The sequence below is a fragment of the Herbaspirillum sp. GW821-FHT09A12 genome (assembly GCF_059418325.1).
This window is the reverse complement of the sequence record NZ_JBWKPR010000011.1, coordinates 1-55,879: the sequence shown is the minus strand read 5'-3', so window position 1 is coordinate 55,879 and position 55,879 is coordinate 1. Positions and strand designations below refer to the sequence as shown.

Sequence of the window (55,879 nt, the reverse complement as noted above, 5' to 3'; positions counted from 1 at the left end):
CGAGGAACATGCGCCCAGCGCCGCCAGCAGCGGGATCAGGCATATGGCCGGAAACCGCCGGCGGATATTCTTTTCGGCCATGTCGATCATGATCATGTTCCCACCTGCGAGAGTGTGCGGATGATGGCAATGAAACCTGCGCCGCCGGTGATGATCAGCAGGCCCGGCAACAGGGTCAGCACCATGACGCCGGTCATCTTCACGGTGAGCTTGCCGATGCGTTCTTTCATCTCCATCTTGCGCTGCTCGCGAATCCTTTCGCTGAACTGCTGCAGCGGCTGCTGTACCGCGCCGCCGTAACGGTCCACCTGCACGATCAGGCGGCCGATGGAATTCATGTCCTCATTGTTGAACACGGTGGAAAAGCGTTTGAGCGATTGCTCGCGGGTGCGCCCGTTCAGGTATTGCTGCGCGGCGATCTGCAATTCCTTGCTCAGCACCGGCAGGGCGTGCGCAAATTCGTTTTGCACCACATGCAGGCTTTGATCGATGGATAACCCGACGCCTTGCAGCAGGCGCAGCAGGTCGATCAACAGGGGCAATTCTTCCGCGGCTTTGCGACGCCGCTCTTTTGCCTTGGCCAGCATGCCCCATTTCGGCACCATGTAGCCGATCCCGAAACCGAAGAAGCCGATGATCAGCAAATGCAGCACATCCTCATCGGCGCGCACGATCCAGGCAATGATGGGAATGCCGGCGCCGAGCAGTACACGCGTGGCGAAGAACAAGGCCTTGCCGCGGATGTCGTTGACGCCGCACTGGTCCAGCAATTGCCGGTCTTCTTCTGCGACCAGTTGCCGGCCCAGCGGCGTGTCGACCCATTGCGCGGCATAGTTCGCCAGATGATCCAGCCAGCGCTGCCTGGACGGGACGACCGGCGGCTGTTCCGGCTCCGGTTGCTGCTGCCGGGTGTCGATGCGCCGGTTCAAGACTTTTTCGCTGCGCCGCAATTGCCAGTCGCGCAGCAAGAGGGCGCCGGCGATCAGCAAGGCTGCCGCTGCCAGCAGCAGTATGGAGATGACGATCAGGTGTTCCTGTTCCATGGTTCCCTCACACTGATTTGGCCAGCCGGTATAACCAGTAGGCGCCGACGAATTCCATGACGGCGGCGCCGAACAGCAGTTGTTTGCCGACGCTGTCGTCCCACATCAACATGAACATGTCGTTGTTGAACATGATCATGAAGGCGCCCAGGCCTATCGGCATCAATGCCAGCACCCAGGCCGATAACCTGATCTCTGCAGACAGCGCCAGCAATTCGCTTTGCGCCTGCTCGCGATCGCGCATGAAGGAGGCCATGCGATCGAGCACCGTGTCGGCGCGGCCGCCGAAGCGCAGCGCCACGCCGATGACGGCGGCCACCAGGTTCAGTTCGGTCAGGCGAAATGTGCGGGCCTCCTGCGCCAAAGCATGTTCGAGGCTGCGGCCGGCCTGTATCAGCAGATTGGCCCGATTCAGCGGCTCTTTGAGCGGCGCATCGATGGTCAGCAGCGCCGCCTGGAACGACGATTCCAGGCTATTGCCTATCGTCGTCAGGCGCACCATCGTGTCGAGAAAGGCCGGCAACTGATGCACCATCTTCTGATGGCGCCTGGTGGTTTTCAGCCAGAAACGGAAATACGCCAGCACCACGTACATCAGCACGACGCAGATGGTTGACAGCACGCCGCCGAAAACCGCCGCCAGTATCGCCATCGCCAGGCCCGGCAACAGCAGCCCGGCATAAAGCGCGATTCCCGGCACGACGCCCGCGCGCAGCCAGAAATGGCGCCACAGGCGGGGACCGGGTTGCGCCGGCAGGAACAGCGGCTGATCGATGCCGTCAGTTTCGGCGTCGAACGTGGGCGCCATGCTGCGGATCTGCTGATTGACGAAGTCCGACGTGGCGCTTTGATGCAGCCGGGACTTGGCGTTTTGCCACAGCAGGATGCCCAATGCCAGCAACAGCACTGCAACCGCCATCAGCCATAATGCGGGGGCCGTCATCAGTTTCTCCGTGGCGGGGCGCCGTCGCCCGCGTTTTGCATCAGGCGCCGTTTTTGCAACTTCGGCGAATGCGGTTGTATGCCCAGCGACACCCAGCGATCCTTTTCCTCGCCATCGGGCGTGTTGTAGCTTTCGTGGCGATACAGCTCCTGGGTGGTGATGATGTTGTCGCCGACGCCGGTGACTTCTGTGATCGACATGATGCGGCGCCGGCCGTTGGACAGGCGTGCAATCTGCACGATGAAGTCGAGCGCGCCGGCGATCTGCCGCCGCAGGCTCGACTCGCTGCCCTGGAAGCCGGCGAAGCCGGCCAGCATTTCGATCCTGTGCAGGCATTCGCGCGGCGTGTTGGCATGGATGGTCGCCATCGATCCGTCGTGGCCGGTATTCATGGCTTGCAGCATTTCCAGCACTTCGGCGCCGCGCACCTCCCCCACGATGATGCGGTCGGGACGCATGCGCAGGCTGTTGCGGATCAGGTCGCGGATGGTCACCGCCCCCGAGCCTTCGAAGCTGCCGATGCGCGACTCCAGTCGCACCACATGCGGGTGGTTCAACGACAGTTCGGCAGTGTCTTCGATGGTCACCACGCGCTCGTTGTTGGGGATGAAGAAGGCCAGCGCATTGAGCAGGGAAGTCTTGCCGGAACTGGTGCCGCCGGAGATCAGGATATTGCAGCGCGCCTTGACCGCCTGCTCAAGCAGGTTGAACAGCTGATCGTTGAGCGTGCCGAGTTCTTGCAGATCGGCCGGCTTCAGCGGGTCTTTGCGGAACTTGCGGATCGACACCATCGGGCCGTCCACCGCCAGCGGTTCGATCACGACGTTGAGGCGACCGCCGTCGGGCAGGCGCGCGTCGACCATGGGATTGGATTCGTCCAGGCGGCGGCCGAGCGGCGCCAGAATCCGGCGCACGATGCGCAGCAGGTGGTTGTTGTCGGTGAAACGCAGGGTTTCCCGCTCCAGCACGCCGTGGCGCGACACGAACACATCGTTGTAGCCGTTGATCAGGATGTCCTCGACGGCGGCATCGCCCAGCAGGTCTTCCAGCGGCCCCAGCCCGGCCAGCTCCTTGGTCAGCGAATCGGCGATCAGGCGCACCTCGTTTTCATTGAGCGGTATATGCCGCAGCCGCACAAAGCCATCGACGTCCAGATTGACGAACTGCTGGATCGCGGTGCGCGACCAGCGGCCGAATTCCGCGCCCAGCTCTTCGATGCGGGTAAGAAGGTTGTCGTAGGCAGCGGTCTTGATGTCCTGAAACCGCTGGGTGTTGACGAAGGATTCATTGTCGTCGGCCAGATCAATATGTTCGTTCATCGCGCTTTTTCCTTATCTGCATCCATGACGTTTTTTATCGAAACAGGACACCGGACAGCCAGCGGGAAATCGTCCCCGCGCCATTTATTTTCACTACTGCGCCCAAGGTTTTTTCGACCAGCGTCTCGAGCGCATGGAGATAGGAATCGCTGCCGACGATTTCATGCAGCAGCTTGCCCTGATTGGCGCTGCTCATCAGCGATGCGGTGCGATCCGGTATCGCCGCTGCCAGGTTCAGCTGGAAGCGTTCGGCGATCTGCTCGGCGCTCATGCCGTATTGTTTGTTGTAGCGATTGACGATCAGCTGCCGCGGCGGAGCCGCCGTTGCGTGTGCATGCAGGTCGAGTTCGGCAATCAGCGCCGCCAGCGACACCAGTGAGCCGGCGCTCTGGTCGGTCAGCAGCCATGTCTGGTCGGCCGTGGCGGCCATTTTGCAAGCCAGCGCAGGATCGGAAAAACCGCCCAGGTCCATCACCAGCACGTCGAAGTACGAGCGCAGCAGCGCCAGCACCGCCACGATATCGGCGGCGGCCAGGCCGTTGATGTCGTGCGCGCTGCGCGGGATGGAAATGATCTTGATGCCGCTGTGGCTGCGCGTCAGGGCCGTCTGGATCAGCGTCTGGTCCAGGCGATGCCGGCTGCGCACGACGTCGGCGAAATGAAAACTGCCGGAGGCATTCAGATACAGCTGGCCGTCGCCGGCCGGCAAGCCAAGATCGAGCAAGGCGACCCGGAATTCGGCCTGGCCGGCGATGTGGCGCTGCTGCAGAAGGTCGGCCAGATGCACCGCCATGGTGGTGGTGCCGATGCCGGCGCGCGCACCGAGCAAGGCGATCAGGACGCCTTGCTGAGAATCCTGTGCAGAGGAGGGCGATGATGCGCCCGATGCAATCAGCTTGCGCACGACGTCGCGCGCTTCGACCGCCGCCGCCGACATGTCGATGAAGTAATTGACGCCGGCGCGCAGCGCTGCCACCGCGCCTTCCGGGTAATTCATCGTGCCTACTGCGATCAGCAGGCAATGCGGCATCTCCCTTTTCAGCGTCTGCGCCAGTGCGACCATATCGGCCGCGCAATTGGCGATGCTGCTGCCGCAATTTCCCGAGAAGTCCAGAAAGACCAGGCGTGGCCTGGATTCCCCGATCTGGGCGGCGAGCAGGGGCAGCGTCACCAATTCCTGTTGCCGGACTTGCCACTCGTTCAATGCTTGCGCCAGCCAGCGCGCATGCACTGCGTTTGACGAGCAGAAGACAAACCGGTTGGCGTCAGCGATGGTGGTGGCGCCGTGATCAGTTTTATCCATAAGAGAATTCAAGAATGATCTCCACGGTTATTTTGAAAAACCGGGCAAATCGTCGCCGCCCGCATTGCCCAGCAAGTAGGCGCTCCACGCATTGGCCGGCGTATCGAGATTTTCCTTGTCGGCGCCCGGCATGGCCAATTTGACGCCTTTGGCGATCGGATTGACCAGCCTGGGCGTGACCACGATGACCAGTTCCTTTTCATCCCGCGAATAACTCATGCTGCGGAAAAACGTGCCGATGATCGGCAAGTCGCCGAGGAAAGGCACCTTGCTGACGCTGGATTTGGTGGTGCGCGATACCAGGCCGCCGATGACGAAGCTCTCGCCGTCGCCCAGTTCGATGGTGGTTTCGGTGCGGCGCGTGGTGATGGCCGGAATCGAAACGCCACTGCTCACCAGCGCATTGGCGTAATCGATGTCGCTGGCTTCCGGCGCCACCTTCAGCGCGATGCGATTGGGCGCGAGTACGGTTGGCGTCACGGTGAGGCCGATGCCGAACGGCTTGTAGACGATGGTCGTGGTGCCCAGGCCGCCTGACTGGGGAATCGGCAGTTCGCCGCCCGCCAGGAAGCTGGCGGTCTGGCCCGACAAGGCCGTCAGCGTGGGTTGGGCCAGCACGCGGGCCAGGCCGTTGTTCTCGATCAGTTCCAGCGACGTTTGCAGATTGAAGCTGCCGCGCTTGAGGCCGGTCACCAGGTTGAACGCAGAACTGGCCGGCGTCGCCAGCGGCACGCTGGCCGACAGGTTGTTGCTCAGCTCGAAGGTGAAGTTGCCGCGCGCCAGATTGAACAGGAAGCCGAAACCGGCTTCTTTGAGCGCCGTTTTGCTGAATTCGACGATTTTCACATCAATCTGCACCACGCCACCGGTGGCGATGGCGGCGGTGTCTATGACTTTGTCCTTGCCCACGGCGTTGGCGGCAACCGCACCGCTGTAAGCGTGTTCCAGCAGCGAGGGCGACTGGCCGCGCAGCAAGGCGCTATCGTCATTGATCTGCAGTTCGGCGCCGCCCGGGGCCGGCGGCTGCTGGCGCTGCAACTGGCTCTGTACCGTGACTTGCCAGACGCGGCTGCCGCCGTTGCGCTGCCATGCGGTGACAGTCGTCGTGCCGGCTTTCTTGCCGACCACCAGCACGCTGCCCTGGCGTTTTGCGGAGCCGCGCAGAACCACGATATCGGCCACGTCCGGATTGGCGACGGCGATGCGCTCCAGGCCGCCGGGGATGGCCAGCTCGCGTTGCTCATGTACGCCGATATGTACACTGGCATCGTCCGCCATGACTGAGATTGTCGGCAGCAGGCTTGTTGCAACCACGAGAGCCTTGCATATATTCATGTTCATCCCCATGTCGGTCCGGCACAAATTCCAGGTTCAGGCTGCGGCGCAATCAGAAATTAACGTTCTCCCGATGTGTTCCCTTGATGACTTCCAGTGTTCCGGCCGCATGCCTGTTCTCTCCGGCGGCGCCTTTGCGAGGCGGGGGAGAGACGGCGTTCCCTTTGTCCTTGCCGCCGCTCCAGCTGGACAGGTCGATGCCGGCAAATGCCTGGTTGTCGGCCGTCTTCAGGGCGTCTTTTTGGCTGCCGCTCAGTTCGGGCTTGTTGCCCAGTACCTTTTTCGGCGCCGCAAACAAGTCGCCATCGGCCACGCCGGCGTCGTCGGGATGGCGCAGCGCCAGGCTCAGCTTGCCGTTCTGCATGGCCAGCAGCAACGGATTGACCTGATCGACCGGGGTTGCCAGCACGGCCGTGCGTGCCTGGTTCTGGGATGGATTTCTGGGCAGGGAGTCGCCCGGGGCTTCGCCGATCACGTTGGCGCCGTAGGCCAGCACCAGGCGTCGAGAGGCCAGCAGCCGCGCCTGGCTTTTGTCGACATCGGTACCTTGTTTCAGCGTGAAAAATACGTCCACATAATCGCCTGCCTCGATCTTGTTGCCGGCCGCGGCGACTTCATCGATGGGAATTGCCACCGCACGTTCCCCGGCCTCCAGCTTGAGCGCCAGTCCGTGCACGAGATTGCTGTCCGTGATGAGCGTTTCGGCGGCAATATCGGTCGCCGGAATTTTGCCGATGACGCTGCGGATGTCCCGATATGTTCCGGTAATGACGGTCGGCAAATTGAGCAGCTTGACGTTGTCGGCGGTGATCGGTACGCCTTTTTCCAGTTTCCTGGCGGCCACCACGTTGGCATAGACGGCGCTATTGGCCATTGGAGCGTTCGCCGGAACGATCACGGCCGGCTCCCTGCGCCCCATCCACCAGGCCAGCGCTGCCAGACTCGCCGCCAGCAGCAGCAGTATCACCGCCGCTATTTTGGTTAGTTTGCTCATGCGAACATCGCTCCCGTGAAAGTCACGGCGGTATCCGTCAGTTGATCTGGACCACTGCCGAACTGCTTAACTGGTTGGGCACCAGCACGCCTATCAATGAGCCGAGCACCAAGGGAACCAGCGGATTCTGCTGGTAGTTGGGATAAGTGACGGTCACCTGGTAGCATGTGCCGCCGTTGGCGTTGTACGGGCAAGCGGCGAGCAGGGCGCCGGTGAAGGTGATGCGGTTGCCAAGCCACGATGCGACGCTGCCGGGGCCGATTGCCGCGCTTTGCGCATTGGATGTGCGCACGCTTGTGGTGGCGGCATAACGCATGGCGGCGCGGGCTCCCTCGCTTGCCGCCAGCGTGATGGATTGCTGGGCGACCAGAATCAGGCCGTAAGTGATGATGCTGTAAAAGATGATAAAAAAAACCGGAAATACCAGTACGAACTCCAGTGCGGCAACGCCGCGCTGCCGATAGGCGGCAGACTTGGCAGCGCGGCTGCGCCGGTTTTTTCTGAGCGGCCGCAGCAGGCCGGACCACTTCCGGCGTAATGCCATGCGGAAAATGGTCCACAGATACTGCGACGCCAGCACGGTCAGGCAACAGCATGTCCATATTCTTGCCATGGCTATCTCCTTGATGCATGCATCCCGCTTCAGCCCTGTCTGTACAGCATCGTCAGGGCTGCCGCGATCGCCAGATAGGCTGCGTACGGAATTCCCTGCCGTCCTTGTCTTGCATGGCACATGCGCTGGTATAGCGCGTTATCGGTAATTTTTTCTATGGCCCACGCCATGCCTGGCAGCAAATACATCATTCCTTGCCGCGACAGGTAGATGGCGACTGCATGCACGCCGGCCAGCAAGCTGCCGATCAGCCAAAGCGGGATCAGGTACTGCGGCCCCAGCAACAGTCCCAGCAAGGCGAAGAACTTGGCATCGCCGGCCCCCATGGCGCGCAGGGCATACAAAGGGATGAACAAGGCCAGGCCGACTGCTCCGCCTATGAGCGATTGCCATCCGTCAATGCCGCCGATGCCATGTCCGGTCACTGCCAGCCACGTCAAGTGCAGCACTAGAAAGAACAACAGAAGCCTGTTCGGCACCCGCCTGAACAGCAGGTCGTACACCAGCACGCCGATGTACAGAGGGAGCAACAGGATCGTCATGGGCAAAATCCCCGCATCAGGAACGGGGATGCGATATGCGGATGTAACCGCATGTGCCGCACGCGCATTCCTGATCTCCCATTGCACATTGGCTCAGACCGCCGCAGTGAGCGCGGTGACAATCAGGCCGAAGATACGAATCAGTTGCGTGCGAGCGCTTTGTAGGGAGCCAATGATGGCTACGACGATCAGGCCGGCGATCAGGCCGTATTCAATGGCGGTTGCGCCTTCTTCGTCGTGCAGGAATTGCATGATTTGGTTTTTCATATTCATCTCCAGGATCGTGTAAAAGTCGGTTTTCTACGTCCGCATTTCGGCAGCCATGCATTTCCCGGCCACGCCGGATCACCGGCCGCCCTCTATTGCGATCACGTTCGTCAGCGCCATTTCATCGCATGCTCCTCTCTTCGGAATAACCCGCGTCCCCGGTGCTGGCGGGCAATTGGAAAGACTGGCGCGCCGTTGCACATTGGCTCAGACCGCTGCGGTGAGTGCGGTGACAATCAGGCCGAAGATACGAACCAGTTCTGTGCGGGCGCTTTGCAGGGAGCCAATGATGGCCACCACGATCAGGCCGGCGATCAGGCCGTATTCAATGGCGGTTGCACCTTCTTCGTCTTGCAGGAATTGGATCAGTTGGTTTTTCATGTTCATCTCCTGAATCGGGATAAAAGTTCGTTCGCTATATCGAATTTCGGCAGTCATGCATTTCCTGGCCACGCCGGATCACAGGCCGCCCTCTATTGCGATCACGTTCGTCGATACCATTTCATCGCATGCCCCTCTCTCCGAAACAGGCCGAATCGCCAGTGTTGAGCGGTACTCGGCAAGACCCTTCTTCGATTGTTCGGAGATGCCAGTCGTCGAAGGTGTTTTCTTAATCGAATTGATAGGTGTAAGACATATTCAGACGCAAAGGCCGGTCGCTGGAATTGATCGGTTTCTGGCCGACGGGCTGGGCGAGCGACAGGTCGAGCGCATAGTGGCGCTGGTCCGAAAAACGTACGCCGGTACCGACAGAGGCGATCTTGTTGTGCGCCAGATCGCCCGAGTTGACATAAGCCCGTGAAGAATCCGTCATCACATAGGGTTGAATCTGTTTCAGGTAAGCCGCATCGAAAGGAATCGCATGATTCAGTTCCAGCGACAGACCCCAGCCCTGGTCACCGGCGATCTCGCCGGCCGGATAGGCCAGCCCGAACAGCTTGGAGCCGAAACTGATTTGCTCCGATAACGGCAAGACGCTGCCGCTCAACTGCCCGCTGCCGCTGAACGTGGCGCCGAATCCGGCCGGCAACTGATAGGTTTGCGTAAACAGCGTTTTAAGCCGCGTGAAATTGAGATCGACATTGCTGTTGGTCAGGCTCGCGCCCGCCGTATTCATGCCTTGATAGAGGCCAAGCGACAGTTGCGTGCTGCCTTTTTCAAGCAGCTTGGTCCAGGCCATTTCAAGGCTGAGCGCGCGGATGCTGGAGCGTACTTCGATCACCGGTACCGGCGCAGGCACGGAGCGGGTGTAACGCACGGTGTTCTCTGTCGCATAAGCCCCGCCGGCGAGCGTGAGGTTGGTGCGGTTGTCCAGGATCAGCGGATAACTCAGCGTGGCGCCGGCGCGCCGGGTTTTGTTCAGATAGGTCGCGTTGAACTGTTGCGCGACCAGGCTCTGGTTTTCCGGCTCGCCGCTGTAATCCGACAGATTGAGCTGGAACTGCAAGCCTTGCTTGCCGAGCGGCTGGGTGTAGGCAAGTCCGTAATACTCTTCGTTCAGAGGGCCGCGCGGCACCAGTGTGCTGACCGTAATTTGTTCGCCCAGCGGCGTCAGGCCGTTTTCGGTGGCGCTGATGATGCCGCGCAGACTTGAGGTCGCATTGTCCAGGCCGACCCCCACTGTCACCGCTTTGCGCTTGACGTTAAGCACCATTTCCGCCGCGCCGTCGGTGGCTGGCGGCGGTTTGACCGTGGCGTTGATGAGCATGCCGGGTTGCAGGCTCAGGATGCCGGTGATGCGCTCGAAAGTCGCATTGCTCAGCGGGCGATCGTTCTTGAGCTGCTCGGCAATTTCGCGCAGACGCCCTTCCGAAGCGCCCGGGTTGCCTTCGATATTGACTTCGCTGACATAACCTTCCACCACATTGACGACCACGATGTTGTTGTCGAAGGTCTGTGCCGGGATAAAGGCGAAAGACAGCGGATAGCCTTTGTCCTTATACATTTGGGTGACGTTATTGGCCGCTTGCAGCAACTCGGCCACGGTGACTTCCCGATTGGCCAGCCCGGAAAATTGCGCAGCGACGGCGTCGAAAGGCAGGGTCTTTACTCCTGCGATCTGAAAACGCGAAGGCACGATGCGACTGGCCAGCAAACGTTGCAGTGCCGGATCCTGGTCTTTCTTCTGAATATCGACGCCCATCGTTTGTGGCTGGGCGGATTCCACTTTGGGCAGGCTATCGAGCGGATTGCCTGCGCCGGGGCTGCGGACATCTGCCGCATTGGCGCCAGTAAAAGGCAGCGCCAGATACGACATATAGAGTGTGGTGATTAAGGCAATGCTATTGGTAGTTTTCTGCATAGCAACTTCCCTTTTGCTAGCATATAACGTTCTTTATTTTGTCCCCAAGTGCCATGCATCTGCGGTGTATTCGCAGAGAGCAACGTAATTATTAAATCAAATGGCAACTTAATAATTAGTTTAATTTTGACCAACGTCAAATATTTTTGTGAATATTCTGTTGCAAACACGCAAACGCATGTCGGGATAACGCTCGGCTAAGCGAGCGCACTCACGGTTTTTCCCCGTATTGACGACAGCGCGTAATTAATTGTTTTTTTCGAACAGCATGTCGATGGAATGGGGAGCGCTTCGTGATGAGAAGATCCTTGGGACGCCAAATTTCTTTTTCCAACGGTAATAACTTTGCTTTGAAACGCCGGCTTCCTGGCAGGCATCCTGAACAAGGTCGCCGGTGGCGACAAAGATTTCGATCTGTTGCAACTTGCTGAAAATTTCTTCCAATGTGTATTGTTTGAGCGACATATTGTTTCCCCTTGATGGATAGGAATGCGCGCCGTTTGTTGTTGGCATCAAAGTCGGCGCGCATGCTGTCGTGATTATTTTTTAGCCCCGAGCAAGTTGCCCAGCAGGTTGGTGACCGGGGCCAGGATGTTGTTGGTGTTGCCTGTGGCGCCGGCGCCGCTGGTCACGGGCGCGGTTGTGACGACCGGCGCCACCGCAACGGTAGTCGTGACGGTATTGCCGGAGAGGGCGCCGGTCAGTACGGTCAGCGTATTGGTGACGGGCGCCAGCAAATTGGTTGTGCCGGTGCCGCCGGGGACCGTACCGAGTCCGCCGCCGACCAGCGTGCCGATGGTATTGGTGACAGGCGACAACAGGCCTGTGCTGGTGCCGCCGGCGAGTCCGTTCAGGCCAAGGCCGTTGGTCAGGGCTACGACCGTATTGGTGACGGGGGCGAGCGGATTGCCTGTGCCGCCGCCGATTGTGCCCAGTCCGCCGCCGACCAGCGTGCCGAGCGTGATGGTGACCGGCGCAAGCAGTTTATCGGTGCCGCCAATGCCACCCAAGTTACCCAAGCCGCCGGTGAGAGACGCCAGCGTATTGGTCACGGGGGAAAGTAAATTGCCTGTGCCACCCGTGCCGGTGCCACCCAGATTGCCCAGGCCGCCAAGCAAGCCGCCGATAATATTGTTGTTTGGCGTTGTGCCGCCGACAGGTTGCAGCAAGATGCCGGCCGCGTCGACGGTATTGCCGGCCGAGGTGACGATGCCGCCCAGGTTATTCACGATTGGCACATCGCTGTTGGTCACTGTGCCGCCGAGATTACTCACCGTTCCGCCCAGATTCGTCAGCAAATTCTGCACGGGTTGGCCCAGGCCGGTTTTGGTCCCGACCGTTTGGGTGAGCGTGGTCACCTTGCTGGTAATCGGAACGATCACGTTGCTCAGTGTTTGCGTAATCTGTTCGACCGGGCCGGTCGTCAATAGCTGGGTCACCGGTGTTGCCAGACCCGATACCGTTTTACCGGTTTGAGTCACAAGGCCGCCCAGGGGCGCGGTCACCGGCGCCAGCGCGGACAATGGGCCGCTGCCCAGATTGGTCACCAGCTGTCCTGCGCCTTGTACGGTTTTGCCGGTCTGGTCAAGCACATTGCCGGTACTCGCCACGGTCACGCCGACCGGATTGTCAACGATGCCCATTTGCCCAAGACCGCTGCTGATGCCATTGCCGAGAGCGGAAACGATGCTGCCGGTATTGGCGACGACATTGGACAAATCGGTTTGCGTTTGCTGCGGCACGATCGGCAAATTGAGCGAGCCGACGGTTGTGCCGACCCCGGAGACGGCATTTCCTGTTGCGGTGACGATGTTGCCGACGCTGCCGGAGACGGTTCCGGTTGGGGTCACTGTCGGAGTGGTGCCGCCACCGCCATCACTTCCGCCGCCATCACTTCCACCGCCGCTGCCGCCATCACTGCCGCTGCCACTGCCACTGCCACTGCCCAAACTGGTGCCGGTGGAGCCGCTGCCGCTGGCGCAACCACTCAGCGCCAGCATGAAGGCAAGAGCCGCAGCGCCCCAAATGCGTTGATTTAAGATGTTCATGTTCACTCCCCTTTGTTCGAATTCAAACTCAGATGTGAAGACTCGGCATATCTAAAATGGCAAAGTGCGTGCCATGAGAAAATGACCGGCTCCTGATCTGCTTCAGTATTTTCGGGAGAGTGATTTTTTCTATTTAAATCAATGACTTACTATTTATTTTTGGTCGGATTAAAAATTTTTTGATGTGCATGGAAGATGTCGTTACGTGTTCTTTGTAACGTTACGTCGGGAACAAAATGTTTCGGATAAGGTGTGAGTTGCCGATGGTTTGTCCGAGCCGAAGGTAGTCCGGATTTGGCCGCACTGTACTCTGTTCCCGCTGTCGCGACTGTACATGCAGCCGCGCGGACGCCTGTCCTAGACTGATGAATCCTGGAATCAATCCGTTCGCACCGAGATCATGGCTAAACCGAGAATCGAGCAGTACAACCAACCCGCTGGCGGTTGGGGCGCGCTGAAGTATGTGGCGCTGAACCTGGTCAAGGAACACGTGGCCGACGGCAAGGGCATTCGCACCCTGTTGTCGCAGAACCAGCCTGACGGTTTCGACTGCCCCGGTTGCGCCTGGCCGGACCGCGAACACACGTCCACCTTCGAATTCTGCGAAAACGGCGTCAAGGCGGTGGCGGCCGAAGCCACCAAGAAGCGCGTCACCGCCGAGTTCTTCGAGCAGCACACCGTGGCCGAACTGATGCAACAGTCCGACTATGAGCTGGAAGAGCACGGCCGCCTGACCCATCCGATGGTGTACGACGCGGCCACCGACAAATACCGCAAGATCGACTGGCAGGGCGCGTTCGCGCTGATCGGCAAGCACCTCAACGCCTTGCCCGATCCGGACATGGCCGATTTCTACGTCTCCGGCCGCGCCAGCAACGAGGCGGCGTTCCTGTTCCAGCTGTTCGTGCGCCAGTACGGCACCAACAATTTCCCCGACTGTTCCAACATGTGCCACGAGCCGACCAGCGTCGGCCTGCCGGGCACGGTCGGCATTGGCAAGGGCACGGTGCTGCTGGACGACTTCGACCTGTGCGACACGCTGCTGCTGTTCGGCCAGAACCCGGCCACCAACCATCCGCGCATGATGGGCGAGCTGCGCCACGCGTCCAAGCGCGGCGCCACCATCGTCGCCATCAACCCCTTGAAGGAGCGCGGCCTGGAGCGCTTTGCCGACCCCCAAAGCAAGGTCGAGATGCTCACGCTGGGCAGCACCCGGATCAGTTCCATGTTCATCCATCCCAAACTGGGCGGCGACCTGGCGCTGATCAAGGGCGTCATCAAGCGCACCATCGAACTGGACGACGAAGCCCTGGCCGCCGGGGGCGAGCGCGTGCTGGACGTCAGGTTCATCGAAGAACATACCGCCGGCTTTGAAGCGTTTGCCGCCGACGTGCGGGCCGAAAGCTGGAGCGAGATCGTGGCAGAGTCCGGCGTCTCGCGCGAAGACATCGAGAAGCTGTCGCAGGTGTACGTCAAGGGCAAGGCCGTGATCGCCACCTGGGGCATGGGCCTGACCCAGCACAAGCATGCGGTGGGCGCGATCCAGCTGCTGTCGAACATGATGATGCTGCGCGGGAATATCGGCCGTCCCGGCGCCGGCCTGTGCCCGGTGCGCGGCCACTCCAACGTGCAGGGCGACCGCACCGTGGGCATCGACGAAAAGCCGACCGCGGCCTTCCTCGACCGTTTGGAACAGGTCTTTGAATTCAAGGCGCCGCGCCATCACGGCAACGATACCGTGGGTTCGGTCATGGCCATGCTGGAAGGCCGCACCAAGGTCTTCATCGGCCTGGGCGGCAACTTCGCCATGGCCACGCCCGACACCTACCGCACCTTCGAGGCGATGCGCTCATGCAACCTGACCGTGCACATCACCACCAAGCTCAACCGCAGCCACCTGGTGCATGGCAAGGATGCCCTGATCCTGCCGACCATGGGCCGCACCGAGATCGACGTGCAGAAGTCCGGCCCGCAAGGCGTGACGGTGGAAGACTCGATGAGCATGGTGCACGTCTCTTACGGCATCAACAAGCCGGCCTCGCCGGACCTGATGTCGGAGACCGCGATCGTGGCCCACATGGCCGAAGCCACCATGAAGTCGCGCCACAACGGCAAGAAGATCGACTGGCTGTGGTACGCCGAGGATTACTCGCGCATCCGCGACGCCATTGAAAAGGTGTATGACGCCTTCAAGGGCTACAACGAGCGCATCGCCCATCCGGGCGGTTTCCACCTGGGCGTGGCTTCGCGCGAGCGCGTCTGGAAGACCGATACCGGCCGCGCCAACTTCATCGTCCATGCGATCCCCAAGGACACGCCGATCCACCGCGCCCGCAAGATCCACGGCGACAAGCTGATGACGCTGATGACCACGCGTTCGCACGACCAGTACAACACCACCATCTACGGCATGGACGACCGCTACCGCGGCGTGTTCGGCCAGCGCCGGGTGGTGTTCATCCATCCCGAGGATTTGCAGATGCTGGGCCTGAAGAACGGCGAGTGGGTCGACATGGTGAGCGTGTGGGACGACGGCGTGGAACGCCGTGCCGATGGCTTCCTGCTGGTCGAGTACGATATCCCGCGCGGCTGCATCGGCAGCTACTACCCGGAAACCAACCCGCTGGTGCCGCTGGAAAGTTTTGCCGACCGCGCCCGCACGCCGACTTCCAAATCCATTCCGGTGCTGTTGTCGCGCTCGGTGCTGCAGCCGGCCGCGGCCTGATCGCCATGGACGCCGAAGATGCCTTGCCGCCGGAAGTGCTGGCCATCCTCGGCGAGCTGCAAGCCGACCATGAGCGCAACGGCGGCGTGCCGTTGTCGCTGGCGCGGCTGTCCAAGCGCACGCAGTTGCGCATGAGCACGCTGCGGCGTTTTCTCTCCGCGTTGGAAGAGGCGGGCGTGGTCCGGGTGGAGTTGAATGAAGACGGCACGGGGAGCGTGCAGTTGTTGCTGCCCGGCGCCTGATTGTCGGCGTGTCTTCGATACGGCGCGATGCGCCTACTCAGTCCGAACGGCTATTCTTATCTTCAGTACGACATCCACCGTTCGGACTGAGTAGGCGCGCCAGCGCCGTATCGAAGGCGTTCCGTGTTTCTCAGGCGGCCAGTTCCTCCACCAGTTTCCCCACCAGCTTCAAGGCCTGCTCGATCTCGCGCGACCACGGATAGCTGTAGTTGAGCCGGATGAAATGGCTGTAGCGGTTGGTCGCCGCGAAGATGCGTCCCGGCGCCACCGTGATCCCCAGCGTCAGGCAGCGCCGGTACAGTTCCATCGCATCCACCCCCGCCGGCAATTCCACCCATAGCACATAGCCGCCTTCCGGTTCCGACACTTGCGTGCCGTCGGGGAAGAAGCGCAGCACGAAATGGCGCATCAGGTCGCGCTGCTGGGCGAAGGCGCGGCGCACCCGGCGCAGGTGGCGCTCGTAGCCACCCTGGGTCAGGTATTGCGCGATGGCCCGTTGCGGGACGGTGGGCGTGGTCAGCGTGTTGAGGAACTTGAGTTTTTCCACCTGCTCGCGATAGCGACCGGGCATGGCCCAGCCGATACGGTAAGCCGAGGTCAGGCTTTTGGAAAACGAGGAACAGTGCAGCACCAGGCCTGCGCGGTCGTAGTTCTTCAGCGAAGAGGGGTGGGCATTGCCGTAGTACAGCTCGCTGTAGACGGCGTTTTCGATCAGCGGCATCTGGCGCCGTTCGGCCAGCCGCACCAGTCTTTCCTTCTCGCCGTCGGGCATCAGGAAGCCCAGCGGGTTCTGGAAGTTGGGCATCACCATGCAGGCCGCCACCGGCTGCGTTCTCATGATGTGCTCCAGCGCATCGACATCGATGCCGCGCCGGGGATCGGTCGGGATCTCCAGGGCCCGCATGCCCAGGCGTTCGATCGCGTGCAGCATGGCGTAGAAGGTCGGCGTCTCCACCGCGACGGTGTCGCCAGGACGCGCCACTGCCTGCAGGCACAGATTGATGGCTTCGGTGGCGCCGACCGTCACCACGATTTCCTCGGGATCGACCTTCAGGCCGTTTTCCAGGTAGCGCCGCGCGATCTGCCGCAGCAGGTCGGGGTGGCCCGGCGGCAGGTCGTCGAACACGCTGGAGTGGCTGGCGCTGCGCGTGATCCTGCCGGCGTACTGGGCCACCCGTTGCGAGGGAAACAGCGCCGGATTGGGGTAGGGCGAACCCAGCGGTACGGTGCCGTCTTGCTGGATGGTCTTCAGGGTGGCCAGCACCAGCCGGCTGACGTCGACCTCGGTGGACTGCTGGTAGGCCGGATTGTCCTGGCGCGCGCTGCGCCTGGCGGCCGGCTTGTCGCCCGCCGGCGCCTGCTCGCGCACGAAGTAGCCGGATTGCGGATGGCTTTCGATGATGCCGCGGCTTTCCAGCAATTCGTAGGCGCGCACCACGGTGGTCACGCTGACCTTGTGCTGCTGGCTGGCGATGCGCACCGAGGCGATGCGCTCGCCCGGGCGCAGCACGCCGTCGTGGATGGAAACCGCCAACTGGTCGGCGAATTGCTGGTACAGGGGGATGGCGGCCATGGCAGGGCGGGCTTGGGACCGAGGTTAAGTGTCAGGACTGTCGGCCTGTATTTTACAAGGCGCGGGCCATGGCGACGATGGCCGCCTCAGGCCGGCAGGCTGATCACCGCGCGCAGGCCGGCAGGCCGCTCCGCGCCGCCGCGATTTTCCAGTTCCAGCCGCCCGCCGTGCGCCTCGACGCATGAGCGTGCAATCGCCAATCCCAAGCCGACGCTGCCGCCATCCTTGCCGGCATTGCGGTTGCGTGCGGCATCCAGGCGGACGAAGGGCTTGAATACTTCCGGCAACTGGTCGGCGGCGATGCCGGGGCCGTCGTCGTCGATATGGATCCGCAGGGAGCCGCCGGCTGCCGGGGATACGGCCAGCCGGGCGCGCTGGCCGTAGCGCACCGCATTGTCCACCAGGTTGCCGATGGCGCGCTTGAAGCTCACCGGGCGGCAGCGGTAGGGCAGCGCGTCCGCGGCGTCGCCGCGCAACTGCACGTCGCGGCCCTGGGCCAACTGGTCTTCCACCACATCGCGCAGCAGCGCGCGCAGGTCGATTTCGCGGGTGTCTTCATTGCCGGCATCGTCGCGCGCGAAGCGCACCGTTTCTTCCACCATCACGCGCATTTCTTCCAGGGTACGGATCATGGCCGTCCGCAATTGCGGATCGTCCACCATCTCGGCGCGCAGGCGCAGCGAGGTGATCGGCGTGCGCAGGTCGTGGCTGATGGCGGCCAGCAGGCGGGTACGGTCTTCGATGAAGCGGGTCAGGCGTTCTTGCATGAGGTTGAAGGCAGTGGTGACTTCGCGTGCTTCCGACGGCCCGCTGACCGGCAGCGGGCCGAGCTGCTCGCCGCGGCTGACGCGTTCGGCGGCATGCGCCAGCGCCTTGATCGGACGCAGGATGCGGCGCACGAACAGGAACACGATCACCAGCACCGGCAGCGTGCTGACCGGCACCGAAAAGCGCAGCGGCCGCATCCATGCCTGCGACATCACGGGATGCTGCAAGCTGTTGATCCATTGCCCGTCCGGCGTGCGCATGGCGATGCGCAGGTCGCCCTGGCGCGCGCTGTGGCGCACCAGGCTCACGCGGACATCGCGCGCTTGCAGGCCCAGCAGGGTTTGCAGTTTTTCCCTGATGGCATCCTGGTCGTAGCCTTGCTGGCTGCCTGCGTCGATGGCGGCGGTCTTGTCCAGCGCGTAATCCGCATTGCCGTCGCGTATGGCCTCCAGCGCCTGGCGCGCTTGCGGCAAGGCGCCCAGCCGCCATGCCATGGCGGCATGCGCGACCATCTGGTCGCGCGAGATGGAGTGGATGGTTTCGCCATTGGTGAGCACCACCGACAGGCCGATGGCGTGCGCGGCCACCAGCCCGAGCAGCAGCAGGCCGATCAACTGGCCGGCCATGGTGCGCGGCCACAGCCTCATGGGAGGGCGGGTTCGGCGCGGACCTGCGCGGCGAACAGGTAGCCGTTGCCCCATACGGTCTTGAGCAGGCTGGGGCGGCGCGGATCGGGTTCGAGCTTCTTGCGCAGGCGGCTGACCTGGCTGTCGATGCTGCGGTCGAATGCCTGCGCATCGGCGCCGGCGGTCAGGTCCAGCAGCCGGTCGCGCGAGAGCACGGTATTGGGATGGGTCACCAGAGCGCACAGCAGGCGGTATTCGACGCTGGAAAGAACCGTGGCGACGCCGTCGCGGCCGCGCAGTTCGCGGCGCTCGAGGTCGAGCGTCCACTCGTCGAAGAGGTAGCGGTGGACGGCGTCATGGCCGGCACTTTTCTCAGGGGCATCGCCCGTAACGGCGACGGGCAGGCTGCGCGCGATCCGGCGCAGCACGGTCTTGATGCGCGCCACCAGCTCCTGCGGTTCGAAGGGCTTGACGATGTAGTCGTCGGCCCCGGTTTCAAGGCCATTGACCTTGTCCGCGCTGGACGACATCGCCGTCAGCAGGATCACCGGGGTGCCGTATTGCTCGCCGATGTGGCGACACAGCGAAAGGCCGTCTTCGCCCGGCATCATCACGTCCAGCACCGCCAGGTCGAACGCTTGCCGGCGCAGCAGGCGGCGCGCCTGGGCGGCGTTGAACGCCATGCTCACCAGCATGCCCTGGCGGCGCAGGTAGGCGGCCAGCGGTTCGCAGATGTCGAGGTGGTCGTCGACCACCAGGATGTGGCGATCGGCAATGGGGGGATATTCCATATGTTGCCCTTCTCGGATTGCATCGGGAGGCTGGTGGGTGGGGCGGCGGCGGGGTTGCCACATGTTGACAAACTTTTTCTGATTTTAAATGAATATAATTCTCATTTGCAAATGCAATAAAACTCCAACCTGATCACAATCCAGCGCCGGTGTGGCTTTGCGGGGACTTTCCCGGCAGGGGATCGCTTGCGCCTGCGTTTTGCGAGGGGAGGGCAACCAATATGATGGGGAACAGCACCATGCAACAATCGAAACAGGAATTCATGCCGACCCGTGCGGCGCTGGCTGTCGCTGCGGCGCTGGCGATGCTGGCGATGACAGGGGGCGCGGCCCAGGCGCAATCGGCGTCGGCGGCGTCGGGGCTCAAGGAAGTGGTGGTGACCGCCACCGGCTTCGAACAGGAAGTGGTCGACGCGCCGGCCAGCATTACCGTGATCACGCAGGAGCAATTGAAGAAGAAGCAATTCCGCGACCTGACCGATGCGCTGTCCGATGTGGAAGGCGTGACCGTCACCGGCACCGCGACCGAGAAGGATATTTTCATCCGCGGCCTGCCCGGCGCCTATACCCTGATCCTGGTGGACGGCAAGCGCCAGAGCACGCGCGACGCGCGCACCAACGGCAACTCCGGTTTCGAGCAGTCCTACATCCCGCCGCTGGAAGCCATCGAGCGCATCGAAGTAGTGCGCGGCCCGATGTCTTCCCTGTACGGTTCCGACGCCATGGGCGGCGTGATCAACATCATCACCAAGAAGATCGCCGACAAGTGGGGCGGCGCGCTGACGTTCGACACCACGCTGCAACAGCATGGCGACTCCGGCGATTCCTACCAGGGCCAGTTCTACCTGAACGGCCCGATCGCCGCCGACGTGCTGGGCCTGCAATTGTGGGGTAAGGTCTACAAGCGCCAGGAAGACCGCATCCTCAACGGCAACACCAAGGCGCTCGATACCGACTTCACCGCGCGCCTGGCGCTCAGGCCCAACAAGGATCACGACATCCTGCTGGAAGCCGGCACCACCCAGGTGCGCCGCGACGCGTCTTCTTACCATACGCTGGCGGCCACCGCGGCGACTGCCGACAGCTATACCGAAAACCCGCGCGACCATTTCTCGTTGTCGCATACCGGCCGCTATGGCTGGGCGACATCGGATGTGACGTTCTCGTACGAGAAGGCGCAGCGCAAGAGCTACACCGAGAGCCCGGTCGGCAGTGATCGCTATACTCAGGCCGCACGCGCGCCCAAGATCGAGAATGCCGTGCTGGACGGGAAATTAAGCATGCCGCTGGGATCGCACTGGCTGGTGCTGGGCGGGCAATGGAACGAAGGCAAGCTGACCGACCAGAACCCGGGCCTGCGCACCGGGATCGACCAGCGTTTCAGCATCACGCAGAAGGCCTTGTTCGTCGAGGATGAATGGAAGCTGGCCGATGCCTGGTCACTTACCGGCGGCCTGCGGCTGGATAACCATGAGGTCTACGGCAACCATTGGAGCCCGCGCCTCTACAGCGTGTGGCATACCACCGACAACCTCACCGTCAAGGGCGGCATCTCGCGCGGTTTCCGCGCGCCGGATATCCGCACCATCGCGCCGGGCTATGCCTACACCACCGGCGGCGCCGGATGTACCTATGGCCCCACCGGCACCTGCGGCGTGATCATCGGCGACCCCAACCTGAAGCCGGAAACCAGCACCAGCTACGAGCTGGGTGCGCTGTGGGACAACAAGGCCGGCCTGTCCGGCGGCGCCACGCTGTTCTATACCGACTTCAAGGACAAGGTCAGCAACGCCCTGGTCTATAACGCCGACGGTTCGATCGCGCGCTGGTCGCAGGACGCCAATTACCGCCTCTGGTACAGCTACAACGTCGACCGCGCCACCATCAAGGGAGTGGAGTTGACCGGCCGCTGGCAAGCCACCAGCCGCCTGGCGTTGAAGTCCAACTACACCTACACCGACTCGCGCCAGAAGGGCGGCAGCTATGACGGCTATGCGCTGGCGCGCACGCCCAAGCACATGTTCAACTTCCGCGCCGACTGGACGCAATCGGATGCCTGGAGACTGTGGGCCGCGTTCAATTACCACGGCAAGGAAGTCAACGCCGCGGCACGCGTGGGTACCGCCGGCACCACCATCTCGTCGTCCGGCGTGAAGGAGTACAAGGCTTATGCGCTGGCCGACATCGGCACTACCTATGACATCGGCAAGCTCACCAGCATCGCTGCGGCGATCTACAACATCACCGACAAGCGCCTGGACGAGCAAAGCTTCAACACCGTCGGCGATGGCCGCCGCCTGTGGGTGAGCCTGACCCGGCGTTTCTGATGACAGATATCCTGCATTCGCGCCGCCGCCTGCTGGCGGCCGCCTGGTTGAGCGCCTTTCTTCCCGGCCTGGCCCGGGCCCAGCCGGACTTGTCGAAAAAGCTTGGCCCGAGCATCGCCGACAGCGGCTCGGCCTTCTATCGTTTCGAGCGCTTCGGTCTGCGTTCGGAGGATGGCGAGCGCAGCTACCGCGTGATGCTCGGCATTCCCCGCCGCGCCGCGCCGGCAGCGGGATATCCGGCGATCTTCCTGCTCGACGGCAACGCCGCGATGGCAGCCATCGACGAACGCCAGTTGCAGGCGCTGGATGCCGCGCAGCCGCCGGTGATCGTCGCCATCGGTTACGACACCGAACTGCGTTTCGATGTCAGGGCGCGCGCTTACGACTACACCCCGCCATTTCCGGAGGGGCAGGCCGATGAGGAAGCCGCGCGCGGCCGCAAAGGCGGCGGGGCCGACGTATTCCTCGATCTGCTTGAGCGGCAGGTCATGCCGCGCGTGCGCGCCATGGCGCCGTTGGACAGTGGCCGGCTGGCCTTGTGGGGGCACTCCTACGGCGGGTTGTTCGTGCTGCATACGCTGTTTTCCCGCGGAAAACTGTTCAGCAATTACATTGCCGCCAGCCCATCGCTATGGTGGCAGCGCGGGGTGATCCTGGATGAGGAAAAGAACTTCGAACATGCCAGGGCCGCCCCCGGCGCCCGCCTGTGGGTGATGGTGGGGGAAGCGGAGAGGCGCGAACGCAAGGTGGCTTCGCAGGGCGATGCCCAGGCCGATGCCCAGGCGCAGTCCATGCTGGCATCGCGCGGCGGGATGTCATCCCGGGCCTTGCCGGACATGATTGCCCGCCTCCAGGGGAGGAGCGGCCTGGAGGTCTGCTTGCGCAGTTTCCCCGGCATGGCGCATGGGCCGATGTTGCCGGCGTCGCTGGAGCCGGCCTTGCGCATTGCCGCCGGCTTGTCGCCCCATCCAGGGGAATAGGGCTTTGTATCGCTATGTATCGCAAAGTAAAAGAGCGGCCAGGGGCGTGCCATTGGCGAATGGCGACGCTATAATTGAGAATTATTATTATTTGAAAGAGATGGCGGGGAGCCATCGCCGCGCCATGAAGGAAGCCAAGGACGCCAACGCAGCCAAGCAACTACCGGATCAGAAACGCCGCGCTTTCTGGCTCAAGCACTTGCACCAATGGCACTGGATCAGTTCCGGCATGTGCCTGGTGGCGATGCTGGCCTTCGCGGCGACCGGGTTGACGTTGAACCATGCGGCGCAGATCGAGGCCAAGCCCCAGGTCAGCCAGCGCCATGCGCAATTGCCCGAGACGCTGCTGGCGCCCTTGCGGCGGCAGGCTGAAGCCGCCGACGGCAAGGGCGCCAGCGCCAGGGACGGATTGCCGGCGCCGGTGCGCGACTGGATTGCGCAACAGCTGTCGGTGGCGGTGGGCGCGCAGGCCGCGGAATGGTCGGCCGACGAGGTGTATGTCTCGCTGCCGCGCCCGGGTGGCGATGCCTGGTTGAGGGTGGCGCTGGAGGACGGCAAGGTCGAATACGAAAAAACCGACCGCGGCTGGATTTCCTACTTCAACGATTTGCACAAGGGGCGCAACACCGGCACGGCGTGGAGCTGGTTCATCGATATCTTCGCCGTGGCATGCCTGGTGTTTTGCATCACCGGCCTGTTCTTGCTGCAGATGCATGCGGGCAAGCGCCCGGCTACCTGGCCGCTGGTTGTGCTTGGATTGGTGGCGCCGCTGTTGCTGGCGATCCTGTTTATCCATTGAGTCCGGCGCATGGCCGGGCCGGTTTCACCTGTTTTTTTATTCGTCGTTTTCCATCGTTTTCATCTGCATCCGTCAGCGAGGCCAGCCTTATGAAACACCAGCAAGATCCGGCAAGAAAATCCGCATTGCTCAAGCCCACCGCCCTGGCATTGGCCATGGCAGCCCTGTTCGTTGCGACGGTTCCGGCCGGCGCCGCCGACATGAGCCTGAAGATCGAGATCCCCACGCTCAATGTGGCCGAGTACCACCGCCCTTACCTGGCGGCCTGGGTCGAGCGCGCCGACCAGAGCGTGGCCGCCAACCTGGCGGTCTGGTACGACCTCAAGAAAAAGGACAAGGAGGGCGAGAAGTGGCTCAAGGATATCCGCCAATGGTGGCGCCGCAGCGGCCGCGACCTGCAGATGCCGGTAGATGGCGTCAGCGGCGCGACGCGTCCGGCCGGCGAGCAGAAACTGAACTTCGGTTCCGCTAAAGGCCCGTTGGCCAGCCTGGCGCCGGGCGACTATGTGCTGATGGTGGAAGCCGCGCGCGAAGTCGGCGGCCGCGAGCTGGTGAAGCTGCCGTTCCAGTGGCCGCCGACATCAGCCCAGAGCGCCAAGGCCCAGGGCAGCAGCGAACTCGGGGCCGTCTCGCTTGAACTGAAGCCCTGATTTCTGCCTCGATTCGAGTCCTGAATCGAGTCCTGCATCGAGTCCCGTTTTCCATTTCCACAATCAAAGAATCCAGACCAAGGAGCCAACATGAATTTTTCCCTCAAGCGCACCGTGCACGCCTCGATGAAGGTCGCCGCTTTGGCGCTGGCGATCAGCCTGCCGCTGTCGGCCCATGCGCATCGCCAGTGGCTGCTGCCGTCGGCCACCGTGCTGTCGGGCAATGAAGCCTGGGTGACGGTGGACGCCGCCGTTTCCAACGACCTGTTCTACTTCGAACACTTTCCGTTGCGCCTGGAGGGCCTGGCGGTGACCGGTCCCGACGGCAAGCCGGTGCAGGCGGCCAATGCCGCCACCGGCAAATATCGCAGCACGTTCGATGTGCAGTTGAGCCAGCCGGGCACCTACAAGATCGCCGTGGTCAACAACGGCGTGTTCGCCAGCTACAAGGTGGACGGCCAGCAAAAGCGCTGGCGCGGTGCCGCTGAAGCCCTGGCCAAGGAAATTCCGGCCAATGCGCAGGAACTGAAAGTGACCCAGGTCAACGGCCGCGTGGAAACCTTCGTAACGGCTGGCAAGCCGACCCAGACCGCGCTGGCGATCAGCGGCACCGGCCTTGAATTGCAGCCGATCACCCATCCGACCGACCTGGTGGCGGGCGACACGGCCAGCTTCCAGTTGCTGCTGGATGGCAAGCCGGCTTCCGGCATCGACGTGGAAGTGGTGCCGGGCGGCATTCGTTACCGCGACAAGCTGCAAGACAGCAAGGTCAAGACCGATGGCGAGGGCAAGTTCAGCGTGAAGTGGAGCGGCCCGGGCATGTACTGGATGCAGGCCAGCGTGTCCGACCAGAAGACCACGCTGCCGCAGGCCGCGCAGCGCCGCGCCAGCTACATCGCTACCGTGGAAGTGCTGCCCTGAGGCCATGAGGCTTTGAAGCTCTGATCGTTCCAGGCACCCGCAATGCGGGTGCCGTTTTTGTTTTCGGGGAGGCGCGGCAAGCGTTTCCCCCTTGCATTGGGTTTGTCAGCCGATGTCCAACCGTGTACTGATTCCGCTTGACCTGGACGAGCCGCCGGTATTGCCGCCGGGCGTCGTCGAACATCGCCTGTCCGGCGCCGCCATGGGGACTTCCTGGAATGTGCAGGCGCTGGCGCCCAAGGGCGTGGCGCGTGAATCGATCGCGGCCGCCGTGCAGGCGCAACTGGAGCGGGTGATCCGCGAGATGAGCACCTGGGAGGATGATTCCAGCCTGTCGCGCTTCAATCGCGCGCCGGCCGGCAGTTGGCACAGTTTGCCGGACGCTTTCCATACCGTGCTTGATGCCGCGTTGACGATGGCGGCCGACAGCGGCGGCGCTTTCGACCCGACCATCGGGCCGCTGGTGAATGCGTGGGGTTTCGGGCCGGAGAGCGAGCGCGCTGCGCCGTTTCACGAAGTGCCGGCCGAGGATGCGCTGCAGGCGGCCCGCGCGCGCTGCGGCTGGCAACGCATCGCGCTGGACCGTTCCACGCGCAGCGCGCTGCAGCCGGGCGGGGCCTATCTGGATTTCTCCGGCATCGCCAAGGGCTATGCGGTCGACCTGGTGGCGCAGGCGTTGCGCGCAGCCGGTTGCGTGAGCTGGCTGGCCGAAGTGGGAGGCGAGCTTTCCGGCTTCGGGGTGAAGGCGGATGGCCAGCCCTGGTGGGTGGCGCTGGAACGGCCGCCGCAGGATACGGCGGCGCAAGGCCTGCTGGTGGCGCTGCACGGGCTGGCGATCGCCACCTCGGGCGACTACCGGCGCTATTTCGAACGCGATGGCCGGCGCTATGCGCACACCATCGATCCGCGCAGCGGCCGTCCTGTGCGGCATGACCTGGCATCGGTCACGGTGCTGCATCCGCAATGCATGGTGGCCGATGCATTGGCGACGGCGCTCACCGTGCTGGGCGTGGAAGAGGGCATGGCCTTCGCGCGCGAACGCAATATCGCGGCGCTGTTCATCGGCGGCGCCGCGTCCGGTTTCGACGAAAGCATGACGCCGGCTTTTGCCGCCATGATGGATTGAGGGCGCGATGGGCAAGCTGACGGCATCGACTTCCACGCAACTGGTCGCTTCCTGCGCCGCGGCCGTGCTGGCCGGCTGGGGCGCTTGGCGCGCGCACATGACCGACAGCATGCAGGGCCGCTGGTTGCTGGCGGCGTTGATCGCGCTGGCGTATCTGGTGTTTTGCACGCTGACCGTATTGAAGTACAAGCGTACGCGGCGCGAGCAGGAAAAATGGTGGGCGGCCGATGGCGACCGCACCGATCCGGGCGCCGCCGCAGGGACGGTATTGGTGGTCTTCGCCAGCCAGACCGGCTTTGCCGAGCAACTGGCGTTGCAGTCTGCGCAAAGCCTGCGCAAGGGCGACATGGCGGTGCGTGTGCTGCCGCTGGGCCGGCTCACGGAACAGGATTTGCAGGCGGCGCGCCAGGCGCTGTTCATCGCCAGCACCACCGGCGAGGGCGACGCGCCTGACGGCGCCGCGGGGTTCGCGCGCCGCATGGCTGACGCGGCAGCAGATGCATCGTTGGCTGGCCTGGAGTTTGGCGTGCTGGCATTGGGTGATCGCAGCTATGCGCGCTACTGCGCCTTCGGCCATGCGCTGGAGGCATGGCTGCGCCGCCGTCACGCCCGGCCGTTGTTCGATACGGTCGAGGTCGACAATGGCGACGAAGGCGCGTTGCGCCATTGGCAGCACCAGCTTGGCGTGCTGTCCGGCCATACCGACGATGCCGACTGGAGCGCGCCACGTTACGGCCGCTGGCGCCTGGCGCAGCGCCGCCTGTTGAATCCGGGCAGTGCGGGCGGGCCGGCGTTTCACTTGTCGCTGACGCCGCTGGACTTGCCGGCGCCGCAATGGCAGGCCGGCGATATCGCCGAGATCGGCCCGCGCAACGGCGATGAGGAAGTGCATCGTTTCATGCGGACGCTGTCGTTGGCAGGTGAGCCGCTGGCACGGGAGCTGGCGGGCCGGATGCTGCCGCAGGAAGCGGCGGCCATCGATGCCTTGCGCGGCCTGGCGTCAGAGCAAGTGCTGGCGCAGTTGAAGCCCTTGCCGCATCGGGAATATTCCATCGCCTCCTTGCCGCAAGACGGCACGCTGGATCTGCTGGTGCGCCGCATGGCGCAGGCCGATGGCCGTCCCGGCATCGGCTCCGGCTGGCTGACCTTGCATGCGCTGGAAGGGCAGGAGATTGCGCTGCGCGTGCGCGGCAACAGCGGTTTTCACGCGCCGCCCGACGCCAGCCCGCTGGTCCTGGTCGGCAACGGCACCGGGCTGGCCGGTTTGCGCGCCCACTTGCGCGCGCGGGCGGCGGCCGGGCATCGGCGCAACTGGCTGGTGTTCGGCGAACGTTCGCGCGCTACCGACTTCTTCCATCGCGACGAGATCGAAGCCTGGCAGGCGCAGGGGATACTGGAACGCCTGGACCTGGCGTTCTCGCGCGACCAGGCCGAGCGCGTCTATGTGCAGGATCGGCTGCGCCAGTCGGCCGATGCGCTGCGCCAGTGGGTCGGGCAGGGCGCGTACATCTATGTCTGCGGCAGCCTGCAGGGGATGGCGGCGGGCGTCGCGGCCGCCTTGCAGGACATCCTCGGCGAAGAGGCGCTGATCGCGCTGGCCGAGCAAGGGCGCTACCGGCGCGACGTGTACTGAGAGCCTGTTCGTGAACAGGTTCCGAGGCCGGCGGCCGGCGCATCCGGTGTGCGGTTTTCCCGATCCTCTGGCCGGTGTTGTGGGCTATTCTTTTTCGATGATTTGCGTTTTCTGCCCGTTGCGCGAGAAAATGGGGCGTCAAATCAAAGAGAGAAGAACAAAATGAGCATATTCACCAGCTTTCTGCTGATCCTTCTCCTGGTGGTGATCAGCGCCTTCCTCTCTTGCGCCGAGATCTCCATTGCCGCTTCCCGCAAGATTCGCCTGGAGATGATGTCCAAGGAGGGCGATGCCAATGCCGACCGCGTGCTGGCGCTGCAGGCGCAGCCGGGCAATTTTTTCACCGTGGTGCAGATCGGGCTCAATGCCGTCGCCATCCTCGGCGGCGTGATCGGCGAGCCGGCATTGACGCCGCACATGCGCCTGATTGTCGAAGCCTTCTATCAAGGCCCCTGGGTGGACAATATCAGTTTCACCATGTCCTTCCTGGCGGTGACCGCCTTCTTCATCCTGTTCGCCGACCTGATGCCCAAGCGGCTGGCGATGGTGGCGCCGGAACGCGCGGCCGTCGTGCTGGTCAAGCCGATGCTGTTGCTGGAAACCCTGTTCAGGCCACTGGTATGGTTTTTCAACAACCTGTCGAAATGGATCTTCACGCTGTTCGGCTTGCCGCAGGTGCGCCAGGAGGTGATCACGCCCGGCGAGATCCATGCGATGGTCAATGCCGGCGCCCAGGCCGGCGTGCTGCTCACGCAGGAGCATCACTTGATCGAAAACGTGTTTGAGCTGGAGAGCCGTTACGTGCCGTCGGCCATGACGCCGCGCGAGAGTATCGTCTACTTCCTGTTGAACGATAGCGAGGAAACCATCCAGCAAAAGATCATCGATCACCCGCATTCGCGTTTCCTGGTATGCGACGGCAACATCGACGCCGTGTTGGGCTACATCGACAGCAAGGATGTCTTGAAGCGCTTGCTCAAGGGCGAACGCTTTTCGTTGGCAGACAAAGGGCTGGTGCATAGCCCCTTGTCGATTCCCGACAGTCTGAACCTGTGGGAGGTGCTCGAGCGCATGAAGGCGATGGACGAGGACCTGGCCATCGTGGTCAACGAATACGCGCTGGTGGTGGGCATCATCAGCATTACCGATGTCACTAACGTGTTGATGGGCAATTTGCTGTCCATGCCGGAAGAGGAGCAGCAAATCGTGCGGCGCGACGAGAACTCATGGTTGATGGATGGCTTGACGCCCTTGAACGACGTGATGAACGAGCTGGACATCGAAGAGTATCCGAACCCGGTCGGCTACGAGACGTTGGCCGGTTTCATCATGTACATGCTGCGCAAGATCCCGAAAAAAACCGACTTTGTGCTTTTTTCCGATTTCAAGTTCGAGGCGGTCGATATCGAAGGAAACAAAATCAACCAGTTGCTGGTCACTCGCTTCAAACAAGAAAAGGGCGAGCCGCAGAGCAGCAAGGAAGCTGCCGGCGATCTCTGACCATCCGGTCGACACCAACATGACGGGGCGCGCGTGCCGCATTGCAGCGGGACGCCTGCGGGCGGGAAAGAACAGGAACCCGCATGGATATCCGCCGTCGCATCCTCTCTCTTCATTCGATTCTTTTTGCCGCCTTTGCGAGCCGGATCGCCAAGGCGTACTCCAGGCTGTCGCCCGGCCTGGGGCCGCGGCACAGGCCGAAGCGGCGCACGGCATTGCGCCTGCTGCCGGCGCTGGCGCTGCCGGGAGGATGGCTGGCGCAGGCAACGCCGGTACAGGCCGCGGGCAAGCCGCCCCTGATGCTGGCCAATGTGTATCGCGAGGGCGTGCCGCTGGCCGATTTCTGGGTGAGCGAGAAATACGACGGCATTCGCGCCTATTGGGATGGCCGCAGCTTGCTCACGCGCGGCGGCGAGGTGATCCAGGCGCCGGCATGGTTTACGCGCGGTTGGCCGCAGCGCGCGATGGACGGCGAGTTGTGGGGCGGGCGCGGGCGGTTCGAGCAGACCGTCTCCACGGTGCGCCGGCAAGTGCCGGATGAGCAGGCGTGGCGCAGCATCAGTTTCATGGTGTTCGATCTGCCGCAGGCGCCGGGAAGTTTCGATCAACGGCTGGCCGCCTTGCCGGCGCTGGCGGGGGCGATTTCGCAAGACTGGGTGGTGGCGGTGCGCCAGCGCAAGGTGGCCAGCCATCGGGCCTTGCAGGGCTTGCTGGACGAGGTGGAAAAGCAGGGCGGCGAAGGCCTGATGCTGCATCGCGGCGCCTCGTTCTACCAGGCCGGGCGCACTGACGACCTGCTCAAGTTCAAGTCGATGGAAGATGCCGAAGCCAGGGTGGTCGCCTACCTGCCCGGCAAGGGCAAGTATGAGGGCATGGTCGGCGCGTTGGCGGTGGAGACGGCGGATGGGATGCGTTTCAATATCGGCAGCGGCCTCACCGATGCGCAACGTCGCGCGCCGCCGCCGCTGGGCAGCACGGTCACCTATCGCTTTCGGGGCCGGCATGCCAGCGGCAAGCCGCGTTTCGCGGTGCTGCTGCGGCAACGCAGCGATTGAGGCAGACAGGGCTTTTGCCATTCAGGCAACAGGCGTCCAATTTTTTTGAGAATTTTCTTATATTCAAGCCAGGTCGCGCTGACGATACTGGGAACCGTCACCTGCTCATGAATTGGTTGTGCTCGTGGGGGAGCCGGTGGCGGTAGTAAGGTTGTAATGGAGTGGGGAGCCCGCATCCGAAAGGATGCGGGCTTTTTTTATGCGTGAACCATCTGTGGTTTGGTGCGTGTACGGCTTGCGTGCCGCTCAGAGCGGCGCCTTGCCGCCGAAGTTGCGCTCCGAGATTTGTGCGTTGAGGGTCCAGAAATCGTACAGCACGCCCAGCAGGAACACGCCGCCGGTGAGCAGGTAGAGGATGCCGGTCAGCCACTTGCCGATATACATGCGGTGCACGCCGAAGATGCCGAGGAAGGTCAGCAGCAGCCAGGCCACCGAATAATTGCTGTTGCCGCCGATGAAGCGGCGGTCGGCTTCGCGGTCCATCGAGGGGATCAGGAACAGGTCGATGATCCAGCCGATGCCGAGCAGGCCGAGGGTGAAGAACCAGATCGTGCCGGTCACCGGCTTGCCGTAGTAGAAGCGGTGCGCGCCTGTGAATCCGAAGATCCAGAGCAGGTAGCCTAGTGTTTTGCTATGGGTGTCGTTAGTCATCCGGGCTCCGTATGTAAGTTGTGTGAGGTGTGTGATGCCTCTGATTTTTCGGGAGGGCGGCCATATTGTAGTCCACCCTTCCGGAGCCCTATCTTAGAACCTGTTTGATGTCTCGCCAAGATTTCCGCCATCTGCTGCCTTCTTTCCGGCGAGCCTTCAGATACGGTTGGCCGGCAGCCTGCGCGCGCCCAACAGCGGCCTTTGCACGATTTGCGTCAGCAGCACGCCGATCAGGCTCACGCCGCCGCCGATGGCGTGGTAGAGGTGCATGCTTTCATCGAGCCAGGCGATGGCGAACAGCGCGGTCAGCACGGGCAGGAGGTTGATGAAGATGCTGCAGCGGCTGGGGCCGAGTTTTTTGACGCCTTCTATCCACAGGAAGGACAGCAGGATCGACGAGCCGATGCCGGAGTAGCCGATCAGCGGCAGCGTGCGCGCATCGAGCGCGGCGGCGCCGGGTTTCAGCATCAGGAATTGCGGCAGCATGAACACCAGCGCGGCGATGGCCTGCATGTAGATCGCCTGCCAGGCCGGCACGTTCATCTTCCAGCGTTTGAGCAGAACGCCGTACAAGGCGTATGACAGCGCCGCCAGCAGCATCAGCGTATCGCCGAGATGCACGCCGCCGCGCAGCGCCGCCGAGATGTCGCCCTGGCCGACCAGATAAAGCAGGCCGAGGAAGGACAGCGCGCCGCCGCCGGCCATGCCCAGGGTGACGGCCTCGCCCAATGCCACGACCGAGAGCAGGGCGGTCAAGAGCGGGATCAGCGCCGTCACGATGGCCATGTTGGTGGCCGTGGTGCTTTCGGCCGCGCGGTAGGACAGGCTCTGGAAAACGGCCATGGCCAGCAGGCCGGACAGGGCGAGCTGCCACCAATGCCGGCGGATCAGGGCGCGGTTGTTCCACAGCGGCCTGAGGACGAAGGGGCTCATCAGGAGCAGCAGCAGGACCAGCCGGTAAAAGGTGATCGCCACCGGCGAAATGGCCGAGGCGGCCAGCTTGGAGACGATGACGTTACCGGCCCAGAGCACGATGGCGAGGAAGGGATAAAGATAGGAAGTCAGTGGCATGGCATGAACGCAGATGGGTGGATGGAAGGTCGGGCGGATGGAGGATGCCCTCCAGCGCCATGCCATCCTGCCCGGATTTGCATAGTCGTTCGCGTGCTAAAATGCCTTTACTTATCTCAAAAGTGACACTTGGCCGCTTGGATACCTCCCATTACCAGGACCTGATCGCGGCCAATGCGCCCTGCGGCGCATTGGCCATCGATTACCCGCACGGCCATGTCATCGCGCCGCACCGCCATCCGCATGCCCAGTTGCTGTACGCGATCGAAGGCGTGCTGTGCGTGGAAACCGCCGATGGCCGTTGGGTGGTGCCGCCCACACGCGGCGTCTGGCTGCAGCCGGAGGTGGAGCATCTGGTGCGCATGCGCGGCGACGTCAAGATGCGCACCGTCTTCATCAATACCCCGGAATTGCCCAACCTGCCGCAGCAAAGCTGTGTGCTGGACATCCCGCCGCTATTGCGGGAGCTGATCGTGTCCGCGGTCGGCCTCGGGCTTGGGGCTGAATTGCCCCGGGATTCGCGGGCATGGCATTTGTTGCGTTTGCTGGTGCTGGAATTGCGCTCGGTGCCGGTGTTGCCGCTTTATCTGCCGTTGCCGGCGGAGCCGGGGCTGCGCAGTATTTGCCAGGCGCTGATGGCCGAGCCGGACCAGGCGATATCGGTGGCGCAACTGGCCCAACGGCTGTCGATCGCCACCCGCACGTTCCATCGGCGCTTTCTGGCCGACACCGGCATGCGCTTCGGCCACTGGCGCCAGCAGGCGCGGCTGTTGCTCGCGCTGGAGCAACTGGCGCGCGGCGACAAGGTGATCGATGTGGCGCTGGCGCATGGCTACACCAGCCAGAGCGCCTTCGCCGCCATGTTCCGCAAGCATTTCGGCAGCGTGCCCAGCCGTTTCTTCCGCAATGGCGCGGGCGATGCGTAAGAACGCATCTCACGCCCATTGATGAAGTGAGTTCTAAATACCACGCACGGCAGTGCTTCCCGCAAGGAAACGTCAACTGGTGTAAACTGATGCGCTGTCGGGAGCGAAGGCTTCCGCTTCATTCACCAGCCATCCGCTGCAATCGTGCGACCTTCGTTGCTTGTCCCTCTTATTGTCGGCTGTGCCCTGTTCATGGAAAACATGGACGCCACGGTTCTGGCCACTTCGCTCCCCGCGCTCGCGCGCGACCTCAACCAGGATTCGATCACCCTCAAACTGGCGATGACGGCTTACGTCGCCGCACTTGGCGTGTTCATCCCGATCTCGGGCTGGATGGCCGACAAGCTGGGCGCGCGCAAGGTGTTCCGCTCGGCCATGGTGGTGTTCATGACCGGTTCCATCCTGTGCGCGGTGTCGGGTTCGCTGGTCACGTTCGTGGCGGCGCGTTTCCTGCAGGGCATCGGCGGCGCCATGATGGTGCCGGTGGGGCGCGTCATCATCGCGCGTTCGGTCAGCAAGTCGGAGTTGGTCAAGGCGGTCAGTTACCTGACGTTGCCGGCGCTCCTGGGGCCGGTGGTCGGGCCGCTGCTGGGCGGCTTCATCACCACCTATTTCCACTGGCGCTGGGTGTTCCTGATCAATATCCCCATCTGCTTCCTCGGCCTTTACCTGGCCGGCCGCTATATCGAGAATTTCGTCGAGGACGACCCGGCGCCGCTGGATGTGAAGGGCTTCGTGCTGACCTCGGTGGGCGCGGCGCTGATCATGCTGGGCCTGTCGCTGTTCGGCACCCATCTGGTCGACGGCGCCACGCCGATCGCCATGTGCGCCATCGGCGCCATCGCACTGGTCATGTACTACCGCCATTCGACCCAGATCGACTATCCGCTGCTGGACTTCCGCTTGCTGCGCATCCCTACGCTGCATGCCAGCGTGGTGGGCGGTTCGCTGTTTCGCATCGGCCTGGGGGCGGTGCCTTTCCTGCTGCCGCTGGCGCTGCAGGAAGGCCTGGGCATGACGGCCTTCCAGGCCGGCACCATTACCTGTGCCTCGGCATTCGGTTCGCTGTTCATGCGCCTGATTGCGTCGTCCGTGTTGCGCCGCTACGGCTTTCGCACGACGTTGATGGTCAATGCGGTGTTCGCCGGCATCGCGCTGGCCGCCTACGGCATTTTCAGCATCCACACGCCTTACCTGCTGATCGCCCTGATCGTGCTCATGGGCGGCATCTTCCCGGCGCTGCAATTCACTTGCCTGAATTCGATCGCCTACGCCGACATCGACAACCGCGACGCCGGCCGCGTCACCAGCCTGGCCAGTGTGATCCAGCAGCTTTCGCTGGGCATGGGCGTGACCATCGCCGGCATCGTGCTGCAACTGTCGAACTACGTGCAAGGCCATGCCACCATTGTCGAGTCCGACTTCTGGCCGGCCTTCCTGGTGATCGGCCTGTTCTCGATCGCTTCGGTGCCCATCACCGGCAAACTGCCGCGTAATGCCGGCCTTGAACTCTCCCGCGGCAAATAAGAAGCCGGTTAAACCGCTCTTGGCTTGAGCGGCCCAAGGCCGGTATGATCGCGGAGATGCCATCGACGCGCCGGCATCGTCCCGTCACTTACCGGAGGTCTCCATGTCCCTGATTTCTTTTTCCCTGCGCCGTGCCGTCTTGGGCGTGTCGCTGTTGTCGGCCACCGCCGCTTTCGCCTTTTCGCTGTCCGACCTCAGCAATCAGGATGCGACCAGCGGCTTGAAGGCGGCGCTGGAGAAGGGCGCCAATGTGGCCGTCTCCAAGCTGGGTCAGCAAAACGGTTTCCTCAACAACGACAAGGTCAAGATCAAGCTGCCCAGCGCGCTGGAGCAGGCCATGCCGCTCATTCGCATGACCGGCCAGGGGCAGAAGGTGGATGACCTGGTGGTGGACATGAACCATGCCGCCGAGGCCGCGGTGCCGTTGGCCAAGCCGCTGCTGGTCAATGCCGTGAAATCGATGTCGGTGTCGGACGCCAAGAACATCCTGTCCGGCGGCGACACCTCGGTGACGGACTTCTTCCGCCAGAAGACCTCGGGCGAACTGGCCACCAAATTCCTGCCTATTGTCAAAAACATCACCGACAAGAACGGCCTTTCGTCCAGGTATAACGCCACCATGGGCCAGGTCGCCAAGACCGGCCTGGTGTCGGGCGACCAGAGCACGGTCGAGGGCTATGTGACGCAGCGTGCGCTGGATGGGCTGTTCCTGATGATCGGCGAGGAAGAAAAAGCCATCCGCCAGGATCCGGTCGGCAGCGGCAGCGCGATCATCGGCAAGGTGTTCGGTGCGCTCAAGTGAGTCCGTGATGGCATGATCGCCGGCCATGTATGGATCGGCGAGGGTGATGGATGAAAATCGCTTGCTTCGATGTCGAGGCAGGCGATTTTTTTTAACGGCCTCAGGCCCGTTACCGTGCGGGCGAAAGCCAGGCGGGAAAAGGGATTGCGGCAATTCGCACGCTTCCCCCGATGGTATTGGTTGGCTGTCTTTTTCCCTGTTGCACGGAACTATTCGGGATGCTTAAGATCGCGGGGTTATGACTTTCCATTTCTACATTTCTGGACTTCATTAAGGGATTGCTTTATACTATCGGTTGTCCTGGTGACATAATTTGTTCAACAACGACCCTTAGCAGTTCCCGACCCGTCCGCGGGTAGTCAAATTTTCCGGCATGCAGTGCGGATCGCCTCTTCGGCAATCCTTCTTGTCCGGTCAGCATCATCGCCGAAGCTTTCTTCGGTTTCATCGCTGCCTTGCAGCTTTCGGTTCGTATCCAAATGATTCGCCCTCCAATGGGCAACGAACCACGCACAATCGATTCTTAAAACCCGTTGTCGCGGCGTCATGTCGTGTCAGCTATACCAAGGGGGTAACATGACGCGTCTTCGTCACGTCTTTACTGGCGCTGCAACATTTGCGCTGGTCATCGCGGGCCTGGTCTGGTGGATCGGCCCCGATGTCATCCACAAGTACCGGGGCGACCTGATCTACTACACCGGCAAGCACCTGGAGCTGGTGTTCTGTTCCATGGCGCTGGCGCTGGCCGCCGGCATCCCGGCCGGCATCGCGCTGTCCCGGCCTTCGGCGCAACGCTTCGCCGAAGTGTTCATCCAGTTCTTCAACATCGGCAATACCATTCCATCGATTGCGGTGCTGGCGCTGGCGCTGGCGTTCTTCGGCATCGGCAACTGGCCGACCATCCTGGCATTGTGGCTGGCATCGCTGCTGCCCATCGTGCGCAACACCTATGAAGGCTTGAAGAACGTGCCGGCTTCCCTGAAGGAAGCGGCGCGCGGCATCGGCATGAAGCCGCACCAGATCCTGTGCCGGGTCGAACTGCCCAATGCCTTGCCCATCATCGTCGGCGGCGTGCGCACCGCGCTGGCGATCAATGTCGGCACGGCGCCGCTGTCGATGCTGATCGGCGGCGAAAGCCTGGGCGGGCTGATTTTCCCCGGCATCTATCTCAACAACCAGGGGCAACTGCTGCTGGGCGCGGCCGCCACCGCGGTATTGGCGCTGGCGCTGGACGCGCTGGTCACCACGCTGTCCGGCATCTACCTTGCACGCCGCGGCTTGCGGGCTTAATCAGGGAGGACAATCATGAAAATAAAATACATCGCATGTGCGCTGATCATGGCCCTGGCCATGTTCGGCGCCGCCAAGGCCCAGGCGCAGAACCTGGTCATCGGCGGCAAGAATTTCACCGAGCAACTGATCCTGTCGGACATGACCGCGCAATACCTGCGCGCCAAGGGCTATGGCACCCAGCTCAAGAACGGCCTGGGCACCACGCTGATGCGTTCGGCGCTGGAGAGCGGCCAGCTCGACATCGTCTGGGATTACACCGGCACCGCGCTGATCGTCTACAACCACATCGACGAGAAACTCGATCCCGAACAGATCTACGAAAAGGTCAAGGAACTGGACGTTCCGCGCGGCCTGGCATGGCTGAACGAGTCGGAACTGAATAACACCTACGCCTTCGCCATGCCGCAAAAGATCGCCGACGAATACGGCATCAATTCGCTGCAAGACCTGGCCGACCGCATCAATGCCGATGCGCAGGACGGCGCCAGGAATCTGCGCCTGATGGGCGTGGACTACGAATTCGCATCGCGCCCGGACGGCCTGGGTCCGATGCAGGAGTTGTACGGTTTCAAGCTGGAACGCGGCGCGATCAAGCAGATGGATCCCGGTCTGGTCTACACGGCGCTCAAGAACGAGCAACTGTTCGTCGGCCTGACCTATGCATCCGACGGCCGCATCAAGGGTTTCGACCTGAAGCTGCTGGATGACGACAAGGGTTACTTCGCCGCCTACAAGGCCACGCCGGTGGTGCGCCAGGAGATCCTGGACCGGAACCCGCAACTGGCCGAACAGCTCAATGCGCTGGCCGCCAGCATCGACACCGAAAAGATGACCGAGCTCAACAAGCGCGTGGACATCGACCAGGAGCCCGTCAGCAAGGTCGCGGCGGATTTCCTCAAGCAAGCCGGCCTGATCTGAGGAGGGATGAGCATGGATATCTTCCAATACCTCCAGTCCGACTGGCACAACATCTTCAATTTGACGCTGCAGCACCTGAAGCTGGTGGGCATCGCGGTCAGCCTGGCGATCGTCATCGGCGTGCCGCTGGGGATCCTGGTGGTGCGCGTGCGCTGGCTGGCCAGCCCTTTGCTGAGCCTGGCCACGGTGGTGCTGACGATACCGTCAATCGCGCTGTTCGGCCTGATGATCCCGGTATTTTCGCAGTTCGGCGCCGGCATCGGCCCGTTGCCGGCGATCACCGCGGTGTTCCTGTATTCGCTGTTGCCGATCATGCGCAATACCTACCTGGCGCTGGATAACATCGAAGCCGGCATCCAGGAAGCCGGCATCGGCATCGGCATGACCTTCTGGCAACGGCTGCGCATGGTGGAACTGCCGCTGGCGGTGCCGGTGATCCTGGGCGGCGTGCGCACCGCCGTCGTGATGAACATCGGCGTGATGGCCATTGCCGCCGTCATCGGCGCCGGCGGCCTGGGTGTGCTGATCCTGCACGCCATCAGCCAAAGCAATATGCAAAAACTCGTCGTCGGCGCCGTGATGATCAGCGTGCTGGCCATCATCGCCGACTTCCTGCTGCAACGCCTGCAGACAATCTTGACCCCGAAAGGACTGCAAAAATGATCGAACTGGACCAACTGAGCAAAACCTACACCCAGAAAGACGGCATCCAGGTCAAGGCGGTCGACACCGTCAGCCTCAAGGTCGCCGAAGGCGAGATCTGCGTCTTCCTTGGCCCGTCCGGCTGCGGCAAGACCACCACCCTGAAGATGATCAACCGCCTGATCCGCCCGACCTCGGGCCGGGTCTTGTTGAACGGGGAAGATACCTCCGGCATCGATGAAGTCGAATTGCGTCGCCGTATCGGTTATGTGATCCAGCAGATCGGCCTGTTCCCCAACATGACCATCGAAGAGAACATCACCATCGTTCCGCGCCTGCTGGGCTGGGACAAGAAGCGCTGCCGCGAACGCGCCGCCGAACTGATGGCGATGGTCGCGTTGGATCCGGTCAAGTTCCTCAAGCGCTATCCGCGCGAACTGTCCGGCGGCCAGCAGCAGCGCATCGGCGTGATTCGCGCGTTGGCGGCCGACGCCCCGGTGCTGCTGATGGACGAGCCGTTCGGCGCGGTCGATCCGATCAACCGAGAGACGATCCAGAATGAGTTCTTCCAGATGCAGCGCCAACTGAAGAAGACCGTGATCATGGTCAGCCACGATATCGACGAGGCGATCAAGCTGGGCGACCAGGTGGCGATTTTCCGCGCCGGCAAGCTGGTGCAGTTCGACCACCCGGATACCTTGCTGGCGCGTCCCAAGGATGAGTTCGTCGGCGCCTTCGTCGGCCAGGACCATACCTTGAAACGCCTGTTGCTGGTGCGCGCCGGCGAAGCCGCCACCACGCCGCAGACCGCCCGCCCGGATGTGTCCTGCGACCAGGCGCTGTCATTGATGGACGACGAGGATGCCCGTTACCTGACCATCACCGACAGCGACAACCGCGCCGTCGGTTACCTGACCCGTCGCGACGTGCGCGGCAATGCGGGCGATGCGGCCGGGAAGGTGCGCCCGTTCACGATGAACGCCGCGCCGGACGAGAACCTGCGCGTGGTGCTCTCCAAGATGTACAAGCACAGCACCAGCTGGATGCCGGTGATCGACAACGACGGCAGCTATGTCGGCGAAGTCACCCAGGATTCCATCGCCAGCTACCTGAGCTCCGGCCGTTCGCGCGGCGTGGCATTGCCGGCATGATGGCCGGCGCGCGCCACGTGATGCGCCGCCAGCCTGGCGCGACAAGAGGCAACGGCTAAAGACGGAAGACGCAAGACGCAAAAATAAAACGCCCACATCGGTTGCGATGTGGGCGTCTTGTTTTTTGCGGCAGAGCAAGCGGCTAGCCCAGCTGCTTGTGCATAAACATCGCCTTGCCGGTTTCCGGATTCAGCTCATAACCTTCGAAGCCGCAGGCGCGGTACAGCTTGCGCGCCACGGCATTGCCTTCGAGGACTTCCAGCGTGACCTTGCAGCAGCCCAGGGCACACGCCTCATCCTCGACCCGTGCGATCAGGCGGCGGGCGATGCCTTGTCCCCGGTATTGAGGCATGACGGCGAGGTCGTGGATATTGAGCAGCGGCTTGCAGGCGAAGGTGGAAAACCCCTCGATGCAGGTCGCCAGGCCAGCCGCCCGTTCGCCGTCGAACGCCAGGAAGACATGCGCGGTGGGGCGCTTCTTCAATTCGATGGCGAGCTGGTCGCGGACGAAATCCGGCAACGACTTGCCGCCGCCCATGGCATCGGATGCATAGGCATTCAATACTTCGAACAGGGCGGCGGCGTGGGCCGGCAGGTCCAGATCAGCCTTGATGATGTCGATTTGCATGCGGCCTGAGAGCTGGGTTTATTTGCCTCGCGTGCCGCCATGCGTCAGCGCCGATGGCTTGCCGCCGCCGGCATTGCGCTGGCCCTGGCTGCGCGGCTGGCCCTGATGGCCGCCGCCGTTGCCGGCATTGCCGCCGTGGGCGCCCGGCGCACGCGCGGGCTTGCGCGGCCCGGGGCCGGCATTGGGCGCGCCATTGGCGGGATTGCGCGGCTTGGCCGCCTGGTTGGCATTGCCAGTTCCATTTCCGCGTTGGCCCTGGCCTTGCCCCTGGGCCGGCTTGGCGCCGGCCGGAGCATTGCCGCCGGCCTTGCGTGGCGGCGCATTGCGCTGGCCGCGGCCGCCGCCCTGGTTCTGGTGGCGTCCGCCGCCGCCGCTGCGCAGCTGGATCGGTTGCGGCTTGGCGGTCGGGTCGGGCTCGAACCCGGGGATGACTTCCACCGGGATCTCGCGCTTGATGAAGCGCTCGATGTCATGCAGCAGGTCGCGCTCATCGATGCAGACCAGCGACACGGCTTCGCCGGTGGCGCCGGCGCGGCCGGTGCGGCCGATGCGGTGCACGTAGTCTTCGGGCACATTGGGCAGGTCATAGTTGACCACATGCGGCAACTGGTCGATGTCGATGCCGCGCGCGGCGATATCGGTGGCGATCAGCGCGGTCAGTTTGCCGTCCTTGAATTCGGCCAGCGCCTTGGTGCGCGCCGACTGGCTCTTGTTGCCGTGGATCGCCATGGCGCTGATGTCGTCGCGCGCCAGTTGTTCGACCAGCTTGTTGGCGCCGTGCTTGGTGCGGGTGAAGACCAGCACCTGTTTCCATTGGTGGGCCTTGATCAGGTGCGCCAGCATCGGATGCTTCTTGTCGCGGTCGACCGGGTGGATCTTTTGCGAGATCACTTCCACGGTGGAATTGCGGCGCGCCACTTCGATCAGGGCCGGGTTGGTCAAGAGGCTGTCGGCCAGCTTCTTGATCTCGTCGGCGAAGGTGGCCGAGAACAGCAGGTTCTGGCGCTTGGGCGGCAGCGCCGCCAGCACCTTGCGGATATCGCGGATGAAGCCCATGTCCAGCATGCGGTCGGCTTCGTCCAGCACCAGGATCTGGATATGCTGCAGGTTGACCGTGCCTTGCTGCATGTGGTCGAGCAGGCGGCCGGGCGTGGCCACCAGGATATCGATGCCGCGCTTCAACAGCGAGATCTGGGGATTGATGCCGACGCCGCCGAAGATGCAGGCGGAGGTCAGCGGCAGGTACTTGCCGTACAGGCGCACGCTTTCTTCGACCTGGGCCGCCAGCTCGCGGGTGGGGGCCAGGATCAGGGCGCGGATCGGGATCTGGCCGTTGATCTTGTTGCGCGGCGCCGATGCCAGGCGCTGCAGCAGCGGCAGGGTGAAACCTGCGGTCTTGCCGGTGCCGGTCTGGGCGCCGGCCATCAGGTCGCCGCCGGAAAGGACGGCAGGGACAGCCTGAGCTTGAATTGGGGTTGGGGAGGTATAGCCTTGTTCGGAAACGGCACGAACGATTTCGTCGGACAAGCCGAGCGCGGAAAATGACATGAGACTCTGAAAATGGGTTCGGCCTGTCGCCGCAGTGGGCGCCAGTCGCAGGCAGACGGGGTTGAAACTCGGAGAGGGCAGCGGACTTGACTGGAGGGATGCCGCGCTGGCCGCAGTATAACAGCCGCAGCTTGCGCTGGAAGAGAATTATTTTTGCCGCGCTCCTTTTGTTGTTGTTCGGCCCGTCCCCCGGTGCGCCATATCGCGCATCGAGGCGACAAGCTCAGCCGGATTGGCGCGCCAGAAAGTCCAGCACCGGCGGCAATACCAGGGCGCTTTGCATTAGGCCGCCGAAATGCGTCACGCCGGGCAGGCTGGCGAACTCGCCCCGTGCCAGCCGTGCGGCGGTGCGCTGCACGGCGCCGTGGCGCGCATCGGCATCGCCGCAAAACAGCAGGCAGGGCATGTCCATGCGCGCCAGCACATCTTGCTGGGAGGGGCGCGGCTGCTGGGCGGCCGCGGCCAGGGCCTGCAGGTCGTTGGCGCGGATCAGCATCTTCACCTGGGGCGAGATGCGTTCGTCGAGCAGCGTCTCGAAGGCGGCGATGAAGGCTTCCGGATCGCCGCCATCGATGCCGTGAAAGGCATTCCAGCTCAAGTCTTCATCCGGATGGGCGGCGCCCAGGATCAGGCTGGACAGGCGTTCGGGCGCATGCCGCGCCAGGCCGTAGCCGACCCAGCCGCCCAGCGAGTAACCGAAGAAATGTGCGCGTTCGATACCCAGCGCATCCAGCACGGCGAGCGCGTCGCGGCAGCGCTGGAGCTGGCTGTAGGCGCCGGTTTGGTGCGGTTTGTCGCTCTGGCCGTGGCCCAGCGCATCGAACATGATGACGCGGTAGCGTTCGCGCAGCGCGGCGGTGAAACCGAAGAAGCGCCAGGCTTCCAGGCTGCTGGTGAAGCCGTGGTGCAGCAGCAGCGGCGCGCCTTGGCCCTCGACTTGATAGTGGATCTGGCGTCCGTCGCTCAAGGCGAATGGCATCGTTTCTCCTTATTTATTGCAGCGCTTGGCCAGCAACGCTTGCGAGCGGGCGCAAATCTCTGCGGTGCTGAGGTCTTCGATATGGGTGGCGATCGACCAGACGTGGCCGTAGGGGTCGCGCAGCATGCCGGAACGGTCGCCGTAGAACTGGTCTTGCACCGCGCGCAACTGCGCCGCGCCGGCAGCGATGGCCTGGCCGAAGACGGCGTCGACATCGCAAACATAGACCAGCAGGCTGACGCCGGCGCCGCCCAGGGTTTGCGGGCTGACGAAACCCAGTTCCGGATATTCGTCGGCCAGCATCACGCGCGCGTTGCCGATCTGGATTTCGGCATGCCAGATTTTTCCGCCGGGGCCGTTCAGGCGCATGATTTCCGTGGCGCCGAAAGCGCGACGGTAGAAGTCGATGGCGGCGGTTGTGCCATGGACGATCAGATAGGGCGTGACGCTGTGGTAACCGGGAGGCAGCGCGTAGGGCGCGCTGGAGGTTCGGGGCGGACTGGCGCCGGCAGGTGTGGCCGGCTGGATGGGCTGGATGGGCATGTCGTCTCCTCGGCCGTCTCCCGCCGCGGCGGACGCCGTGTACGGGAGAGGTTCAGGAGAGCAGTGTATGCAAATTAGGCGAATTCCGACAGCAGGTTGACCTGTTGCGAGAAAATTTTCGGGCTGCCGGCAATCACGTCGCCCTTGTAGAGGTAATCCGAGTCGCCCTTGAAGGTGCCGACGAGGCCGCCCGCTTCGGTCACCAGCAGCGAACCGGCGGCGATGTCCCAAGGCTTCAAGCCCTTCTCGAAGAAGCCGTCCAGGCGGCCGGCGGCGACATAGGCCAAGTCCAGCGCGGCGGCGCCCGGCCGGCGCAGGCCGGCGCTGTGCTCGGTCATGACCTTGAACATCTTGACGTATTCGTTCAGGCCGTCCAGGTCGCGGAAGGGGAAACCGGTGCCGATCAGGGCGTCGGCGATCTTGTCGCGCTTGCCCACGCGGATGCGCTTTTCGTTCAGGTAGGCGCCGGCGCCCTTGGAGGCGGTGAACAGGTCGTTGCGGGTCGGGTCGTAGACCACGGCCTGCGTGATGATGCCGCGCTGCTGCAGCGCGATCGAGACACAGTATTGCGGGAAACCGTGGATGAAGTTGGTGGTGCCGTCCAGCGGATCGATGATCCAGACGTTTTCGTTCTCGTCGTGCAGGTTGTCGGAAGCGCCCGACTCTTCGGCCAGGATGGCGTGGTCGGGGTAGGCTGTCTTCAGCACGTCGATGATGGCGTCTTCTGCCGCCTTGTCGACTTCGGTGACGAAGTCGTTGTGCGACTTCTGGGTGACTTTCAGCAGCGAGACGTCGAACGACGCCCGGTTGATGATGGTTGCGGCGCGGCGGGCTGCCTTGATCGCCGTGTTGAGCATGGGTGGGATGAGCATTCCGATGGTTCCGTTAAAATTGCGATGATCGATGCTGATGACCGCGTTGGTATCCGTCGACCCCGTCTCCCTTTTCGCGAATGCGTGTCCGGGAAATCGTGAGAAATCGCGGAAACGGCATGCGTGCGAATGAAAGTACAGCAGTGAAACGACAATGGCGACAGTGAAATTAATGAGCGATGCGCCGTCCGTGGCGTTATGCTTGCGGACTTGCCGAATCGCGGTGTGATGGCGTTTTGCCAACGTCCGCATTTCAGGCGCGAATCCCGCTATTTTAAATGAACAAGCAAGAATCCGAACACTCTCTTTTCACCCGGCTGCGTTTTGTGTTGGTCAATACCAGCAGTCCGGGCAACATCGGCTCGGCCGCGCGGGCCATCAAGACCATGGGCTTTTCCGAGCTGGTGCTGGTCAATCCGCGCTTTCCCGACGCCGTGCGCGAAGCCGAGGCCGTGGCCTTCGCCAGCGGCGCGCTGGACGTGCTGCAGAACGCGCGCGTGGTTGGCAGCGTCGAGGAAGCGTTGCAAGGTTGCAACTTCGCCGCCGCCGTGAGCGCCCGCCTGCGCGAATTTTCGCCGCCGGTGGTGACGCCGCGTGCGCTGGCCCGGCAACTGTCGCAAGACATCGGCCTGGACGCCGCGCTGCTGTTCGGCAACGAACGTTTCGGCTTGCCCAACGAGGTGGTGCAGACATGCCAGGCGCTGATCAACATCCCGGCCAATCCCGATTATTCCTCGCTGAACCTGTCGCAAGCGGTGCAGGTGCTGGCCTATGAATGCCGCATGACCGAGCTGGAACTGCGCGGCGGCCCGATGCAGACCAGCGGCGACGCCCGCGCGCCGGGCGAAGTCGGCTTCCAGGGCAGCAGCGCCGGCGTGGCCGAGATCGAGGGCATGTTCGCGCATCTGGAGCAGGCGCTGGTGGCGATCGATTTCCTCAACCCTGACAATCCCAAGAAACTGATGCCGCGCCTCAAACGCATGTTCGCGCGCGCGCAACTGGAAACCGAAGAGGTCAACATCCTGCGCGGCATCGCCCGCCAGATCCTGGCGCCCAAGCAGGGCAAGGCCGGTGCGGCGGATCAATCGTCCGATGGAGATGAGAAGAATGGCTAAGCTGACCCTGGACCGCATCCTGCAATCGCAGGGCTTCGGTTCGCGCAAGTATTGCCGCGAACTGATCGAGGACGGCGAGGTGGCGGTCAACGGCGAAGTGGTCGACAACTATCGCGCCACGCCTGACACCGGCAAGCTGGTGCTGACGCTGTTCGATGAAGAGTGGGAATACCGCGAGCACGTCTATATTGCGCTCAACAAGCCGCCCAATTTCGAATGCTCGCGCAAGCCCAGCCACCATCCCGGCGTGCTGACCATCCTGCCGGAGCAGTTCACCTGGCGCGACGTGCAGCCGGTCGGCCGGCTGGATCACGACACCACCGGGATGCTGCTGATGTCGGACGACGGCAGCTTCATCCACGCGCAATCCTCGCCCAAGCGCCACGTGCCCAAGGTCTATGCGGCCACCACGGCCGAACCGGTAACAGACGCGCTGATCGCGCAACTGATGGCGGGCGTGCAGTTGCACGACGAACCGGCGCCGCTGGCGGCGTCGCGCTGCCGCCAACTGGGCGAGCATCTGCTGGAGATCGTGCTGGAGCAGGGGAAGTACCACCAGGTCAAGCGCATGCTGGCCGCGGCCGGCAACCATTGCAGCGCCTTGCGCCGCACCGCCATCGGCGGCTTGCAGCTGGATGCGCTGGGGCTGGAAGAAGGGGAGTGGTGCTACCTCGATACGGCGCAGATGGCGCTGCTGGCGCCGGACCCGATGCCGGCGTAAGCGCCGGCAGGTCAAAAGAAAACGGACCGGCGCATCGCTGCGCGGTCCGTTTTTTATTGGCAAACCGGGCCGGGGGCGGCTCAGTGGTGGACATCTCCCGGCGCCACATTGCCGGCCACATCGCTGGCAAACAACAGCGCGCAGTCCACGGCGTCGAACTCGTAGTGCTGGCCGCAGAAATCGCAGTCGATGGCGAGCTTGTCCATTTGCGTGAGCGCGTCCTCGACTTCCTCGCGGCCCAGCATCTTGAGCATGTTGCCGACCTTCTCGCGCGAACAGGAGCAGTGGAAGCGCGGATGCGCCGGTTCGAACACGCGGATGGTCTCTTCCCAGAACAGGCGGTGCATCAGGGTGCTGATGTCGGTGGACAGCAGTTCCTCGCGGCGCAGGGTGTTGCCCAGCATGACGAAGTGGTTCCAGGTCTCCAGCTCGCTGCCTTCGGCCTTGGCGGTCGGCGCGTTGATGCCGCCTTCGCTGGGCAGTTTTTGCAGCAGCAGGCCGCGCGATACATTGCCGTCGGCCGCCAGCCACAGCTTGGTGTCCAATTGCTCGGAACGCAGCATGTAGTTTTCAATGACGGTGGCCACGCTGTCGCCGTCCAGCGGCACGATGCCCTGGTAAGGCTGCTGGCCGGGCAGCTTGTCCTTGGGGTCGAGCGTGATGACGAAGCGGCCGTGTCCGGTCGCATTGACCAGTTCGGTCAGCGTGGCGGCGTCGGCGATGGCGGCGCCATCGGCCAGCTTGGCGGTGGCGCGCAATTGCAGCTCGGAGTCGCACTCCACCACCAGCAGCTTGATCGGGCCGTCGCCGTGGATCTGCATGACGATCATGCCGTTGAACTTGAGGTTGGCCGACAGCAGGGCCGATGCCGCCAGCATTTCGCCCAGCAGCGTCTTGACCGCGACCGGGTAGTCGCGGCGGGCCTGCACCTGTTGCCAGGTGTCGGAAATCTCGACCAGCTCGCCGCGTACGGGAGCGTTGTCGACCAGGAATTTTTGCAGCGTGTCTTTCATTCTTTCTTTCCAGGCAGCGCGCCGGCGCTGCCTTGTCAATGCCAGTCCGGGCGCGACGCGCTCAGGCAATGCGCTTGAGCTTGGCCTTGAACTGTTGCGCGCGCTCGACGTAGCTGTCGGTGCCGGCGTGCATGCGCGCGATATCTTCTTCGGAGAGCTGGCGCACGGCCTTGGCCGGGGCGCCGATGATCAGCGAGTTGTCGGGGAATTGCTTGCCTTCGGTCACCAGCGCGCCGGCGCCGACCAGGCAGTTCTTGCCGATTTGGGCGCCGTTGAGCACCACGGCCTGGATGCCGATCAGGGCGCCCTCGCCGATGGTGCAGCCGTGCAGCATGGCCTGGTGGCCGACGGTGACATTCTTGCCGATCACCATCGGATAGCCGATGTCGGTATGCAGCACCGCGCCTTCCTGCACGTTGCTGTTTTCGCCGATGGTGATCAGTTCGTTGTCGCCGCGGATGGCGACGTTGAACCAGACGCTGGAATGCGCTTCCAGCTTCACCTTGCCGACCACGGTCGACGATTCGGCCACGAAGGCGGTTTCGTGGATGTCGGGAATATCCTGCTCTAATTGGTAGATTGCCATAATAAAATCGTCTCCTGGTGTTGAACCCGCCTTTTGAACCGGCTTGTTTACCGCTTGCGCCTATATGGTGGCGAAGCCGGCGTCATCAACCGCGTATTTTACCGTCCCTTGAAAGAAGCATCCTTGGATCACGCCTTGCCCTCACTTGAAATCCTTTCATTCACCGGCCTGCGCGCCGGCGCCCTGGTTTGCCTGAAAGAAACCCGGCCGACGGCCAAATGCGCGGCGGTCAAGGCCTTGCATGCGGCCTGGCATGGCGATGGCCTGGCGCTGGAACAGCAGGATGACCTGGCCGCCAGCGACTGCGGCGACGGCATTCCGGGCCGTCCGGACAAGCCGCAACTGGTGTCGCCGTTACAGGTGAAGTCGCGCTCGATGCGCACGCCCGAGGGCCGCGCGGCATTGATCCACGCGCTGGCGCATATCGAATTCAACGCCATCAACCTGGCGCTGGATGCGGTCTGGCGTTTTGCCGGCATGCCGCGCCAGTTCTATGCCGACTGGCTGCAGGTGGCGGCGGAAGAGGCTTACCATTTCTCGCTGCTGGCGGCGCATTTGCAGACGCTGGGCCATGCCTACGGCGATTTCACGGCCCATAACAGCCTGTGGGACATGGCCGAGAAGACCCGCTTCGACGTGCTGGCCCGGATTGCCCTGGTGCCGCGCACGCTGGAAGCCCGGGGCCTGGATGCGGCGCCGCCGGTGCGCGCCAAGCTGGCCCAGGCCGGCGACCAGGCGGCGGCTGAAATCCTCGACATCATCCTGCGCGACGAGGTAGGGCACGTGCTGACCGGTAACCGCTGGTTCGCCTGGCTGTGCGAGCAGCGCGGGCTGGATCCGGTGCCCACCTTTGCCGAATTGTCGGTCCGTTACAAGGCGCCGCCGTTGCGCGGGCCGTTCAATCTGGAGGCGAGGAAGGCCGCAGGTTTTTCGGACGAAGAATTGCTGTTGTTCAAAGATATGGCGGACGGGCGGGATTGAGTGGGGGCGGAGCGGAATTGGGCCGAATGCTTTGTGAAAATCGCATGTTTTTGTATCGAGGCTTGTTTTCATCGGCCGGCAATGCGATAACAGCCATGTTATTACTGCCGGGTTCGGCTTCATCGAGAGATTTCATTTCAGGAAAGGGTGACACTATGAAGACCATGTCCAAACTGTTGTTCGGCCTGGCGGCGGCGGGCGCTGCCGTTACGCTGCTGGCCGCATGCCAGAAGAAGGAAGAAGCCGGTCCGGCCGAAGCGCTGGGCAAGCAGATCGACGGCGCCGTGCAGGAAGCCGGCAAGCAGGTCGAGCAGGCGACCGACAAGGCCAAGGAGCAGTCCGCTGATACCGGCAGCAAGCTGGGCGAGGCGGTGGACCAGGCCAAGGCCGATGCCCAGAGCGCCTATGAAAAGACCAAGGAAGGCGCCAAGGAACTGACGCAAAAGGCCGGCGAGAAGGTGGAGGAGGCCGGCCAGAAGATCCAGGATGCGTCTAAGAAGTAAGCTGCTTTGCGCCGGCAAGGCGGTAAAAAACAGAAGCCTCCCGATTGTTGTCCGGAGGCTTTTTCATTTCCCGGATCGGGGCGTTAATCCTGCGCGCTGTGGATTTCTTCGATCACCATCCGCTGTATCGACGGCTCCAGCGCCAGCGCGACATGGCCGATGCCCGGCACCGCGATATTGCGGGCGCCCGCCAGGTGGGCCGAGCTTTGCGGCGAGATGATGTTGTCATGCTGCGAATAGATGGAAACGATGGCGCCCAGCGCCTCGGCCTCCTCGGTGGCGGCCAGTCTTTGCAGCCATTCGCTGCTGCGGCCCTCTTCGTAGCGTCCCAGCCAGTTCATCTCGCCGCAGTTGATGCCGATGCCGAAGTTGGCGATGGCGGTTCCATGGTGCGGCGTGCCCAGCGTGACCACCTTGGCGATATGCGTGGTGCCGTGGTCGCGCAGGTAGGCGCGCGCGGCCAGGCCGCCCATGCTGTGGGCGACGATGACGATCTTCCTTTGCCCGGTCTCGGCCTGTACGCGCCTGACGGCGGCGTCGACCAGCGGCGCATAGCCGTCGATGCTGCCGAATACCGGCTCCATGTCCAGCGCGTAATGGGTGATGTGGGCTTCGCGCAGGGCCAGGCTCATCCAGCGCCAGTAGCCGCTGTTGCAGCCGTAGCCGTGGATCAGCAGTACCGGCAGGGAGGTGGTGTCGGGATAGGTGAACTGGTCGAAGCGCAAGAAAGGCATCGCCCATGAGGAACAGAGCATGGTGGCGCGGTATTCGCGCAGGAACAGCCTGCCGATTTGCAGCCAGGTGATTTCGATCGGGTTCGACGTGCGGCCGCGATAGGGCCAGGTCAGGAAGAAGCTGTTGGCGGTGACCTGCGCGCGCAGCAGCAGCACGATGCCGATGCCGCCGAGTGCGGCCGGCGCAATGGGCCAGTCGAAATGCCGCAGCAGAAAGTAGAACAGCACCGCGATGCCAAGCTGGATCAGGAGCAGGGTTCTGGAAATGCGGGAAATCATGCGTGGCAGGATCCGATGCGGTCAGGGAAAGCGGACAGACAGGAACAAGTTTGCGCAGAGCATAGCAGAGCCCCGTGTCGGATCCATGACGCTATGCCGGCCGGGAGCGCCTATGTGCGCTTATGTGCGCCTATGTGATTTTCGCATCGGCGGCGCCGGCGGCCCTGGATTGGGCTGGCGGGGTGACGTTGACCAGCCGCGTGCCGGCGATCCTGTCATGCAGGAACTGGCGCTGCGGGTCGAGATAGACCGTCAAGGCCCAGAGCAGCAGATTGCCGGCCGGGATCAGCACCAGCATCCAGTGCTGGTCGCGCATGGTCGACGCCAGCGCCAGCCCGGGCAGCACCCACAGCCAGGCCAGCAGGAAGCGCAAGGTGGCGCGCCAGATGCCGACCGGCCGGCCCGAGAGGTCCACCAGCTTGAAACGCCAGGTCTTCATCGCCAGGGTTTGCCCGCCATGCAGCCAGAACCAGATGAAATAGGCTGCCAGCACCAGGAACAGCCAGGCTTCGAGCGCATGGCGCAGGTAGAGCGCGTGGCGTTGTTGCAGCAAGGTCGAGAACAGCCAGCCCGATATGAACAGGACGCCGAACAGCAGCATGGATTCGTACAGCATGCTGCTGAGGCGGCGGCGCAGCGAAGGCGTGGTCATGTCCTGCATGGCGTCTCGGTATTTATTGGGAGTTGTTGTTTGGCCCCTACGGCACATGGACGTCACAGGCGATAGCGATCCTGCGGCTGCCATGGTGCCCCAGATGGTAATGCAATCGGCGGGGCTTGCCTACCGGCAGGCTTGATTGAGGGCTAGGCTAGGCGAGCAAGGTGCTGGACGGGGAAGTGGATGTGCCGCGGCCAACAGGCCGCAGCCAAGGGCACGGGAAGCCTACTTGCTCTCGGCAACCGTGGCCGAGGCGGGCACCACGGCGCCTGCGGCCACGGCAGGCAAGCTTGCCGCCGCCTGTGCCTGGGACGGGGGCATGGCGCCAGGTTGCGGCGCCGCCTGCGAACCGGGGGCGAGCGCAGGCGCTGCGGCCGGCGGCAACGGACGTTCCAGCGCCTCTGCCGGCAACTGGATGGTGGGGGCTGCGTTACCTGGCGCGGAAGGCAGCTTGGCAACTCGCTTGGGCAACTTGGCTTGCGCCAGTTTTTTCTTTTGCTCGGCGGAGAGTTGCTGGTATTTGTTCCATTGCTCGTTCTTTTCTTCGGCATCCAGCTTCTTGGCGCGGGCATAGTTGGTGCGCGCCGCGCTGCGTTGTGCCGGGGTCAGCTTGACCCAGTCGCGCATGCGCTCATGCAGGCGCTGCTGTTCTTCCGGTTTCATCTTGGTGAATTTTTTGCCGATCGCCAGCCATTTTTCCTTCTGGAGATCGCTCATCTTCAACCATTCGCCGGACAACGGCTCGAGGGCCTGTTGCTGCGGCGCCGACAGGGCCGCCCATGCGAGCTTGTTGTCGGGTTTCTTGCCTGACGACTTGGCGCCGGCGCCGGTTTTGGCCGGCAGCGACAAATGCGCGTCCGGCGGTGTTGCCGGCGCTGCGTTGGCCTGGGGCGCCGCCGCGGGCGATGCGGCCACAGTTGCCGGAATTGCAGGAGTGGCAACGGGAGCGTTTTGTGCCGACGTCCACGAGCAGGTCAAGCCACCGGCCAGCATCGCCAGCGCCAGCGCAATGCGCGAGAGGCGGCAAGGCGCTGTGGCGAGGACGCCGATGGAGTCGCGCATGGTCATTGGCCCTTTTCCGCCAGGTATGCGTTGAAGCCGTGGTCCAGATAGGCCGACAGCGGCAGTTCGTCCGACAGGACGGCGGCGTCGATTTCGGCCAGGTCGGCCACGCGCTTGGCGTTTTCGTGCTGGTAGATGCCGGCGAACAGGATGATGCCGGCCAGCAGCGGCACCGCCACGCCCAGGCGGCCGAGCCACGAAGGCCGGCCGGACGGCGCCGATCCGCCGGCGCCCAGGGCGCCGGCAAAGACAGGCTGTTCCACGCGCACCGTGAGGGGCGCTTTTTTCTTGCGTGCCAGCGCCACGCGGCGCGCCGCCGCCAGACTTTGCAGGGTGTCGTCGGACAGGTTGTCCAGGTTGGCGTCGAGCGCCGTCTTCACCTTATAGGCGAATTGCAGTTCCTTGTTGTTCATAGTGTGATTCCTTTGGCTCTCAGAGCTTGAGCCAGCGCATGGGTTGCGCGAGAGCAATGGGTTTTGACGCTGCCTTCGGAGCAACCCATGGCGGCGGCCGTTTCAGCCACGTCCATGTCCTGCCAGTAACGCATCAGGAACGCTTCCCGTTGACGCGTCGGCAGCTTTTGGATTTCGGCATCGATAAGCATCAGCGTCTGCTCGCGCTCGACCTTGTCGGCGCTGGATTCGGCCGCTTGCGAGCCGTCCTGCGCTTCGAGGCTTTCGAGGACGTCGAAATCCTCCTGCCCCGCGCCGTCGCCGCCGAAGCTGGAGAACAGGCTGACCCAGGTGTTGCGTACTTTTTCGCGCCGGAAGAAATCGTGGATGGTGTTCTGCAGGATGCGCTGGAACAGCATCGGCAGTTCGTCGGCAGGCTTGTCGCCGTATTTCTCGGCGAGCTTGATCATTGCATCTTGAACAATGTCCAACGCAGCTTCGTCCTTGCGTACGGCATACACCGCCTGTTTGAAGGCGCGGCGTTCGACATTTTCAAGAAAATCGGAGAGTTCTTTGTCAGTTGCCATGCAGTGCGGTTGCCGAGGGCGGACGGCCGGAAATGATCGATCGGAAACAGACCGCCATCCGGCAGGGAAATGCGGGGAACGCAAAAATTTGTCAAAAAAGCAGAGCGAATCCTAGCAAAAATGGCCTTGTTTGTCGTGGTGTTTCTCTGCGAATGCCGTTGGAATGCGCGTGTTGGAGCTGTTTTCAGAGGATTTTGCTTGACCAAAATGATGCAACGCATTACTGTTTGTCTCCCGCCTCCCACACTTGGGGCGTTTTATGTTCTTTGACGGTGCTTCACATAAGGTCGTGCCGGCTCAAAGACGCGCTTTGATTAAAAAAGCTTGTTTGTTCTAACCCGTGCCACAAGCGCGAGGGATCAGTAGAAGTCCATCTTGTACCAAGGCTGAACGAGTCGCGTTGAGCGGCATTTCGAACCTCACTACGGTTGGGGCGCAGAAATGGCGTGACCGCACAAAAAAGGGAAGCCAACGGCAGGCAGACGACTGCGATTCCGCCAGGAGAGAACATCCGATCAATTTCCAATGGACCTTGAAAGGAAGCAGTAATGAGTTCTGAGCAGATTTCCGGCGCGGATATACTTGTCCGTTGCCTGGCCGAAGAGGGCGTCGAACACGTGTTCGGCTATCCCGGTGGCGCCGTCCTTTATATCTACGACGCAATTTTCAAGCAAGACAAATTCCAGCACATCCTGGTTCGCCATGAACAGGCTGCGGTGCATGCCGCCGACGCCTATTCGCGCAGCTCGGAAAAGGTGGGCGTGTGTATCGTCACCTCCGGCCCCGGCGTCACCAATGCGGTGACCGGCCTGGCGACCGCCTACATGGATTCGATTCCCATGGTGGTGATCTCCGGCCAGGTGCCGTCGACCGCCATCGGCCAGGACGCCTTCCAGGAGTGCGACACCGTCGGCATCACCCGTCCCTGCGTCAAGCACAACTTCCTGGTCAAGGATGTGAAGGACCTGGCGGAAACGATCAAGAAGGCGTTCTTCATCGCCACCACGGGTCGTCCGGGTCCGGTGCTGGTGGACATCCCCAAAGACATCACGATGCATACCTGCGCCTTCGACTATCCGAAGAGCGTCGAGATGCGTTCGTACAAGCCGGTCGACAAGGGCCATTCGGGCCAGATCCGCAAGGCGCTGCAGTTGCTGCTGGCGGCCGAGCGCCCGATGATCTACACCGGCGGCGGCATCATCCTGGCCAATGCGGCCCCCGAGCTCAACAAGCTGGTCGACCGCCTGGGCTTCCCCTGTACCAACACGCTCATGGGCCTGGGCGCCTATCGCGCCTCGAGCGACAAGTTCGTCGGCATGCCGGGCATGCACGGCACGTACGAAGCCAACATGGCCATGCAGCACAGCGATGTGCTGATCGCCATCGGCGCCCGCTTCGACGACCGCGTGATCGGCAACCCCAAGCACTTCGCGTCGAACGCGCGCAAGATCATCCATATCGATATCGACCCATCGTCGATCTCCAAGCGCGTCAAGGTCGACATCCCCATCGTCGGCAACGTCAAGGACGTGCTGCAGGAGCTGCTGGCCCAGCTGGATGCCACGGAGACCAAGCCCAACGGCGCCGCGCTGGACAACTGGTGGAAGCAGATCAACAAGTGGCGCGAGCGCGACTGCCTGAAGTTCTCCACTTCGGATGAATTCATCAAGCCGCAAGCGGTGGTGCAAAAGGTCTGGGAAGTCACCAAGGGCGACGCCTTCATCACCTCCGACGTCGGCCAGCACCAGATGTGGGCCGCGCAGTACTACGGTTTCGACAAGCCGCGCCGCTGGATCAACTCCGGCGGCCTGGGCACCATGGGCGTGGGCCTGCCGTACGCCATGGGCGTGCAGAAGGCCAATCCGGACGCGACCGTCGCCTGCATCACCGGCGAAGCCTCGATCCAGATGTGCATCCAGGAGCTGGCGACCTGCAAGCAATATCACCTGACGCCGAAGATCATCCTGCTCAACAACCGCTTCCTGGGCATGGTTCGCCAGTGGCAGCAGATCGATTACGGCTCCCGTTATTCCGAGTCCTACATGGATTCGCTGCCCGACTTCAACAAGCTGGTCGAGTCGTATGGCCACGTCGGCATGAAGATCGAGAAGCCGGGCGACGTCGATGGCGCACTGCGCGAGGCCTTCGCGATGAAAGACAGGCTGGTCTTCATGAACTTCATTACGGATCAAACCGAAAACGTCTGGCCGATGGTCAAGGCGGGCAAGGGCTTGACTGAAATGCTGTTGGGTTCGGAGGATCTTTAATCATGCGCCATATCATTTCTGTACTGCTGGAAAACGAAGCCGGCGCATTGTCCCGTGTCGTGGGCCTGTTCTCCGCGCGCGGCTACAACATCGAAACGCTCACCGTTGCACCCACCGAAGACCCGACCCTGTCGCGCATGACCATCGTGACCTCCGGCTCGGACGATGTGATCGAACAGATCACCAAACACCTGAATCGCCTGATCGAGGTGGTGAAGGTCGTCGATCTGACGGAAGGCGCGCACATCGAGCGCGAGCTGATGCTGATCAAGGTGCGCGCAGTGGGCAAGGAGCGTGAAGAGATGAAACGGACGGCGGATATCTTCCGCGGCCGCATCATCGACGTCACCGAAAAGACCTACACGATCGAGCTGACCGGCAACAAGGGCAAGCTGGACGCCTTCATCGACGCCATGGACCGCACCGCGATCCTGGAAACGGTCCGTACCGGCGGCTCCGGCATCGGCCGCGGCGAACGGATCCTGAAGATCTGAGCGGCCGCAGCGCCAGTACGCAAGAGCCATCATTCAAGTGTTGAATTACCCAATTATTCAAGCTATTTAAATTTAAGTTATTTAAGAACATAGGAAAAATCATGAAAGTTTTTTACGACAAAGACGCCGACCTGTCCCTGATCAAGAACAAGAACGTGACCATCATCGGTTACGGTTCGCAAGGCCACGCGCATGCGCTGAACCTGAAGGATTCGGGCTGCAAGGTCACCGTTGGCCTGCGTAAGGGCGGCGCCTCGTGGAGCAAGGCCGAGAAGGCCGGCTTGAAGGTGGCGGAAGTCAACGACGCGGTGAAAGAAGCCGACGTCATCATGATCCTGCTGCCGGACGAGAACATCGGCCAGGTCTATGCCGAAAACGTCGCCCCGTACGCCAAGCAAGGCGCGACCGTGGCGTTCGCGCACGGCTTCAACATCCACTACGGCCAGGTCGTGCCGCGCGCCGACCTGGACGTGATCATGATCGCGCCCAAGGCCCCCGGCCACACCGTGCG

The 55,879-nt window shown here is 62.8% G+C and carries 55 protein-coding genes; 25 read left to right on the top strand and 30 right to left on the bottom strand.

The features are described 5' to 3' along the window. Positions 1-92 precede the first annotated feature (92 nt). The 13 genes from AC07N6_RS19215 to AC07N6_RS19155 form a co-directional block, all read right to left on the bottom strand. Entirely contained in the window at positions 93-1,043 is a 951-nt protein-coding gene (locus AC07N6_RS19215; protein WP_494783103.1) for a type II secretion system F family protein, read from the bottom strand. A gap of 7 nt (positions 1,044-1,050) precedes the next feature. Next, entirely contained in the window at positions 1,051-1,986 is a 936-nt protein-coding gene (locus AC07N6_RS19210; RefSeq protein WP_494783102.1) for a type II secretion system F family protein, read from the bottom strand. Next, positions 1,986-3,305 carry a TadA family conjugal transfer-associated ATPase gene (locus AC07N6_RS19205; protein WP_494783101.1) on the bottom strand — a complete coding sequence of 440 codons (1,320 nt, stop codon included), beginning with the start codon at positions 3,303-3,305 and terminating at the stop codon, positions 1,986-1,988. Before AC07N6_RS19205 ends, AC07N6_RS19210 begins: the two co-directional genes overlap by 1 nt. Before the next feature lie 34 nt (positions 3,306-3,339). Further along, positions 3,340-4,608, bottom strand: coding sequence for a P-loop NTPase family protein (locus AC07N6_RS19200; protein ID WP_494783100.1), 1,269 nt, complete (start codon positions 4,606-4,608; stop codon positions 3,340-3,342). Between the two features lie 27 nt (positions 4,609-4,635). Then, positions 4,636-5,886 carry a type II and III secretion system protein family protein gene (locus AC07N6_RS19195; protein WP_494783099.1) on the bottom strand — a complete coding sequence of 417 codons (1,251 nt, stop codon included), beginning with the start codon at positions 5,884-5,886 and terminating at the stop codon, positions 4,636-4,638. Positions 5,887-5,995: 109 nt separating this feature from the next. Beyond that, positions 5,996-6,910, bottom strand: a complete 915-nt coding sequence (cpaB, locus tag AC07N6_RS19190) for a Flp pilus assembly protein CpaB (RefSeq protein ID WP_494786271.1) — start codon at positions 6,908-6,910, stop codon at positions 5,996-5,998. A 64-nt stretch (positions 6,911-6,974) separates the two neighbouring features. Beyond that, a complete protein-coding gene (locus tag AC07N6_RS19185; RefSeq protein WP_494783097.1) occupies positions 6,975-7,517 on the bottom strand; it encodes a TadE/TadG family type IV pilus assembly protein in 543 nt (180 codons plus the stop codon). 62 nt (positions 7,518-7,579) lie between these two features. After that, positions 7,580-8,092: an A24 family peptidase gene (locus AC07N6_RS19180; protein ID WP_494783096.1), complete on the bottom strand. Its 513-nt coding sequence runs from the start codon at positions 8,090-8,092 to the stop codon at positions 7,580-7,582. 93 nt (positions 8,093-8,185) lie between these two features. Then, positions 8,186-8,359 carry a Flp family type IVb pilin gene (locus tag AC07N6_RS19175; protein ID WP_082221389.1) on the bottom strand — a complete coding sequence of 58 codons (174 nt, stop codon included), beginning with the start codon at positions 8,357-8,359 and terminating at the stop codon, positions 8,186-8,188. A 207-nt stretch (positions 8,360-8,566) separates the two neighbouring features. Next, the gene (locus AC07N6_RS19170) at positions 8,567-8,740 is read right to left on the bottom strand and encodes a Flp family type IVb pilin (protein WP_494783095.1); all 174 of its coding nucleotides are present in this window, start codon (positions 8,738-8,740) and stop codon (positions 8,567-8,569) included. A gap of 229 nt (positions 8,741-8,969) precedes the next feature. Continuing rightward, on the bottom strand, positions 8,970-10,661 hold the full coding sequence (locus AC07N6_RS19165; protein WP_494783094.1) for a ShlB/FhaC/HecB family hemolysin secretion/activation protein: 1,692 nt from the start codon (positions 10,659-10,661) through the stop codon (positions 8,970-8,972). A gap of 246 nt (positions 10,662-10,907) precedes the next feature. Then, a complete protein-coding gene (locus AC07N6_RS19160; RefSeq protein WP_494783093.1) occupies positions 10,908-11,126 on the bottom strand; it encodes a transposase in 219 nt (72 codons plus the stop codon). A 74-nt stretch (positions 11,127-11,200) separates the two neighbouring features. Beyond that, positions 11,201-12,709, bottom strand: a complete 1,509-nt coding sequence (locus AC07N6_RS19155; RefSeq protein ID WP_494783092.1) for a collagen-like triple helix repeat-containing protein — start codon at positions 12,707-12,709, stop codon at positions 11,201-11,203. Positions 12,710-13,109: 400 nt separating this feature from the next. Here AC07N6_RS19155 and AC07N6_RS19150 point away from each other — a divergent pair, with 400 nt between their 5' ends. After that, complete coding sequence (locus AC07N6_RS19150; protein WP_494783091.1) at positions 13,110-15,434, top strand: FdhF/YdeP family oxidoreductase; 2,325 nt, start codon at positions 13,110-13,112, stop codon at positions 15,432-15,434. 5 nt (positions 15,435-15,439) lie between these two features. Then, positions 15,440-15,676 (top strand): helix-turn-helix domain-containing protein, encoded by a 237-nt coding sequence (locus AC07N6_RS19145; RefSeq protein ID WP_494783090.1) that lies wholly within the window; start codon positions 15,440-15,442, stop codon positions 15,674-15,676. A gap of 130 nt (positions 15,677-15,806) precedes the next feature. Here the strand turns inward: AC07N6_RS19145 and AC07N6_RS19140 are convergent, their stop codons facing one another. The 3 genes from AC07N6_RS19140 to AC07N6_RS19130 all read right to left on the bottom strand — a co-directional run bounded on the left by AC07N6_RS19140 (position 15,807) and on the right by AC07N6_RS19130 (position 19,434). Continuing rightward, positions 15,807-17,249 (bottom strand): aminotransferase-like domain-containing protein, encoded by a 1,443-nt coding sequence (locus AC07N6_RS19140; RefSeq protein ID WP_494783089.1) that lies wholly within the window; start codon positions 17,247-17,249, stop codon positions 15,807-15,809. Between the two features lie 86 nt (positions 17,250-17,335). Next, positions 17,336-18,664, bottom strand: coding sequence for an ATP-binding protein (locus AC07N6_RS19135; protein ID WP_494783088.1), 1,329 nt, complete (start codon positions 18,662-18,664; stop codon positions 17,336-17,338). Further along, positions 18,661-19,434: a response regulator gene (locus tag AC07N6_RS19130; RefSeq protein ID WP_494783087.1), complete on the bottom strand. Its 774-nt coding sequence runs from the start codon at positions 19,432-19,434 to the stop codon at positions 18,661-18,663. The genes AC07N6_RS19135 and AC07N6_RS19130 overlap by 4 nt, the downstream gene beginning before the upstream one ends. A gap of 239 nt (positions 19,435-19,673) precedes the next feature. Between AC07N6_RS19130 and AC07N6_RS19125 the strand changes: the two genes are divergently transcribed. The 9 genes from AC07N6_RS19125 to AC07N6_RS19085 all read left to right on the top strand — a co-directional run bounded on the left by AC07N6_RS19125 (position 19,674) and on the right by AC07N6_RS19085 (position 30,425). After that, entirely contained in the window at positions 19,674-21,761 is a 2,088-nt protein-coding gene (locus AC07N6_RS19125; RefSeq protein WP_494783086.1) for a TonB-dependent receptor domain-containing protein, read from the top strand. Then, positions 21,761-22,741 (top strand): alpha/beta hydrolase, encoded by a 981-nt coding sequence (locus AC07N6_RS19120; RefSeq protein ID WP_494783085.1) that lies wholly within the window; start codon positions 21,761-21,763, stop codon positions 22,739-22,741. The genes AC07N6_RS19125 and AC07N6_RS19120 overlap by 1 nt, the downstream gene beginning before the upstream one ends. A 124-nt stretch (positions 22,742-22,865) precedes the next feature. Continuing rightward, positions 22,866-23,540, top strand: a complete 675-nt coding sequence (locus tag AC07N6_RS19115; RefSeq protein WP_494783084.1) for a PepSY-associated TM helix domain-containing protein — start codon at positions 22,866-22,868, stop codon at positions 23,538-23,540. A gap of 89 nt (positions 23,541-23,629) precedes the next feature. After that, complete coding sequence (locus tag AC07N6_RS19110) at positions 23,630-24,190, top strand: DUF2271 domain-containing protein (protein ID WP_494783083.1); 561 nt, start codon at positions 23,630-23,632, stop codon at positions 24,188-24,190. 90 nt (positions 24,191-24,280) lie between these two features. After that, the gene (locus AC07N6_RS19105; protein WP_494783082.1) at positions 24,281-25,111 is read left to right on the top strand and encodes a DUF4198 domain-containing protein; all 831 of its coding nucleotides are present in this window, start codon (positions 24,281-24,283) and stop codon (positions 25,109-25,111) included. Positions 25,112-25,223: 112 nt separating this feature from the next. Then, a complete protein-coding gene (locus AC07N6_RS19100; RefSeq protein WP_494783081.1) occupies positions 25,224-26,237 on the top strand; it encodes an FAD:protein FMN transferase in 1,014 nt (337 codons plus the stop codon). A 97-nt stretch (positions 26,238-26,334) separates the two neighbouring features. Then, a complete protein-coding gene (locus AC07N6_RS19095) occupies positions 26,335-27,870 on the top strand; it encodes a sulfite reductase subunit alpha (RefSeq protein ID WP_494783196.1) in 1,536 nt (511 codons plus the stop codon). Positions 27,871-28,032: 162 nt separating this feature from the next. Then, on the top strand, positions 28,033-29,370 hold the full coding sequence (gene paeA, locus AC07N6_RS19090) for a polyamine export protein PaeA (protein ID WP_494783080.1): 1,338 nt from the start codon (positions 28,033-28,035) through the stop codon (positions 29,368-29,370). A gap of 83 nt (positions 29,371-29,453) precedes the next feature. Next, the gene (locus AC07N6_RS19085; RefSeq protein ID WP_494783079.1) at positions 29,454-30,425 is read left to right on the top strand and encodes a DNA ligase; all 972 of its coding nucleotides are present in this window, start codon (positions 29,454-29,456) and stop codon (positions 30,423-30,425) included. A gap of 246 nt (positions 30,426-30,671) precedes the next feature. Here AC07N6_RS19085 and AC07N6_RS19080 read toward each other — a convergent pair whose 3' ends face one another. Both AC07N6_RS19080 and AC07N6_RS19075 read right to left on the bottom strand, forming a co-directional pair. Next, on the bottom strand, positions 30,672-31,076 hold the full coding sequence (locus tag AC07N6_RS19080; protein ID WP_494783078.1) for an NINE protein: 405 nt from the start codon (positions 31,074-31,076) through the stop codon (positions 30,672-30,674). A 156-nt stretch (positions 31,077-31,232) separates the two neighbouring features. After that, complete coding sequence (locus tag AC07N6_RS19075) at positions 31,233-32,147, bottom strand: DMT family transporter (RefSeq protein WP_494783077.1); 915 nt, start codon at positions 32,145-32,147, stop codon at positions 31,233-31,235. Positions 32,148-32,248: 101 nt separating this feature from the next. Between AC07N6_RS19075 and AC07N6_RS19070 the strand changes: the two genes are divergently transcribed. The 7 genes from AC07N6_RS19070 to AC07N6_RS19040 all read left to right on the top strand — a co-directional run bounded on the left by AC07N6_RS19070 (position 32,249) and on the right by AC07N6_RS19040 (position 39,406). Next, the gene (locus AC07N6_RS19070) at positions 32,249-33,073 is read left to right on the top strand and encodes an AraC family transcriptional regulator (RefSeq protein ID WP_494783076.1); all 825 of its coding nucleotides are present in this window, start codon (positions 32,249-32,251) and stop codon (positions 33,071-33,073) included. A 192-nt stretch (positions 33,074-33,265) separates the two neighbouring features. Continuing rightward, positions 33,266-34,600: an MFS transporter gene (locus AC07N6_RS19065; protein ID WP_494783075.1), complete on the top strand. Its 1,335-nt coding sequence runs from the start codon at positions 33,266-33,268 to the stop codon at positions 34,598-34,600. Between the two features lie 103 nt (positions 34,601-34,703). Continuing rightward, the gene (locus tag AC07N6_RS19060; RefSeq protein ID WP_494783074.1) at positions 34,704-35,402 is read left to right on the top strand and encodes a DUF4197 domain-containing protein; all 699 of its coding nucleotides are present in this window, start codon (positions 34,704-34,706) and stop codon (positions 35,400-35,402) included. A gap of 576 nt (positions 35,403-35,978) precedes the next feature. Beyond that, the gene (locus AC07N6_RS19055; protein ID WP_494783073.1) at positions 35,979-36,692 is read left to right on the top strand and encodes an ABC transporter permease; all 714 of its coding nucleotides are present in this window, start codon (positions 35,979-35,981) and stop codon (positions 36,690-36,692) included. A 15-nt stretch (positions 36,693-36,707) separates the two neighbouring features. After that, entirely contained in the window at positions 36,708-37,613 is a 906-nt protein-coding gene (locus AC07N6_RS19050) for a glycine betaine ABC transporter substrate-binding protein (protein ID WP_494783072.1), read from the top strand. 12 nt (positions 37,614-37,625) lie between these two features. Beyond that, positions 37,626-38,276, top strand: coding sequence for an ABC transporter permease (locus AC07N6_RS19045; protein ID WP_494783071.1), 651 nt, complete (start codon positions 37,626-37,628; stop codon positions 38,274-38,276). Next, positions 38,273-39,406, top strand: coding sequence for an ABC transporter ATP-binding protein (locus AC07N6_RS19040; RefSeq protein WP_494783070.1), 1,134 nt, complete (start codon positions 38,273-38,275; stop codon positions 39,404-39,406). The genes AC07N6_RS19045 and AC07N6_RS19040 overlap by 4 nt, the downstream gene beginning before the upstream one ends. 142 nt (positions 39,407-39,548) lie before the next feature. Here the strand turns inward: AC07N6_RS19040 and AC07N6_RS19035 are convergent, their stop codons facing one another. The 5 genes from AC07N6_RS19035 to AC07N6_RS19015 all read right to left on the bottom strand — a co-directional run bounded on the left by AC07N6_RS19035 (position 39,549) and on the right by AC07N6_RS19015 (position 43,976). Beyond that, on the bottom strand, positions 39,549-40,034 hold the full coding sequence (locus tag AC07N6_RS19035) for a GNAT family N-acetyltransferase (RefSeq protein ID WP_494783069.1): 486 nt from the start codon (positions 40,032-40,034) through the stop codon (positions 39,549-39,551). Positions 40,035-40,052: 18 nt separating this feature from the next. Next, positions 40,053-41,582 (bottom strand): DEAD/DEAH box helicase, encoded by a 1,530-nt coding sequence (locus AC07N6_RS19030; protein WP_494783068.1) that lies wholly within the window; start codon positions 41,580-41,582, stop codon positions 40,053-40,055. Between the two features lie 223 nt (positions 41,583-41,805). Beyond that, the gene (locus tag AC07N6_RS19025; protein ID WP_494783067.1) at positions 41,806-42,561 is read right to left on the bottom strand and encodes an alpha/beta fold hydrolase; all 756 of its coding nucleotides are present in this window, start codon (positions 42,559-42,561) and stop codon (positions 41,806-41,808) included. A 9-nt stretch (positions 42,562-42,570) separates the two neighbouring features. Further along, positions 42,571-43,104 (bottom strand): VOC family protein, encoded by a 534-nt coding sequence (locus AC07N6_RS19020; RefSeq protein WP_494783066.1) that lies wholly within the window; start codon positions 43,102-43,104, stop codon positions 42,571-42,573. 74 nt (positions 43,105-43,178) lie between these two features. Next, the gene (locus AC07N6_RS19015) at positions 43,179-43,976 is read right to left on the bottom strand and encodes an inositol monophosphatase family protein (RefSeq protein ID WP_494783065.1); all 798 of its coding nucleotides are present in this window, start codon (positions 43,974-43,976) and stop codon (positions 43,179-43,181) included. Positions 43,977-44,254: 278 nt separating this feature from the next. Between AC07N6_RS19015 and AC07N6_RS19010 the strand changes: the two genes are divergently transcribed. Both AC07N6_RS19010 and AC07N6_RS19005 read left to right on the top strand, forming a co-directional pair. After that, positions 44,255-45,091, top strand: coding sequence for an RNA methyltransferase (locus AC07N6_RS19010; RefSeq protein WP_494783064.1), 837 nt, complete (start codon positions 44,255-44,257; stop codon positions 45,089-45,091). Beyond that, a complete protein-coding gene (locus AC07N6_RS19005; protein ID WP_494783063.1) occupies positions 45,084-45,812 on the top strand; it encodes a pseudouridine synthase in 729 nt (242 codons plus the stop codon). Before AC07N6_RS19010 ends, AC07N6_RS19005 begins: the two co-directional genes overlap by 8 nt. A gap of 80 nt (positions 45,813-45,892) precedes the next feature. Here AC07N6_RS19005 and hslO read toward each other — a convergent pair whose 3' ends face one another. Continuing rightward, positions 45,893-46,825 (bottom strand): Hsp33 family molecular chaperone HslO, encoded by a 933-nt coding sequence (hslO, locus tag AC07N6_RS19000; RefSeq protein WP_494783062.1) that lies wholly within the window; start codon positions 46,823-46,825, stop codon positions 45,893-45,895. A gap of 61 nt (positions 46,826-46,886) precedes the next feature. Next, entirely contained in the window at positions 46,887-47,411 is a 525-nt protein-coding gene (locus AC07N6_RS18995; RefSeq protein ID WP_494783061.1) for a gamma carbonic anhydrase family protein, read from the bottom strand. A gap of 135 nt (positions 47,412-47,546) precedes the next feature. Between AC07N6_RS18995 and AC07N6_RS18990 the strand changes: the two genes are divergently transcribed. Next, the gene (locus tag AC07N6_RS18990) at positions 47,547-48,392 is read left to right on the top strand and encodes a ferritin-like domain-containing protein (RefSeq protein WP_494783060.1); all 846 of its coding nucleotides are present in this window, start codon (positions 47,547-47,549) and stop codon (positions 48,390-48,392) included. A gap of 155 nt (positions 48,393-48,547) precedes the next feature. Further along, positions 48,548-48,895, top strand: a complete 348-nt coding sequence (locus AC07N6_RS18985; protein ID WP_494783059.1) for a hypothetical protein — start codon at positions 48,548-48,550, stop codon at positions 48,893-48,895. A gap of 83 nt (positions 48,896-48,978) precedes the next feature. Here AC07N6_RS18985 and AC07N6_RS18980 read toward each other — a convergent pair whose 3' ends face one another. The 5 genes from AC07N6_RS18980 to AC07N6_RS18960 all read right to left on the bottom strand — a co-directional run bounded on the left by AC07N6_RS18980 (position 48,979) and on the right by AC07N6_RS18960 (position 52,607). Next, positions 48,979-49,908, bottom strand: a complete 930-nt coding sequence (locus tag AC07N6_RS18980; RefSeq protein WP_494783058.1) for an esterase/lipase family protein — start codon at positions 49,906-49,908, stop codon at positions 48,979-48,981. A gap of 130 nt (positions 49,909-50,038) precedes the next feature. After that, the gene (locus AC07N6_RS18975) at positions 50,039-50,569 is read right to left on the bottom strand and encodes an RDD family protein (protein ID WP_494783057.1); all 531 of its coding nucleotides are present in this window, start codon (positions 50,567-50,569) and stop codon (positions 50,039-50,041) included. Positions 50,570-50,791: 222 nt separating this feature from the next. Continuing rightward, the gene (locus AC07N6_RS18970; protein ID WP_494783056.1) at positions 50,792-51,634 is read right to left on the bottom strand and encodes a DUF3106 domain-containing protein; all 843 of its coding nucleotides are present in this window, start codon (positions 51,632-51,634) and stop codon (positions 50,792-50,794) included. After that, complete coding sequence (locus AC07N6_RS18965; RefSeq protein WP_494783055.1) at positions 51,631-52,041, bottom strand: DUF3619 family protein; 411 nt, start codon at positions 52,039-52,041, stop codon at positions 51,631-51,633. The genes AC07N6_RS18970 and AC07N6_RS18965 overlap by 4 nt, the downstream gene beginning before the upstream one ends. Beyond that, positions 52,038-52,607 carry an RNA polymerase sigma factor gene (locus AC07N6_RS18960; RefSeq protein ID WP_494783054.1) on the bottom strand — a complete coding sequence of 190 codons (570 nt, stop codon included), beginning with the start codon at positions 52,605-52,607 and terminating at the stop codon, positions 52,038-52,040. The genes AC07N6_RS18965 and AC07N6_RS18960 overlap by 4 nt, the downstream gene beginning before the upstream one ends. 548 nt (positions 52,608-53,155) lie before the next feature. Between AC07N6_RS18960 and AC07N6_RS18955 the strand changes: the two genes are divergently transcribed. The 3 genes from AC07N6_RS18955 to AC07N6_RS18945 all read left to right on the top strand — a co-directional run. Then, on the top strand, positions 53,156-54,874 hold the full coding sequence (locus tag AC07N6_RS18955) for an acetolactate synthase 3 catalytic subunit (RefSeq protein WP_494783053.1): 1,719 nt from the start codon (positions 53,156-53,158) through the stop codon (positions 54,872-54,874). Positions 54,875-54,876: 2 nt separating this feature from the next. Then, a complete protein-coding gene (gene ilvN, locus AC07N6_RS18950) occupies positions 54,877-55,368 on the top strand; it encodes an acetolactate synthase small subunit (protein WP_494783052.1) in 492 nt (163 codons plus the stop codon). Between the two features lie 101 nt (positions 55,369-55,469). After that, on the top strand, positions 55,470-55,879 hold a 410-nt coding region (locus AC07N6_RS18945), incomplete at its 3' end, for an NAD(P)-dependent oxidoreductase (RefSeq protein ID WP_494783051.1).

Excerpts from the sequence above, each read along its gene's own strand:
- AC07N6_RS19105 (WP_494783082.1), top strand. The coding sequence starts at position 24,281 with ATGAATTTTTCCCTCAAGCGCACCGTGCACGCCTCGATGAAGGTCGCC.
- AC07N6_RS19195 (WP_494783099.1), bottom strand. The coding sequence starts at position 5,886 with ATGGCGGACGATGCCAGTGTACATATCGGCGTACATGAGCAACGCGAG.
- AC07N6_RS18995 (WP_494783061.1), bottom strand. The coding sequence starts at position 47,411 with ATGGCAATCTACCAATTAGAGCAGGATATTCCCGACATCCACGAAACC.
- AC07N6_RS19200 (WP_494783100.1), bottom strand. The coding sequence starts at position 4,608 with ATGGATAAAACTGATCACGGCGCCACCACCATCGCTGACGCCAACCGG.
- AC07N6_RS19140 (WP_494783089.1), bottom strand. The coding sequence starts at position 17,249 with ATGGCCGCCATCCCCCTGTACCAGCAATTCGCCGACCAGTTGGCGGTT.
- AC07N6_RS19210 (WP_494783102.1), bottom strand. The coding sequence starts at position 1,986 with ATGACGGCCCCCGCATTATGGCTGATGGCGGTTGCAGTGCTGTTGCTG.
- AC07N6_RS19020 (WP_494783066.1), bottom strand. The coding sequence starts at position 43,104 with ATGCCCATCCAGCCCATCCAGCCGGCCACACCTGCCGGCGCCAGTCCG.
- AC07N6_RS19095 (WP_494783196.1), top strand. The coding sequence starts at position 26,335 with ATGACCGACAGCATGCAGGGCCGCTGGTTGCTGGCGGCGTTGATCGCG.
- AC07N6_RS19150 (WP_494783091.1), top strand. The coding sequence starts at position 13,110 with ATGGCTAAACCGAGAATCGAGCAGTACAACCAACCCGCTGGCGGTTGG.
- AC07N6_RS19075 (WP_494783077.1), bottom strand. The coding sequence starts at position 32,147 with ATGCCACTGACTTCCTATCTTTATCCCTTCCTCGCCATCGTGCTCTGG.
- AC07N6_RS19070 (WP_494783076.1), top strand. The coding sequence starts at position 32,249 with ATGCCTTTACTTATCTCAAAAGTGACACTTGGCCGCTTGGATACCTCC.
- AC07N6_RS19115 (WP_494783084.1), top strand. The coding sequence starts at position 22,866 with ATGAAGGAAGCCAAGGACGCCAACGCAGCCAAGCAACTACCGGATCAG.
- AC07N6_RS19085 (WP_494783079.1), top strand. The coding sequence starts at position 29,454 with ATGGATATCCGCCGTCGCATCCTCTCTCTTCATTCGATTCTTTTTGCC.
- AC07N6_RS19035 (WP_494783069.1), bottom strand. The coding sequence starts at position 40,034 with ATGCAAATCGACATCATCAAGGCTGATCTGGACCTGCCGGCCCACGCC.
- AC07N6_RS19045 (WP_494783071.1), top strand. The coding sequence starts at position 37,626 with ATGGATATCTTCCAATACCTCCAGTCCGACTGGCACAACATCTTCAAT.
- AC07N6_RS18985 (WP_494783059.1), top strand. The coding sequence starts at position 48,548 with ATGAAGACCATGTCCAAACTGTTGTTCGGCCTGGCGGCGGCGGGCGCT.
- AC07N6_RS19100 (WP_494783081.1), top strand. The coding sequence starts at position 25,224 with ATGTCCAACCGTGTACTGATTCCGCTTGACCTGGACGAGCCGCCGGTA.
- AC07N6_RS18965 (WP_494783055.1), bottom strand. The coding sequence starts at position 52,041 with ATGAACAACAAGGAACTGCAATTCGCCTATAAGGTGAAGACGGCGCTC.
- AC07N6_RS19180 (WP_494783096.1), bottom strand. The coding sequence starts at position 8,092 with ATGACGATCCTGTTGCTCCCTCTGTACATCGGCGTGCTGGTGTACGAC.
- AC07N6_RS19175 (WP_082221389.1), bottom strand. The coding sequence starts at position 8,359 with ATGAAAAACCAAATCATGCAATTCCTGCACGACGAAGAAGGCGCAACC.
- AC07N6_RS18970 (WP_494783056.1), bottom strand. The coding sequence starts at position 51,634 with ATGACCATGCGCGACTCCATCGGCGTCCTCGCCACAGCGCCTTGCCGC.
- AC07N6_RS19205 (WP_494783101.1), bottom strand. The coding sequence starts at position 3,305 with ATGAACGAACATATTGATCTGGCCGACGACAATGAATCCTTCGTCAAC.
- AC07N6_RS19160 (WP_494783093.1), bottom strand. The coding sequence starts at position 11,126 with ATGTCGCTCAAACAATACACATTGGAAGAAATTTTCAGCAAGTTGCAA.
- AC07N6_RS18960 (WP_494783054.1), bottom strand. The coding sequence starts at position 52,607 with ATGGCAACTGACAAAGAACTCTCCGATTTTCTTGAAAATGTCGAACGC.
- AC07N6_RS19130 (WP_494783087.1), bottom strand. The coding sequence starts at position 19,434 with ATGGAATATCCCCCCATTGCCGATCGCCACATCCTGGTGGTCGACGAC.
- paeA (WP_494783080.1), top strand. The coding sequence starts at position 28,033 with ATGAGCATATTCACCAGCTTTCTGCTGATCCTTCTCCTGGTGGTGATC.
- AC07N6_RS19010 (WP_494783064.1), top strand. The coding sequence starts at position 44,255 with ATGAACAAGCAAGAATCCGAACACTCTCTTTTCACCCGGCTGCGTTTT.
- AC07N6_RS19125 (WP_494783086.1), top strand. The coding sequence starts at position 19,674 with ATGCAACAATCGAAACAGGAATTCATGCCGACCCGTGCGGCGCTGGCT.
- AC07N6_RS18980 (WP_494783058.1), bottom strand. The coding sequence starts at position 49,908 with ATGATTTCCCGCATTTCCAGAACCCTGCTCCTGATCCAGCTTGGCATC.
- AC07N6_RS19155 (WP_494783092.1), bottom strand. The coding sequence starts at position 12,709 with ATGAACATCTTAAATCAACGCATTTGGGGCGCTGCGGCTCTTGCCTTC.
- AC07N6_RS19080 (WP_494783078.1), bottom strand. The coding sequence starts at position 31,076 with ATGACTAACGACACCCATAGCAAAACACTAGGCTACCTGCTCTGGATC.
- AC07N6_RS18975 (WP_494783057.1), bottom strand. The coding sequence starts at position 50,569 with ATGCAGGACATGACCACGCCTTCGCTGCGCCGCCGCCTCAGCAGCATG.
- AC07N6_RS19135 (WP_494783088.1), bottom strand. The coding sequence starts at position 18,664 with ATGAGGCTGTGGCCGCGCACCATGGCCGGCCAGTTGATCGGCCTGCTG.
- AC07N6_RS19120 (WP_494783085.1), top strand. The coding sequence starts at position 21,761 with ATGACAGATATCCTGCATTCGCGCCGCCGCCTGCTGGCGGCCGCCTGG.
- AC07N6_RS19110 (WP_494783083.1), top strand. The coding sequence starts at position 23,630 with ATGAAACACCAGCAAGATCCGGCAAGAAAATCCGCATTGCTCAAGCCC.
- AC07N6_RS19165 (WP_494783094.1), bottom strand. The coding sequence starts at position 10,661 with ATGCAGAAAACTACCAATAGCATTGCCTTAATCACCACACTCTATATG.
- AC07N6_RS19060 (WP_494783074.1), top strand. The coding sequence starts at position 34,704 with ATGTCCCTGATTTCTTTTTCCCTGCGCCGTGCCGTCTTGGGCGTGTCG.
- AC07N6_RS19030 (WP_494783068.1), bottom strand. The coding sequence starts at position 41,582 with ATGTCATTTTCCGCGCTCGGCTTGTCCGACGAAATCGTTCGTGCCGTT.
- AC07N6_RS19005 (WP_494783063.1), top strand. The coding sequence starts at position 45,084 with ATGGCTAAGCTGACCCTGGACCGCATCCTGCAATCGCAGGGCTTCGGT.
- AC07N6_RS19065 (WP_494783075.1), top strand. The coding sequence starts at position 33,266 with ATGGAAAACATGGACGCCACGGTTCTGGCCACTTCGCTCCCCGCGCTC.
- AC07N6_RS19055 (WP_494783073.1), top strand. The coding sequence starts at position 35,979 with ATGACGCGTCTTCGTCACGTCTTTACTGGCGCTGCAACATTTGCGCTG.
- AC07N6_RS19050 (WP_494783072.1), top strand. The coding sequence starts at position 36,708 with ATGAAAATAAAATACATCGCATGTGCGCTGATCATGGCCCTGGCCATG.
- hslO (WP_494783062.1), bottom strand. The coding sequence starts at position 46,825 with ATGAAAGACACGCTGCAAAAATTCCTGGTCGACAACGCTCCCGTACGC.
- AC07N6_RS18955 (WP_494783053.1), top strand. The coding sequence starts at position 53,156 with ATGAGTTCTGAGCAGATTTCCGGCGCGGATATACTTGTCCGTTGCCTG.
- AC07N6_RS19170 (WP_494783095.1), bottom strand. The coding sequence starts at position 8,740 with ATGAAAAACCAACTGATCCAATTCCTGCAAGACGAAGAAGGTGCAACC.
- AC07N6_RS19215 (WP_494783103.1), bottom strand. The coding sequence starts at position 1,043 with ATGGAACAGGAACACCTGATCGTCATCTCCATACTGCTGCTGGCAGCG.
- AC07N6_RS19025 (WP_494783067.1), bottom strand. The coding sequence starts at position 42,561 with ATGCCATTCGCCTTGAGCGACGGACGCCAGATCCACTATCAAGTCGAG.
- AC07N6_RS19040 (WP_494783070.1), top strand. The coding sequence starts at position 38,273 with ATGATCGAACTGGACCAACTGAGCAAAACCTACACCCAGAAAGACGGC.
- AC07N6_RS19145 (WP_494783090.1), top strand. The coding sequence starts at position 15,440 with ATGGACGCCGAAGATGCCTTGCCGCCGGAAGTGCTGGCCATCCTCGGC.
- AC07N6_RS19015 (WP_494783065.1), bottom strand. The coding sequence starts at position 43,976 with ATGCTCATCCCACCCATGCTCAACACGGCGATCAAGGCAGCCCGCCGC.
- ilvN (WP_494783052.1), top strand. The coding sequence starts at position 54,877 with ATGCGCCATATCATTTCTGTACTGCTGGAAAACGAAGCCGGCGCATTG.